30 protein-coding genes are annotated in these 43775 nt (G+C 73.0%); 13 read left to right on the plus strand and 17 right to left on the minus strand.

Annotated features, from left to right (window positions below; all coding sequences use genetic code 11):
- Positions 1 to 25: 25 nt before the first annotated feature.
- The 7 genes from HCN56_RS04385 to HCN56_RS04415 form a co-directional block, all read right to left on the minus strand.
- On the minus strand, positions 26 to 1261 hold the full coding sequence (locus HCN56_RS04385) for an FAD-dependent monooxygenase (protein ID WP_167968136.1): 1236 nt from the start codon (positions 1259 to 1261) through the stop codon (positions 26 to 28).
- 1 nt (position 1262) lies between these two features.
- Positions 1263 to 8498: a non-ribosomal peptide synthetase gene (locus HCN56_RS04390; RefSeq protein ID WP_167968137.1), complete on the minus strand. Its 7236-nt coding sequence runs from the start codon at positions 8496 to 8498 to the stop codon at positions 1263 to 1265.
- A 182-nt stretch (positions 8499 to 8680) separates the two neighbouring features.
- Positions 8681 to 10021, minus strand: a complete 1341-nt coding sequence (locus tag HCN56_RS04395; RefSeq protein WP_167968138.1) for a beta-ketoacyl synthase N-terminal-like domain-containing protein — start codon at positions 10019 to 10021, stop codon at positions 8681 to 8683.
- A 62-nt stretch (positions 10022 to 10083) separates the two neighbouring features.
- Positions 10084 to 10959, minus strand: a complete 876-nt coding sequence (locus HCN56_RS04400) for an enoyl-CoA hydratase/isomerase family protein (RefSeq protein WP_167968139.1) — start codon at positions 10957 to 10959, stop codon at positions 10084 to 10086.
- Positions 10956 to 12590, minus strand: a complete 1635-nt coding sequence (locus HCN56_RS04405) for an AMP-binding protein (protein ID WP_167968140.1) — start codon at positions 12588 to 12590, stop codon at positions 10956 to 10958. Before HCN56_RS04405 ends, HCN56_RS04400 begins: the two co-directional genes overlap by 4 nt.
- Entirely contained in the window at positions 12590 to 15481 is a 2892-nt protein-coding gene (locus HCN56_RS04410) for an SDR family oxidoreductase (RefSeq protein WP_167968141.1), read from the minus strand. The genes HCN56_RS04405 and HCN56_RS04410 overlap by 1 nt, the downstream gene beginning before the upstream one ends.
- A 64-nt stretch (positions 15482 to 15545) precedes the next feature.
- Entirely contained in the window at positions 15546 to 16535 is a 990-nt protein-coding gene (locus HCN56_RS04415) for a 3-oxoacyl-ACP synthase III family protein (RefSeq protein WP_167968142.1), read from the minus strand.
- A gap of 533 nt (positions 16536 to 17068) precedes the next feature.
- On the opposite strand from HCN56_RS04415, the gene HCN56_RS04420 reads away from it, so the two are divergent.
- The 8 genes from HCN56_RS04420 to HCN56_RS04455 all read left to right on the plus strand — a co-directional run bounded on the left by HCN56_RS04420 (position 17069) and on the right by HCN56_RS04455 (position 25167).
- On the plus strand, positions 17069 to 18091 hold the full coding sequence (locus HCN56_RS04420; protein WP_167968143.1) for a ketoacyl-ACP synthase III: 1023 nt from the start codon (positions 17069 to 17071) through the stop codon (positions 18089 to 18091).
- Between the two features lie 8 nt (positions 18092 to 18099).
- On the plus strand, positions 18100 to 19152 hold the full coding sequence (locus HCN56_RS04425; RefSeq protein WP_167968144.1) for a ketoacyl-ACP synthase III: 1053 nt from the start codon (positions 18100 to 18102) through the stop codon (positions 19150 to 19152).
- Positions 19130 to 19969 (plus strand): SDR family NAD(P)-dependent oxidoreductase, encoded by an 840-nt coding sequence (locus HCN56_RS04430; RefSeq protein ID WP_312871043.1) that lies wholly within the window; start codon positions 19130 to 19132, stop codon positions 19967 to 19969. Before HCN56_RS04425 ends, HCN56_RS04430 begins: the two co-directional genes overlap by 23 nt.
- Entirely contained in the window at positions 19962 to 21401 is a 1440-nt protein-coding gene (locus HCN56_RS27185) for an SDR family NAD(P)-dependent oxidoreductase (RefSeq protein ID WP_167968145.1), read from the plus strand. The genes HCN56_RS04430 and HCN56_RS27185 overlap by 8 nt, the downstream gene beginning before the upstream one ends.
- A 103-nt stretch (positions 21402 to 21504) precedes the next feature.
- A complete protein-coding gene (locus HCN56_RS04440) occupies positions 21505 to 22308 on the plus strand; it encodes an SDR family NAD(P)-dependent oxidoreductase (protein WP_167968146.1) in 804 nt (267 codons plus the stop codon).
- Entirely contained in the window at positions 22305 to 23144 is an 840-nt protein-coding gene (locus HCN56_RS04445) for an enoyl-CoA hydratase/isomerase family protein (protein WP_167968147.1), read from the plus strand. The genes HCN56_RS04440 and HCN56_RS04445 overlap by 4 nt, the downstream gene beginning before the upstream one ends.
- Before the next feature lie 80 nt (positions 23145 to 23224).
- Complete coding sequence (locus tag HCN56_RS04450; RefSeq protein WP_167968148.1) at positions 23225 to 24151, plus strand: amidohydrolase family protein; 927 nt, start codon at positions 23225 to 23227, stop codon at positions 24149 to 24151.
- Positions 24152 to 24288: 137 nt separating this feature from the next.
- The gene (locus HCN56_RS04455) at positions 24289 to 25167 is read left to right on the plus strand and encodes an alpha/beta fold hydrolase (protein WP_167968149.1); all 879 of its coding nucleotides are present in this window, start codon (positions 24289 to 24291) and stop codon (positions 25165 to 25167) included.
- Positions 25168 to 25254: 87 nt separating this feature from the next.
- Here HCN56_RS04455 and HCN56_RS04460 read toward each other — a convergent pair whose 3' ends face one another.
- Together HCN56_RS04460 and HCN56_RS04465 are read right to left on the minus strand one after the other, a co-directional pair.
- Complete coding sequence (locus HCN56_RS04460; RefSeq protein ID WP_167968150.1) at positions 25255 to 27048, minus strand: CoA-transferase; 1794 nt, start codon at positions 27046 to 27048, stop codon at positions 25255 to 25257.
- On the minus strand, positions 27045 to 28334 hold the full coding sequence (locus HCN56_RS04465; RefSeq protein ID WP_167968151.1) for a beta-ketoacyl-[acyl-carrier-protein] synthase family protein: 1290 nt from the start codon (positions 28332 to 28334) through the stop codon (positions 27045 to 27047). Before HCN56_RS04465 ends, HCN56_RS04460 begins: the two co-directional genes overlap by 4 nt.
- A 246-nt stretch (positions 28335 to 28580) precedes the next feature.
- Between HCN56_RS04465 and HCN56_RS04470 the strand changes: the two genes are divergently transcribed.
- The 3 genes from HCN56_RS04470 to HCN56_RS04480 all read left to right on the plus strand — a co-directional run bounded on the left by HCN56_RS04470 (position 28581) and on the right by HCN56_RS04480 (position 31187).
- Positions 28581 to 29345 (plus strand): crotonase/enoyl-CoA hydratase family protein, encoded by a 765-nt coding sequence (locus HCN56_RS04470; RefSeq protein WP_209312345.1) that lies wholly within the window; start codon positions 28581 to 28583, stop codon positions 29343 to 29345.
- Between the two features lie 109 nt (positions 29346 to 29454).
- Entirely contained in the window at positions 29455 to 30393 is a 939-nt protein-coding gene (locus tag HCN56_RS04475; RefSeq protein ID WP_167968153.1) for an ABC transporter ATP-binding protein, read from the plus strand.
- On the plus strand, positions 30390 to 31187 hold the full coding sequence (locus HCN56_RS04480) for an ABC transporter permease subunit (RefSeq protein ID WP_167968154.1): 798 nt from the start codon (positions 30390 to 30392) through the stop codon (positions 31185 to 31187). The genes HCN56_RS04475 and HCN56_RS04480 overlap by 4 nt, the downstream gene beginning before the upstream one ends.
- 196 nt (positions 31188 to 31383) lie before the next feature.
- Here HCN56_RS04480 and HCN56_RS27190 read toward each other — a convergent pair whose 3' ends face one another.
- From HCN56_RS27190 to HCN56_RS04500, 4 genes are all read right to left on the minus strand, one after another.
- On the minus strand, positions 31384 to 32046 hold the full coding sequence (locus HCN56_RS27190; RefSeq protein ID WP_312871044.1) for a response regulator: 663 nt from the start codon (positions 32044 to 32046) through the stop codon (positions 31384 to 31386).
- A gap of 1094 nt (positions 32047 to 33140) precedes the next feature.
- Complete coding sequence (locus HCN56_RS04490) at positions 33141 to 34076, minus strand: RNA-binding protein (RefSeq protein WP_167968156.1); 936 nt, start codon at positions 34074 to 34076, stop codon at positions 33141 to 33143.
- A 341-nt stretch (positions 34077 to 34417) separates the two neighbouring features.
- Complete coding sequence (locus HCN56_RS04495; RefSeq protein ID WP_167968157.1) at positions 34418 to 34963, minus strand: SMI1/KNR4 family protein; 546 nt, start codon at positions 34961 to 34963, stop codon at positions 34418 to 34420.
- 5 nt (positions 34964 to 34968) lie between these two features.
- Complete coding sequence (locus HCN56_RS04500; RefSeq protein WP_167968158.1) at positions 34969 to 35589, minus strand: SMI1/KNR4 family protein; 621 nt, start codon at positions 35587 to 35589, stop codon at positions 34969 to 34971.
- Between the two features lie 299 nt (positions 35590 to 35888).
- On the opposite strand from HCN56_RS04500, the gene HCN56_RS04505 reads away from it, so the two are divergent.
- Positions 35889 to 36476, plus strand: coding sequence for a TetR family transcriptional regulator (locus tag HCN56_RS04505; protein ID WP_167968159.1), 588 nt, complete (start codon positions 35889 to 35891; stop codon positions 36474 to 36476).
- A gap of 10 nt (positions 36477 to 36486) precedes the next feature.
- Here the strand turns inward: HCN56_RS04505 and HCN56_RS04510 are convergent, their stop codons facing one another.
- On the minus strand, positions 36487 to 37503 hold the full coding sequence (locus tag HCN56_RS04510; RefSeq protein ID WP_167968160.1) for an SMP-30/gluconolactonase/LRE family protein: 1017 nt from the start codon (positions 37501 to 37503) through the stop codon (positions 36487 to 36489).
- A 198-nt stretch (positions 37504 to 37701) separates the two neighbouring features.
- Between HCN56_RS04510 and HCN56_RS04515 the strand changes: the two genes are divergently transcribed.
- On the plus strand, positions 37702 to 39510 hold the full coding sequence (locus HCN56_RS04515; protein ID WP_167968161.1) for a flavin-containing monooxygenase: 1809 nt from the start codon (positions 37702 to 37704) through the stop codon (positions 39508 to 39510).
- A gap of 1123 nt (positions 39511 to 40633) precedes the next feature.
- Here HCN56_RS04515 and HCN56_RS04520 read toward each other — a convergent pair.
- The 3 genes from HCN56_RS04520 to HCN56_RS04530 form a co-directional block, all read right to left on the minus strand.
- Complete coding sequence (locus HCN56_RS04520) at positions 40634 to 41722, minus strand: tetratricopeptide repeat protein (RefSeq protein ID WP_167968162.1); 1089 nt, start codon at positions 41720 to 41722, stop codon at positions 40634 to 40636.
- 822 nt (positions 41723 to 42544) lie between these two features.
- A complete protein-coding gene (locus HCN56_RS04525) occupies positions 42545 to 43180 on the minus strand; it encodes an HNH endonuclease family protein (protein ID WP_209312346.1) in 636 nt (211 codons plus the stop codon).
- On the minus strand, positions 43170 to 43529 hold the full coding sequence (locus tag HCN56_RS04530; protein ID WP_167968163.1) for a hypothetical protein: 360 nt from the start codon (positions 43527 to 43529) through the stop codon (positions 43170 to 43172). The genes HCN56_RS04525 and HCN56_RS04530 overlap by 11 nt, the downstream gene beginning before the upstream one ends.
- Positions 43530 to 43775 lie beyond the last annotated feature (246 nt).

Below are 43775 nucleotides of genomic sequence, written 5' to 3' on the forward strand. Positions count from 1 at the left end.
GGCTCGGACCGGGGGCGCCGCGCGGTCAGGAGCCCGTCGTGGTCGGGCGGGGAACGCCGGAGGCCGGTGCGGGCGAGCCGACCGCGGCGCCGTCGGCGGCGGGCGGCAGGCCGGGGAAGACGAGCAGCGCGCGCGTCTGCTCCCGGAGCGCCTCCTCCGGGGTGCGGCGCAGCCGCGCGTTGCGCAGCGCGCACGCCAGCGGGCCGGCTGCCTGCTCGGAGCGGCTCGCCTGCCAGGACGCCTCCACCGCGAGGCGGGCCCGGTCCCGGCGTGCCCGCTCGTAGGCCCGGAGGCCGGAGACCACGTCCGGTGCGGTCGCGACGCAGCGGGCCAGCACCGCGCTGTCCTCGACCGCCATCGCCGCACCCTGCCCGAGGCTGGTGAGCATCGGGTGGGCGGCGTCGCCGAGCAGCGTCACCGGTCCGTCGCCCCAGTTCTCCAGGAAGGCCCGGTCGCGGGCGGGCACCGAGAGGATGTCCTCCTCCGGCGTGCTCCGGATCACCGCCCGGACCGGTTCGGGGAACCGTCGGAACAGCTCCTCGATCTCCCTCCGGCCGCCGGTCCAGGAACGCGCCTCCTCGGGCGGCCGGTTGTGCGTCGCCCACCAGTAGACCCGGCCGCCGCCGATGTCGATCAGCCCGAACCGGCGCCCGCGGTGCCAGAAGTGCCCGCAGTACCCGGTCGGGACCGCCGCGTGGCGGAAGGGGACGGTGGCGAGCCAGTTGATGTACCCGGGTTCGCGGATCGGCTCGGGCCCGGCGATCTGCCGCCGGACCGCCGAGTACAGCCCGTCCGCGCCGATGAGGGCGTCGCCCTCGGCGGTGGTGCCGTCGGCGAGGCGCACCTCGACGCCGTCCGGGTGGACGGTGTGCTCGACGACCTGGGCGCCGAGCGTCACCGGCACGTCGCCGGCCGCGTCGAGCAGCGCCCGCAGCAGGTCGCCCCGGTGGATGAGGACGCTGGGCGCGCCCGTCTCCGTCGCGATGTCCGGTGTCGGCATGCGGCGGATGAGCCGGCCCCGCCAGGTGCTGATGTCGAACCGCCGCAGCTCCTGGCCGTACCGCTCCAGCCGCAGGTCCACGCCGAGTTCCAGCAGTGCGGCCGAGGCGTTGCTGAGGATGCCCAGCCCGGAGCCGGCCGCCCGCAGCTCCGGTGCCCGTTCGAAGACGTGCGGCCGGGCGCCGACGTGCCGCAGCGTCACCGCCGCGGCGAGGCCGCCGATGCCGGCGCCCGCCACGAGGATCTTCGGTGCGCGCGCCATCTCAGGACACCTCCCCGCCGGTCGCCGGGGCCTGGGCGCCGGCCGTGCCGTCGCCGCCGAGCAGCGTGGTGATCCACCGGCCGACCGTCGCCACGTGGGGCTCCTCCATCAGCGTCAGGTGGTCGCCGCCGACCTCGACGACGCGGACCTCGCCGCTGGTCCACTCCCGCCAGCCGTTGGCGTCGTCGCGGTGGGCGGTGGACAGCCGTTCGTGGGCCTCCCGCAGGACGTCGGGCAGCGGTTCGGTGCTGCGCAGCAGCACCACGTCGTCGTCCGCCCCCTCCGGCCGGTACGCGAGGGTGGCCCGCCAGTGGGCGACGAAGGTGCGGTAGAGCGCGTGGACCACGTCGCTGCCCATGCCCTCGGGCAGCGCGCCGGCCCGGCGGGCGGCGCGGGTGATCCAGCGGGTCCGCTCCCGCTCGTCGGTGAGCTCCGGCGGGAGCGCCTCCATCGGCCGTTCGCCGCGGTGGTGGGGGAGGAGCAGCTCCCAGAAGAACCAGGCGAGCATGATGCCCTCGTCCAGCCCCTCGCGCTCGCCGCGGCGCAGCGCGATCGGGTCGATCAGGACGACCGGGGGCACCTCCTCGCCCGCCTCGCGCAGTTGGCGCCCCATCTCGAAGGCGACCAGCCCGCCGAAGGACCAGCCGGAGAGCAGGTAGGGCCCGTGCGGCCTCACCCGCCGGATCTCCCGGACGTAGGCGGCGGCGATGTCGGCCATCGTGCTGTGCCCGCCGGCCTCCCCGCTGTCGCCGACCGCCTGGAGGGCGTGCACCGGCCGGTCGTGCGGCAGGTGCGGCAGCAGCCGCTGGTAGCAGACCACGCTGCCGCCGATCGGGTGGACCAGGAAGAGCGGCGGGTTCGCGCCCCCGTCCCGCAGTGTGACCACGGGGTCCACGTGCGCCTGGTTCTCGGCCTGGCGGACCCGCACCGCCAGCTGGGCGACCGTCGGCTCCCGCACCAGCGCGGGGAGCGGCACGTCCACACCCGTGCGCTCCTGGAGCAGCGTCACGATCCGCACGCTGTGCAGCGAGGTGCAGCCCCGGTCGAAGAGGTCCTCGTGCACGCCGATCGACGGCAGCCCGAGCACCTCGGTGACGACGCGGGCGACCGACCGCTCCTCGTCGTCGGCCGGTGCCGTCGCGTCGCGGGGCGCGTCCTCCTGTCGGCCGCGGAGCTCCAGCAGCGCCCGGTCGTCGCGCTTCCCACTGGCCGTCAGCGGCAGCCGCGGCACGCACGTCACCGTGGCGGGGACCAGGTGGTCCGGCACCCGGGCGCGGAGCGCGGAGCGCACCTGGCCGACGAACTCCTCGGGCGCCTCGCCCACCAGGAACCCGGCGAGGAACGACCCCGAGGGGCCGCTGCCCACGACCACGGCGACGTCACCGACCGACGGCACCTGCGCCGCGACGTGCCGCAGCTCGGCCTCGACCTCGGCCGGCTCCACCCGGTGGCCGCGGATCTTGCACTGCCGGTCGGCCCGGCCGACGTACACCAGGTTCCCGTCGGGCAGCACGTGCCCGAGGTCGCCGCTGCGATAGAGCCGCGCACCGGGCGGCCCCCAGGGGTGGGGCACGAAGCGTTCGCGGGTCAGCCCGGGGTTGCCCTCGTATCCGTCGGCCAGGCAGTCCCCGCCGATGTACACCTCGCCCAGTCCGCCGTCGGGGACGGGGCGCATCGCCTCGTCGAGCACGAGGATCTCGCAGTGTCCGGCGGGCGTGCCGATCGCCGGGAGGTCGGGCAGCAGGTCGGGCGGTCCGTCGAGCAGGGCCCGGGTCACCACGTGTGCCTCCGTGGGCCCGTAGGCGTTGATCAGCAGAGGGTCGTCCAGGTGGCGCAGCAAAGTGCGGATGGCCGGGGTGACGCGCAGCTGCTCCCCGGCGCAGACGATGACGCGGAGCCGGGAGGGGAAGCGGTCCAGGGCCACCGCCGTCTCCGCGAGCTGGTGCAGCGCGACGTAGGACACGAAGACGCGCTCCACGTCGCCCTCGTCCAGGGCCCGCAGCAGCGTCCGGCTGTCGCGGCGCTCCTCGTCGCCGATGAGCCGCAGGGTGCCGCCCGCCGCGAAGGTCGTCCAGATCTCGTGGAAGGACGCGTCGAAGGTCAGCGGGGCGAACTGGAGCGTCGTGCCGCGCACCACCCCGCCCGGGTCGCCGAGCTGCCAGGTGATCAGGCGGGACAGGGCGCCGTGCGACAGCGCCACGCCCTTGGGGCCGCCGGTCGACCCCGAGGTGAAGAGCACGAACGCGGTGTCCTCGGCGGTCACCGCCGGCAGGCGCGCGGGTTCCGCCGGCGCGGTGTCCGCCGCCGGCGGCGCCACGAGGAGGGAGTGGTCGGCCAGCCACTCCGGCTCGGCCCCCGCCGGGGCGATGACCGCCGTCGGCGCCGTGGTGGCGACCATTCCCGCGAGCCGGGCCGCGGGGTGCCCCGGTTCGACCGGCACGCACGCCCCGCCGGCCATACCGATGCCGAGGACGGACGCCACCAGGTCGAAGGACCGCTCCAGCGCCACCACCACCCGGTCCCGCGGGCGGACCCCGTGCCGCAGCAGCGCGGCGGCGATCTGCCGGGCCCGCTCGTCCATCTCGCGGTAGCTCCACCGGCCGTCGGCGGCGGAGACCGCGACGGCCTCCGGGACGCGGTCGACCTGGCGGGCGAGCAGCTCCATGACGGTCGGCCGGCCGGCCACCGGGGCCGGCGGCCGCGGCGGCTCGGTCAGGAAGGCGAAGTCGGCGTTCTCGTCCGGGTGGTCGGCCAGCCGCTGCAGCACCGCCAGGAAGGTGCGGGAGTACCGCTCGACGTGGTCGGCGGTGAGGGTGGTCCCGTCGGCCTCGACGCGGATCTCCAGGCGGGAGCCCGTCGGGTCGAGGACCGCGTTCAGCAGCAGGACGAAGTTGGTCTCCTCCCAGGCGTCGAAGGAGTCGAACGCGAAACCGGGCACCTCGTGGAGGGCCGTGAACCCGTGGAAGTGGGTGAAGTTGAACGCGGTCTCCAGGACCGGCCCGCCGAAGTCCTCCTGGACGGCGCTCAGCGGGACCATCCGGTGGGGGTGGCCCGCCTGCTCCTGGGCGAGGAGGTGCTGCGCCGTCCCCAGGCGGCTGCGCCCGGTGTCGTCCAGCCGCACCGGGACGGTGTTGAGGAAGAGCCCGGTCAGGGCGTCGGCGTCACTGCGCTCGGGGCGCCCGTGGGTGACCATCCCCGTCGTGACGTCGGGGCCCGTGCCGGAGTGGAGCCGCAGGGTGAGGCAGTGCGCCGCGAGCAGCAGCGACTTCAGCGGCACCCCGTGGGCGGCGGTCAGCCCGCCGAGCGCGGCCAGCAGCGGTGCGGGCACCGTCGCGGCGCACCGGATCGGACCCGGCTCGGTCCGGGCGGTGTGCGGCCGGTCGGGGAGCGGGGTGGTCGCCTGCGCCCCGCGCAGCAGCGACCGCCAGTGGTCGCGTGCCGGTCCGTCCGCCTCCGCCGCCCGTTCGTCGGCCGCGTGCCACGCCTGCGAGGGCAGCACCTCCCGGGCGGGTGGTTCGACGGGGGCGCCGGTGGCGTGCAGGTAGTCCCGCATCAGCTCCTCGACCAGCCGGGCCACGCTCCACCCGTCGAGCAGCGCGTGGTGGAAGGCCAGGACGAGCTGGACGCCGGTGTCGGTGACGTGGGCGTGGAGGTGGTGGAGCGGCGCCGAGGCCAGGTCGTAGCGCCGGGCGCGGGCGCGCTCCACCTCCGCGAGCACCAGGGCGTCCTGGGCCTCGGGGTCACCCGGTGCCGCGGACCGCAGGTCGGTGACGGTCAGTCCGCCGGCGACGGTGCGGTGGACGACCTGGAGCGGCTCGTCCGCGCCGAGCAGGTCGAACGACGACCGCAGCGCCGGGTGCCGCCGGGTCAGCCGCTCGTGGGCCGCCCGGAAGGCGGACTCCTGCCAGCGCGTGCGGAACACGTACCGGAAGACGTCGTGGTACATGGCCGTTCCGGGGCTCTCCATGGTGTGGTACACCATCCCGAGCTGGAGCCGCGTCATCGGATGGGCGTCGGCCGCGTCGGGGAACAGCGCCCGGTCCTCCGCTCCGACCAGGGCGAACGGTTCCGTGCCGACCGGGTCGCCGGCCGCCGGCTCGGCGACCGGACGCAGCCGGGGCGCGAGGGCCGCCACCGTCGGGAACCGCATCAGTTCCGTCAGGTCGAAGGCGAGGCCGCGGCGTTCCATCAGTGCGCGGATGCGCAGCAGTTGGATGGAGTCGCCGCCCAGCGCGTAGTAGTTGGCGTGGACGTCGGCGACCGGGGTCCCCAGGACCTCGCCCCACACCTCGGCCAGCGTCCGCTCACCCGCGTCGCGGGGGGCGGTGCCGGCGGCCGCTTCGCTGCCGCTCCCCGCCGCGCGGGCGGCCGCGGCGCGGAGGTCGGCCTTGCCGCTGGCGGTGAGGGGGATGTCGTCCAGGGCGACGAATCGGGAGGGGACCAGCGGCGCGGGGAGCCGCGCAGCGCAGTGGGCGTACAGATCCGCCGCGGTGACGGGCTGCTCCGCGTCGGCGGGCACGACGTAGCAGACCAGCCGGGTGCGGCCGTCGGGCGCGGTCTCCCCGGCCACCTCGGCCCGCCGGACCCCGGGGCAGGCGGCGACGGCGGCCCGGACCTCCCCGGGCTCCACGCGCCAGCCGTTGATCTTCACCTGGGCGTCGGTACGGCCCAGGTACTCGACGGTGCCGTCCGCGAGCAGCCGCGCCAGGTCGCCGGTGCGGTAGAGGCGTTCGTCGGGCTCGAACGGGTCGGGCGCGAACCGCTCCGCCGTCAGCTCCGGACGGTTCAGGTACCCGCGGGCGACACCGACGCCGGCGACGCACAGCTCACCGGCGACGCCGCCGGGCTGCGGCCGGCCGTCGCGGTCCAGGACGAGGACGCGGGTGTTGTCGATCGGGCGTCCGATCGGCACCGTCGCGCGCCCCGCCTCCGCCGGCGGGCAGTCGTGGTGGGTGACGTCGACGGTCGCCTCGGTCGGCCCGTAGAGGTTGACCAGCTCCGGGCCCTGCGGGCCGAGCACCGCGTGGAAGCGCGCCACGTGGGCGGGCGGCAGCGCCTCACCGCTGCAGAACACGCGGCGCAGCGACGCCGCCCCCGCGCGGAGGGCGGGTTCCGTCTCCAGCAGGTCGAGCCAGGGCCCCAGCATCGAGGGCACGAAGTGCAGGGTGGTGACGCCGTGGTCGGCGACCGCGCGCTGCAGCTCCCGCGGGTCGCGCTCGGCGCCGGGCTCCAGCACCACCTGGCGCGCCCCGGCGAGCAGGCTCCAGAACAGCTCCCAGATCGAGACGTCGAAGGAGAGCGGGGTCTTGTGCAGCACCACGTCGTCGGCGTGGAGCGGGTAGCGCCGCTGCATCCACTCCAGCCGGTTGACCACCGACCGGTGCTCCACCACCACCCCCTTGGGGGTGCCGCTGGAACCGGAGGTGTGGATGACGTAGGCGGCGTCCGCCGCCGTGCCCCGGGCGGCGCCGGGGGCGCCGTCGGTGGGAGCGGCGGGAACCGTCGCGAGGTCGACCGCCGGGAGGGCCGGGGGCAGCAGGTCGGTGGCGCCGCGGTGCACCACCACCGACGGCGAGCCGTCGTCGAGGAGGAACGCCACGCGGGCGGCGGGCAGCGCCGGGTCGACCGGCAGGTAGGCCGCGCCGGACTTCAGCACGCCGAGGGCGGCCGCGACGGTGTCGGCGCCCCGCCCCAGCAGCAGCGCCACCCGGTCACCGGGGCCGGCGCCCAGGGCCCGCAGCTGCTCCGCGACCGCGTCGGAGCGGCGGTCGACGTCGCGGAAGGTGAGCGGCGCCGCGTCCGGTGCGGCGTCGGCGAGCGCCGGGGCGCCGGGGGTGCGGGCCGCCTGCTCCGCCAGCAGGCCGTGCAGGGTGCTCCGTTCGGAGAAGGCGACGCGGGTGTCGTTGTGGGGCCCCCGCACGACCTGCTCGTGCTCGGCGTCGGAGAGCATCCGCAGCCGCCGCGCCGGGGTGCGCAACTCCTCCAGCCCGCCGGTGACCAGCTGCTGCAGGTGCTCGGCGGCGCGCTCGATCGGGAGGTCCGCGTCGAAGACGTCGTCGGCGTAGTCGTAGGTGATCTCCAGGTCGCCGCCGTCGTCCCGGTGGCGGGCGTTGGCGACCAGCGCGTTGAGGTCCTGGGCGTGCAGCACCGCCGTCATCTCCCGGCGGGTCCCCGGGATCTGCTCGGTGGCGGGGAAGCGGAGCATCGAGAACAGCGCGTCGTACATCCGGCGCGGGCGGCCCTCGGCCGTCCTGAGGTCCCCGAGCAGCCGGCCGAGCGGGTAGCGCTCGGCCGACTTCAGCGTGCGGGAGGACGCCCCGATCTGCCGGGCCACCTCCAGCAGCGTCGCGTCCGGCGCCACCCGGACCCGCAGCGGCAGGGTGTTGGCGAAGTGCCCGCCGGTGGCCAGCTGGGCGGGGGTGGTGCGGTTGAGCAGCGGCACGCCGAGGCAGACCTCGTCGCTGCCGTGCACCCGGGCCAGGTAGGTGGCCATGGCCGCCGCCAGGTACGAGAACCGGGAGACACCGTGCTCGCGGACCCGCTCCAGCGTCTTGTGCTCGATGTGGAAGGCGTGCTGGCTGCTGGTGCGCGACCCGCTGGGCGCGCGGCGCGTGAACAGCGGGGGCTCCGCGCCGTCGAGGGCGGTGAGCAGCAGGTCGCGGTGGGCGGCCTCCTCGGCCGGGTCGTCGCGGTACGCCGGTTCGTCCCGCAGCACCTCCAGGAAGGACGGCGCGGCGAACTCGGCGGGCCGCCCCGTGCGCAGCGTGTGCGCGTAGTCGGTGAACACCTCGCCCAGGACGTTGGTCAGGGCCCAGCCGTCGGCGACCATGTGGTGCACCCGCACCACCACGCTCGCGGCCTCCGGGCCCTCGGAGAGGACGGTCGCCTGCGCCATCGGCCCGCCGTCGAGCCGGAACGGCTCCCGCACGGTGCGCTCGCACCAGGCGCGGGCGGCGGCCCGCGGGTCGGGCTCCCCGGAGAGGTCGACCAGCTCGACGGGCGGCAGGTCGGGATCGGTCCACTGGTACGGCACGCCGGCGGTGTCGCCGAAGCGCAGGTGGTAGCAGTCGTTGCGGCGCAGCGCGCGCTCCGCGCACTCCCGCAACAGGCCGGCGTCCACCGGGCCGGTGATCCGCTCGATCATGGACTGGACGAACTGCGGGTCGTGCGGCAGGTACGACGACGCCGTCCACAGGTCCCGCTGGTACGGGCTGAGGCCATGGCGAACTGCGGTCATGGTCGGTCTTCCCCCTTGAGACGCCGGCGCGTCACCGTGCCGGCGGTGGTCGTCGGCGGCGGACCGCGTGGTCGTGCCGCGCGCGCCGGTTCCCCGCCGGTGCGCGCGGCCGCGGCCCGTCCCCCTCGATGCGGTGCCGTGGCGGCCGGCCGTTCACCCGGGCCGGCCGTCCTGCTGGTGGATCAGTTCCCGGCGGGCCGGTCCCCGGCGGGTCGGTCCGCGCTGAGCAGCAGTGCGCCCGCGCCGGAGCCGAGGTAGTAATGGAGCGAGAGCGCGTGGCGGATGTCGAGCGGGCGGGGCTCGTCCCCGAGCACCAGGTCGAGCTCGACGTCGACGGGCTGGTCCACCCCGGCCGTCGGGCACGCCTCGCCCCGGTCGATCATCAGCGCGGTCGCCGCCGTCCGGATGAGGCTGAGCGCGGCGTACGGGTGGCCGAAGCTGGCCTCCTGGACGGAGACCGGCAGCCCCTTCGCGTGGTCGCCGAGGATCTTGCGGATGGTCGCCGCCTCGATGACGGAGAACTCGGCGTTGCTGCCGTCGGCGCCGCCCTGGACGTAGTCGATGTCCTCGGGCGCCAGGCCGGCGCGCTCCAGGCACCAGTGCGCCGCGCGGGTCGCGGCGGTGCCCTCCATGTCGCCGCCCAGCGCCGACCCGCCGGGCACGCGGCGGTGCGCCTGCGCGGCCAGCCGGGCGTAGACGCGCGCCCCCCGGCGCTCGGCGTGCTCGCGGCTCTCCAGGACCAGGGTCACCGCGCCGGAGGCCAGGTTGAGGCCGGTGGTGCGGGTGTCGTACGGGCGGCTCAGCGAGTCGAAGGTGATCCCCGCGGGAAGGAGCGAGACGCCTTCCTCGTCGGCACGGTCCCCGCGCTGCCGCAACGCGTCGTAACGCAGGTAGCGGTCGGGGGCCACGTGCTCCGCGCCGGTCACCACGGCGACGTCGGCGCTGCCGTCGGCGATCAGCCGGAAGGCGTCGGCGATCGCGGTGAGCCCGGAGGAGCACCCCATGGAGACGGTGTGGCAGGGGCCGCCGGAACCGATCAGCGCGGCCTGCACGTTGGCGACGTCACCCACGGAGGTGGTCACGGCGTACCGCAGGTAGAGGCTCATGGCCTCGCCGGGGCTGAGGTCGGCGCGCTCCCCGGCGGTGAACTCGTCGTACGCGTCGAACCAGGTCTCGGTGCAGCCGCGGGCGCTGATGACCGCGGCCTCCGCGAGGTCGCCGGCGGCGTGGTCCAGCCCGGCGTCGGCGAGGGCCGTGGCCGTCGCCGACAGGGCGTAGTAGTGGACGGGGCCGAAGCTGGCGTGGTGCGCGTCCGGCACCTCCGGGAAGGCGTCCCGCACCTGCTGCTGCGGCGGGTCGATGATCCCGAAGTAGCTGTCCTCGGCCCGCAGGTGCAGGGCGCCGGAGGCGATGGTGCCCCAGAACTCCTCGCGGGTCCGGGTCGGCGCGTCCTTCGGGCCGGGCAGGCAGAAGCCCATGCCGGTGAGGAGGACCTCGCGGGATCGGTGGTCGGAAGTCGTCACGTGTGCCTCTCTGACGCGTGGTAACAGATGGGTGCCCCGGCCCGGCCGGGGCGGTCGGGCGGTCACGGCTGCCCGCCGTCGGCCGTCGGCGCCGCTCCCGGCCCGCCGGCCCCGGTGAAGCGGGGGACACGGCCGGCGACGTACGCGGCCAGGCCCTCGGCGGAGTCCGGCACCTCCAGGTGGGTGCGCAGGTGGTAGGCGTCCTGCAGGCGCAGCCCCTGCGCGACCGGAACGCCCGCCGCCCGCTCGCGCAGCTCCTTGTAGAGGCCGATGGTCGCGGTGGGGCCGGCGGCCAGCCGCCCGGCGAGCTTCGCGACGGCCGCCGGGAACTCGGCCTGCTCCACCAGGTGGTCGACCAGCCCGATCCGGGCGGCCTCCTCGGCCCCGACCAGGCGGCCGCTGAGGTAGATCTCCGTGGCACGGGCCGGGCCCACCACCCGCGGCAGCATCACGGCGTTGCCGAGGTGGCCGACCTTGACCACGCAACTGCCGATGCGGGTGCGGTCGGACGCGATCCGGAGGTCGGCGGCGCAGAGGATCTCCGTGCCCGCGCCGGCTGCGGCGCCGTCGACGGCGGCGATCACCGGCTTGGGAAGCTGGACGATCTGCTCGCAGATCCGCAGGTACAGCAGGTCGCCGGTGTGCGGGTCGACCGGGGTGTCCGGGCCGACCGCCGCCAGCGACTCGGCGCGCTCGTCGAGCTCGTCGCCCGCGCAGAAGGCGCCCGCCGTGCCGGTGAGTACGACGACCCGGACCTCCGGATCGCGCCCGCAGCGGCGCAGCGCGTCCACCAGCAGCACGGCGAGACCCCGGCTGAGGGCGTTGCGGCGCGCGGGGCGGTTCAGCCGCAGCGTCGCCACCCCGCCGTCGAGCGTCTCGACCAGCTCGGGCTCCCCGCCCTCGGCCGGGCCGCCGCCCGGTGTCGTCGTGCCGGTCATGACAGCCGCTCCCTGCGGACCCGCACCCCGGAGGACTCGCGGTCCCAGGTGCCGTCGGTGACGCCCTCCTCGCGGAGGACGAACTTGCGGACCTTGCCCGTCGGGGTCAGCGGCAGCTCGCCGAGCGTCCGCACGAAGCGGGGGACCATGTAGTACGGCACCCGCTCCACCAGGAACTCCGTGAGCGCCACCGGGTCGACCACCGCGCCAGGGGCCGCCACCACCACGGCCAGCACGTCGTCCTCGCCCTGCGGGCTGGGCACCGCCACGACCGCCGCCTCGCCGACGGCGGGGAACGCCCGGATCTCCGCCTCCAGTTCGACCGAGGAGATGTTCTCGCCGCGGCGCCGGATCGCGTCCTTGATGCGGTCGACGAAGTAGTAGTCCCCGGCGCCGTCGCGCCGGAAGGCGTCGCCGGTGTGGAACCAGCCGTGGCGCCAGGTGGTGGCGGTCGCCTCGGGCATCGCGTGGTAGCCGTGCGACATCCCCCAGGGCTCGGTGCGCAGCACCAGCTCGCCGACCTCGCCCTCGGGGACCTCCTGGTCGTGGTCGTCGACGATCCGCGCCTCGACGCCGGGCCGCAGCCGTCCGCAGCTGCGGGTGTTGACCGGGTTGGCGGGGGAGATGATCGGGGTCGACGTCTCCGTGCTGTTGTACACGGTGTGCACGGCCACGCCGAACCGCTCCGCGAACCCCGCCACGTCGTCGGGGAGCGGGACGCACAGCACGGTCCGCAGCGGGTGGTCCCGGTCCTGCGGGCCGGGCGGCTGCTGGGTGAGGAACGGCATCATCACCGACAGCAGCGTGCAGACGGTGACGCCGTTCTCCCGGACCACCTCCCAGAACTCCTCGGTGCTGAACCCCTGCACGACGGCGACCGAGCCGCCCAGGCTCAGCATCGCGACGGCGGCCAGGGTGCCGCCGGCGTGGAACAGCGGCAGGTTCAGCAGGTAGCGGTCGTCGTGGTCCAGGATGCCGTCGAGGCCCGCCGTGGCCGAGGCGTGCGAGGCCGCGTAGGAGATCATGGCGCCCTTGGAGGCGCCGGTGGTCCCCGAGGTCAGCAGGATCGACTGGGTGTCCCAGGGGTGGACCTCGGCCGGGACGTAGGCGGCGGTCTCCTCCTCGGACCGTGCCAGCACCTCCGGGCCGTGGACCCGTGCCGGCAGCTCGCCGGCGGGCGCCTCGCCCCGCACCACCACCACGTGCTCCACGGCCGCCAGGTCCACCAGCGCCAGCCGGTCCGCGAGTTCGGCGTGGACCACCAGCACGCGCGCGCCGGACAGCTTCAGGGCGTGGGCGAGGAGGCTCCCGCGGTACGCGGTGTTCAGCGGGACGTGCACCCCGCCGTTGAGGTTGGTGCCGAACCAGACGGCCAGGGCTTCGGGGCCGTTGGGCAGCCACGACGCGACGGCGTCGCCGGGCACGACGCCCAGCTCGCGCAGGCCGACCGCCGCGGACCGGGCGCGGTCCCAGGCGTCGCGGTAGCTCCAGGACGCCCCGTCGGGGAACCGCGCGAACGGGCGGTCGGGATGGGCGCCGGCGCGCCGCTCCAGGACGCGGCCGATCACGCACTCCTCGGCCGGCGGGACACCGCGCCGGGGCGCGGGGGTGGGTATCAGGGTCTCCGTCATCAGATCTGCTCCTCGGTACCGGCACCGGCACGTGGGCGGTTCAGTTCGGGCAGGCACCCCAGGCTCCCGCCGCCGTCGATCACCAGGGCGGCGCCCGACAGGCGGGAGGAGGCGGGGGCGGCCAGGTAGCACAGCAGCTCGGCGACCTCCTGCGGCTCACCGATCCGCCCCTGCGGGACCTGGGAGAGCAGGCTCGTCGTGAAGGCGTCGCTGTTGGGGACCGCGGCCTCCATCGGCGTGCGGACCATGCCGGGCAGCACGGTGTTGGCGCGGACGCCCCAGCGCGCGCCGGTGGTGGCGAGCATGCGGGTGTGCTGCAGCATCGCGGCCTTGCTCGCCCCGTACGCCTGGGTGCGGGGCACCGGGGCGGCCAGCGCGCTGACCGAGCCGACGGCGACGACCACGCCCGGGTGGCGGCGCGGCACCCACTCGCCCAGCAGCGCGTCGGTCGTCGCCGCGTAGGAAAGGACGTTGACGGCGAAGCTCCGCGCCCGCACCGCGCTGTTGTCGCCGCGCTCGTCGAAGTCGAGGATGCCGGCGGAGTAGACCAGGCCGTCGACCCGGCCGGCCAGCCGGACCGCTTCGGCCACCATCGCCGGGACGCACTCGGGGTCGCCCAGGTCGGCCGGCAGCACGTGCGCCGTGCCGCCCTCGGCCGCCACCTCCTCCGCGGCCGAGGCCAGCGCGTCCGCGCGCCGCCCGACCAGGACCAGCTCCGCGCCGCGGCGGGCGGCCTCCAGCGCGAAGGTGCGGCCGATGCCGCTGCTCGCCCCGGTGACCAGCAGCACGGTGCCGGACAGGTCGAAGGGGTCGCCCGGCGCCGGGTCCGGGTAGGCGGGGGAGGGCTCGGCCAGCCACGCCGGGGTGGGGGGCACCAGCATCGCCTCGACCCCGCCGTCCAGCGTCAGCACCTGGCCGACCATGTGGGCGCTGTGCTCCGTGGCCAGCAGCCGCAGCAGGTTGACGAGGTCGTCGACGCGGGTGGGACGCCGCACCAGCAGGTGCTGCATCAGCTCCGCCTCGCGGCCCTCGGCCAACCGGTGCCCCAGGAACGGGGCGTACCCCGTCGTCACGGCGTTGGCCACCACACCGCGTCCCGCCAGCCGGTGGGCCTGCTGCCGCCACCAGGAGAGGTCCGCCGCGCGGCGCGCCGCCGCGTCGGGGTCGGCGCCCGGCTCGATCAGCTGGGTGCCGTCGGTGACCAGCACCGCCCGGCCCGCACCGCGGTCGGCCATCGCCGTCAGCGTGGCCAGCACCCGGCCGCGGTCCAGGCCGGCGGCCGCGGGCTCCGCGCCGTACGCCTCGTTGCCGATGTGCGCCACCAGGTAGAGGTCCGGGACCTCGCCGGTCTGCGGTGCCCGCAGCCCCAGCGGCGTCAGCCCGGCCACGACCTCGGCGACGCCGGGCCGGCCGGCGCCCTCCACCGCCAGGACCTCGCCCACCGGGCGGGCCGGCCACACCGGGGGCACGCCCGGCACCGAGGCACGCGGGTCGGGCACCGCCGGCGAGGCGACGGCCGCCGTGGGGCCGGCGGTGCCGCCGACGGCCGGCTCCTCGTCCTCCCGGGCGAGCAGGATCGCGCTCGCGCCGGTGCCGACGTGGTAGTTGAACGACAGCGCGAACGGCAGGTCGTGGGGTTTCGTCAGGTGACCGGGGACGGGGTCGAAGACGCACTCCGCGGCGGGCTGCTCGCACCCGGCGGTGGGGCAGACCTCCCCGGACGCCATCATCAGCCCGGTCGCCGCCACCCCCATCAGACCCAGGGCTGACCCCCCGTGGCCGAACGAGGCCTCCTGCACGCTGACCGGCAGCCCGTGGGCGCGCTCGCCCAGCAGCCGGCTCAGCGCCGCCGACTCGATGCCGTGGAAGATCGGGTTGCCCTCGGCGCCGCCGTTGACGTAGCGGATGTCCTGCGGGTCCACCCCGCCCATCCGCAGCACCCGCCGGGCGGCCCGCTCGACGGCCTGGCCGCTGTCGTCGGCGGCCATCGCGCTGCCCCCGGCCACCCGGCCGTGGACCTGGCCCAGCACCCGCACATGGGAGCGCGCGCCGCGGGCACGGGCGTGCTCCCGGCTCTCCAGGATCAGCGTCGTCGCCCCGTTGGCCATGTTGGACGCCTGCGCGCGGCTGTCGTACGGCCGCATCGGCGCGTCCAGCGTCATCGACGCCGGCAGTACCGGGCGCCCCGCCCGCTCGGCCTGCTCCACCCGCTCCCGCAGCGCCTGGAACCGCAGGATGCGGTCCAGGTTGAAGTAGTCGACACCCGTCACCACCGCGATGTCGACGACACCGCTGGTGATGAGCCGGTGCGCGTCGCCGAGCGCCACCGCGGAGGAGGCGCAGCCGCTGGACACCGTGTGGCAGGGGCCGCCCGCACCGAGCAGCGCCGCCTGGACGTACGCCAGGTCGGTGGTGCCGCCCGCGATGGCGAGCCGGGTGAACAGCGCCCGGCCGCGCTCGGGGTCGGGCTCCTCCGACTCGCTGCGCACGAAGTCCTCGTACACGTCGAACCAGCTGTCGCTGGTGGCGCGCGCGGTGATGACGGCCGCCTCGGCCAGCTCGCCGTTCTCCCGGCCGAGCCCCGCGTCCGCCAGCGCCTTCGCGGTCGCCGCCAGCCCGTAGTGGTGCACGGCGGCGTAGTTCGCCAGGTGCCGGTCGGGGACCTCGGGGAAGGACGCGGCCACGAACTCCTCGGGGGGCGTGACCGAACCGAACCACACCCCCTCGTGTCCGAGGTGCACGGTCCCGGTGGAGATGGTGGACCAGAAGTCGTCCCGGCCCAGGGTCTGGCGGCCGTCGGGCCCCGGGAGGCAGAATCCCATCCCGGTGACCAGCACCTCGCGCGTCCCCGCGCCGGTGTCCGCCTGCCGCGCGGTGGGGCTTGCCGTCACTGTCGTGCCTTCCTCTTGTGGACTCGTGGTGGGCCGCCCGCCGGCGGCCGGGCCGGGCGGCGCGTCAGAAGCGCAGCAGCAGCCCGCCGGAGAAGAACCCGCCGGCGACGACCGGGGTGAGGACCGTGTCGCCGGGGGAGAAGTGGGCCTTGGCGTGGAACTCGGAGAGGACCGTCGGCACGCACGCGCTCGACAGGTGGCCCCGGTACTCGAAGTTGGTGACGAGCTTGTCGTCGGGGACGCCGGTGCGGCTGAGGATGCCGTCGATGATCGGCCGGGTCGCGGCGTGCGGCACCAGCCACGTCACGTCCGTCAGCGCCAGGGAGTTGCGCTGCAGCAGCTCCGAGACGATCGAGCTGATGTGCGCCGCGGCCTGCTCCACCAGCTCCGGCTTGCTCTTGACCCAGCCGTGCGGCGGGGTCGCGGTGGTCAGGTCGACGAGGGTGCCGTCGACGTGCGTCACCGAGTCCAGCAGCTGTGCGCGGTGGTCGCCGCCGCGCGTGATCACCGCGGCGCCGGAGCCGTCGCCCGCGACCGCCTCCGCCTTGGAGCCGGGGCGCACCCGGCGGGAGAACTGCTCCGCCGAGACGACCAGCGCCTTGGTGTGGTGGGTCGGGGCGCACAGGTACGCGGCGGCGGTCTGGATGCCCAGCACGAAGCCGGAGCAGCCGGCCGCCAGGTCGAACGCCATGGCGCCGTGGGCGCCGATCTCGGTGGCGACCAGCGGGGCCAGTTCCGGACGGAACACGTGCTCCGTCCAGTTGGTGAGGATCACCAGGTCCAGCTCGGCCGGGTCCACCCCGGAGTCCTCGACGGCCTGCCGGGCGGCGGCGACCGCCAGCGACAGCAGCGTCTCGTCCTCCGACGACTTGTGCCGGGAGCGGACTCCGACCTGCCCCAGCACCGCCTCGTCGATCCGGTTGCCCACGACCTCCGAGTCGGGGTCGTTGTGCACGACCTCCCGGGGGAAGTGATGGCCGAAACCGGCGATGCCGATGTTGTGGTCCTGCCAGCTCGCTCCCGCTGCGACAGGGCTGATGGTCTGCTGCGACATGAAAGGTCTGTCCTCCCTGGCTGTGTGAGCCTCCCCCGCGCCGGGCAGGACCGCGTCGACGGCGTCGGAACCACCGGAGCGGCCGCCCCGCCCCCTGCACGGCTCGGCACCCCCGCCACGCTAGGGATCGGCCCGGCCCAGGAGAGCCCCCCACCGGTACCGACCTCACCCCCGGGTTGGTACGGAAGGTAACCCCCGCGGCGGTGGCGCCCGCCCGGCCGGTATCAGCGGTACCGGGACGGCCCCCAGCCGGTACCCGGAGGAGGATGACCGGCTCCGTCCGCGCTGCCTAGGGTCGGTGACGCGACGTCGACGACCGGGTCCCGCCACCCGCTGGTGCGGGCAGCCCACCGGTCGACGGGCGGGGGCCGGCGCGGTACCGCGAGCCCCCTGCCCCGTCCCGTCCCGCTGCCGGGCCGCGCGAGCGGCCGGCCGAGGCCGTCGATCCGCGGACCACACCACAGACCACCGCGCAGGCCGGACCGAACCGCGGCCCGGCCGCCCGAGGAACTCTTTCAGAAGGGTGCCGATCCATGACCGTCACGCACCGCGCCACCGAGGCGCCACCGATCACGGCGGCCCCCGTGACCCTGAGCGGCGTGGGTCACTACTTCCCCGGTGAGCCCCTCACCAACGCCTACTTCGAGGGGCTCGACGACCTCGACGTCACCGACGAGTGGATTCGGCGCCACACCGGCGTCCAGGCCCGGCACTGGCCCGAGGACGAGAACGAGCGCCACGTCGAGATGGGACGCGAGGCCGCGCTGCGCGCGCTGGACGACGCGGGCCTCACCCCCGACGACGTCGACGTGCTCATCGGCACCACCGCCACCGCCCGGCCCCGCACCAACCGCTCCTCCGCCGGCAACCGGTACATGGACATCTCGCTGCCGCTCCAGCACCAGCTGGGCGTCAAGCAGGCCGTCTGCTTCGACGTCACCGCCGTCGCCTGCGCCGGGTTCCTCTACGGCAGCGTCGTCGCCCGCTCCCTCCTCGGCAGCCTCGGCGTCCGCAACGCCCTGGTGGTGTGCGCCGAACGGCCCCAGGACATCCTCAACACCAAGTTCCGCAACTCGGTGCTCTTCGGCGCCGGCGCGGGCGCGGCGGTGTGGACCCGCGACGACGAGCGCGCCGAGAGCGGCCTCATCGACGCGGTGCTGCGCTCCGACGGCGAGCACTACGGCGCCTTCGACATCGACGACAACGACCGCATGGTGATGAAGGGCAAGCTCGTCGGCGAGCTCGGCCCCGACCTGCTGACCGACGCCGCCACCCGCATCCTGGAACGCAACGGGCTGACCTCGCAGGACGTGCGCTGGATCATCCCGCACCAGGGCAACCTCAACATGATCCAGGAGGTCGCCAAGCGGCTGGACGCCCCCGAGGACAAGGTCCTGCTGAACCTGCCGCGGCGCGGCAACACCTCCAGCGTGGGCGTCCCCAGCTGCCTCTCCGAGCACATCGCCTCCGGCGTCGTGGCGCCCGGCGACCTCATCCTGTCCATCAGCATCGGCCGCGGCTTCAGCTGGGGCGCCATGCTGTACCGCTACCAGTGAGCGACGAGATGACCGACACCGCACCCACCGAGGGCACCACGCCCCCCGGCCCGCCGGCCGAGGCCTGCGCCCCGCCCGCCGCGATCACCCGGACCACCCGCACGACCCCCGCCTGGCAGGGCAGCGGCGTCGGCTTCACCGGTCTCGGCCACTACTTCCCCCGCACCCTCGTCGACAACTCCGCCGGCACCGAGGCCACGTCCAACTCCCTGGAGGACAAGCTCCTGGGGGACCTCGGCGTCCTCACGCGCTACCGCAGCGATGAGGAGGAGACGGTCCAGTACATGGCCGTCCGCGCCGCCGAACGCGCGCTGGCCGACGCCGGGCTGACCGCGGGCGACATCGACCTCGTGATCCTGAGCAACTGGACCGACCGGCTCTACGGGCCGGAGATCGCCCCGCGGATCGCCAGCGACCTCGGCATGTCCGGCGTCCTCGCCTTCGACGTCTGCGCCGGCTGCGCCGGGTTCGTCATGGGCGTGCAGACCGCCGCGCTCCACCTCACCGGGCCGATGGGCATCCGCCGCGCCCTGGTCATCTCCTCGGAGCGGTTCAGCCGCCGCGTGCGGCCCGGCTCCAAGGGCGAACTCGTCACCGGCGACGCGGCGGGCGCCGCGGTCGTGGAGGTCAGCGGCACCGAGGGCCGGGGGCTGATCGACTCCCAGCTCAGCACGGACGGCACCCGCCACCACCTCACCGGCGCGTACCCGCCCAACGGCTGGGTCCGCAGCTCCCCGGACCTCATCGAGGAGGCCATCGCCCACGCCACCACCGTGACGCGGGAGATCCTCGGCCGCAACGGCCTGACCGTCGCCGACCTCGACTGGTTCGTGCCGCACTCCGGCACCAGCCCCATCATGGACGGCATCCAGAAGGAGCTCGGCCTGGCGCCGGAGCGGTTCGCCAGCAACTTCCGCATCCGCGGCAACCTCTCCAGCGCCTCGATCCCCACCGTCCTCTCGGAGTTCACCGCCGACGGGCAGATCACACCGGGCAACCTGGTGCTGGCGCCCGCGGTCGGCGGGGGGTGGTTCTACGGTGCGCTCCTCTTCCGAGCCTGACCCCGCCGCCGGCACCCGGCCGGACCCGGCGCGGGACGAACCGCGCCGCGCCCTGGTCACCGGCGGCAGCCGGGGCCTGGGCCTCGGCGTGGCGATGCGCCTCGCCGAGGCCGGCTGGCACACCACCATCGCCGCCCGCAGCGCCGAGGGGCTGGAGCAGGCGGTCGCCCGCGCCCGCGACGCCGGCCTGGAACTGCACCCGCAGCAGGTCGACGTCACCGACGAGGACTCCGTGCGCGCCCTGTTCGACCGGGTCGCCGCCGACGGCCCGCTCCACCTCTGCGTCAACAACGCCGGGGCCAACTCCTCCCGCCTGCTGGTCAAACCGGCCCGCGGCGACCGCCCGCTCCAGCGGTACCCGCTGGCGGACTGGGAGAACACGCTGCGGCTCTGCCTGACCGGTGTCTTCCTCACCGGCCGGGAGGCCGCCGCCGCCATGGTCGAGGCCGGGGTGCCCGGCACCATCGTGCAGATCTCCTCCGCCGCCCGCGGCGGCGCCTACGGCCAGTCCGGCTACAGCGCCGCCAAGAGCGGCGTCGACGCCCTGACCCGGACCTGGGCGCTGGAACTCGCCGGCCACGGCATCCGGGTCGTCGGCGTCGCCCCCGGGGTGATCAGCAGCGAGGCGCTCCACCACCACTGCGAGCGGGACCCCCGCCACGCCGACTACATGGAGCGGCTGCGCGAACGCATCCCGGCCCGCCGCTGGGCCGAGGTGCGGGAGATCGCCGACGCGGTGCTCTTCGCCGCCGAGAACAGCTATCTGACCGGTACAACTCTGGAGGTGGACGGTGGGGGTCTCCCCGACCGTGTCTGACCAGCCCCACGGGGGCGGACGCGCGCGACTGTACGGCTCGGCACCGCAGGTGGCCGAGGCACTGCGGAACGCCGGCTTCACCGTCCTGGACGGGGACGGGCCGGCGGAACTGCACTGCGTCCCGCTGCTCGGCGAGGTCGGCGACGGTGTCCCCGCGATCCCGCGCGAGCGGCTGCTCGCCGCCCTCGCGGCGGCGCGCCGGGACGGCGCCGAACGGTTCGTGCTGGTCACCGACGCAGCGCCGTTCGTCCAGCCGGAGGCGGACCCCGACCGGGCCGCCGCCCTCGCCGCCGACACCGCCTGGTGGCGGTGGCTCGCCGCCCGGGCGGCGACCCGCGGCGTCCCCGTCAACACCGTGCGGGTCGGCCACGCCCCCTTCCTCGGCCACCGGCTGGACGCCGCCGCCGCCGAGGCACTCGCCCGCCACCAGCTGGTGCGCCGCCCCGTCGAACCGGCCGACCTGGTCGCCGCGCTGCGCCTGCTGAGCGGCGTCGGCGGCGGCTACCTCGCCGGCGAGACCGTGCCGCTGGACGGCGGCCTGGACGCGGTGTACATCCCGCCGGTCTCCGCCCTCGGCGGCCAGTCGCAGCCCACCGCGCCCGCCGGCCCGCCGGCGCCCCCGAGCACCGGCCCCGTGCTGGTCGCCGGCGCGAGCAGCGGCATCGGCGCCGCCACCGCGCTGCGGCTGGCCGCCGAGGGCGCCGAGACGGTGCTGGTGGCGCGCCGCGCCGAACCGCTGCGCCGCATCGCGGCCGAGGCGGAGGAGCTGGGCGCCGTCGCCCACGTCCTGCCCGCCGACCTCTCCGACCCCGCGGTCGTCCCCCGGCTGCTCGACGAGGCCCACGAACTGACCGGCGGCATCGAGCGGTTGTGCTACACCGCCGGTGTGCTGCGCCTGGACCGGCCGCGGGTGCCCGCCGACAGCGCCGAGGCCCGCGAACTGATGATGCGCACCAACGTCGCCTCCTTCGCCGCCATGTGCGAGAACCTGGTGGCGCGCTGGATCGACCGCGGCATCCCGGGCGTCATCGCCTCGGTCAGCTCCGTCACCGCGCACAGCGCGCCGCTGTCGCACTGCCACAGCTACGGCGCGACCAAGGCCGCCGTCGCCCAGTACACCCGGATGCTCGCCACCACCGTCGCCCGCTACGGCATCCGCGCCAACGTGGTGCGCCCCGGCATCATCCGCACCCCGATGGCCGGCACCGCCGACGACAGCTACCAGCAGGCGTGGCTGGAGCGCGTCCCGCTGGGACGGGTGGGGGAGCCCGCCGAGGTCGGCGCGCTGCTCTGCGCGCTGCTCGGCCCCGACGCCGCCTACCTGACCGGGACGCACCTCCTCGTCGACGGCGGCCTCCACCTCGGCCCGATCCCGCCGCTGCGCGCGGGGCAGCGCGCGCCGCTGGCGGCCGTCCCCTCGGCAGCCGGCTGACGCAACCCCAGCGGGCGCCGCACCGGCGCCCGCCCACCCCGCCCGCACGCCGCGCCGCACCAGGCCGCGTGCGGGCGGCACGCAGACACCAGACAGGACAGCCATGACAGCTCAGTTGAAGGGCCGCACGGCCCTGGTGGCGGGCGCCTCATCCGGCGTCGGTGCCGCCATCGCCCTCGAACTCGCCCGGCAGGGCGCCGGGGTCGCCCTGGTGGCGCGCCGCCCGGCCGAACTCGACGCCGCGCGCGAGCAGGTCGCCGCCGAGGGCGTCCCCTCCGCCGCCGTCGTCGCGGACCTCGCGCAGGAGGGCGGGGCGCAGACCGCCCACGCCGAGGCGGAGCGCACGCTCGGCCCGATCGACATCCTCGTCAACTGCGCCGCCGCGGTGCAGACCGCGCCCGTGCACGAGGTGCGTCCCAAGCACTGGGACCTCCAGATGCAGCTCAACGTCACCGTCCCCTTCCAGCTCACGCAGTTGACGCTGCCGGGGATGCGGGAGCGCGGTTGGGGCCGCATCGTCAACATCAGCTCCGCCGTCTCCCTGGAGCGCATCGCCGGGACCGCCCCCTACGCCGTCACCAAGCAGGCGCTCAACACCCTCACCGAGCTGACCGACCTGGAGAACCGCGGCCACGGCGTGCGCGCGCTCGCGCTGTGCCTGGGCTGGGTCGGCTCCCGGCTCTCCCCGGACCTCACCGAGTACGGCGTCACCCCCGACGACCTGCTGACCGCCGACCACGTCGCGACCACCGTCGGCCAGCTCGTCACCATGGACCCGCGCATCAGCCTCGGCCCGGTGCTGCGCATGGAGCCGACCAGCCCCCGCGCGGGGACCCGCGCCTCGGTGGAGCGGCACGTCCGCGACACCGCCACCCGCTCGACCCGACCGACGGAGGCAGCCCCGTGACCGCGCCCCAGCACCCCCGCACCCCCGAGGAACAGCCCCCGGCGGAACCCCGGTTCGTGACCACCCGCCACGCCGAGGGCGTCACCACCGTCGTGCTCGACCGCCCCGACCACCGCAACAGCCTCAACTACGAGCTGGCGGCGGAACTCCTGGACGCGGTCATCCGCGCGGTCACCGAACCCGCCACCCGCGTGGTCGTCCTCACCGGCGCCGGCTCCGCGTTCTGCGCGGGCGACGACATCGAGGCCGTCCAGCAGGCCCGCGACGGCATGCGCGACGGCGCGCCCGCCTCCCGGCTCACCCGCGACTACCTCTACCTGCGGATCTGCGAGGCGCTGATCACCGCCCGCAAGCCGGTCGTGGCCGGCCTCAACGGCGCGACGGTCGGTGCCGGCACCGAGATGGCCTGCGCGGCCGACTACCGCCTCGCCTCCGACAAGGTCCGCATCGGCAGCGGCCTCGTCCAGGTCGGCTACCCGGGCAACGCGGCGCTGCTGCCCCGCGTGGTCGGCCCGGCCCGCGCCACCGAGCTGTTCGTCACCGGCCGGCTCGCCGACGCCCACGAGGCCGAGCGGATCGGCCTCGTCGACCGCGTGGTGCCGCACGACACCTTCCAGAAGGAGCTCGACTCCCTGGCCGCCGCCCTCGCCGCGGCTCCCACCAAGGCCATCGGCCACTTCAAGGAGCTGCGGGAGCGCTGCTGGGGCCAGCCGGCCGAGTTCGCGCTGCGACTGCAGAACGAGTTCCACCACCGCAGCCACGCCGAGATCGAGGACGGCCGCGAGGGGCTGGACGCCTTCCTGAACAAGCGCACGCCGCGGTTCACCGGCCGATGAGCGCCGACGCGCGGCACACGCGCCCCCATGGACCCGCGGCCGACACCCGGTCCGGCGCAGGCGTCGTCGACATGTGCTCGATGCCCGCCGAACCGGAGGTCTGCCGGGCGTACATGCGCAGGCTCGCCGTCGAAGCACCGTCCTACCTGCGCATCTTCGCCGGCGGCTGGTGCCGCACCTTCGGCGCGGACCCCGTGCCGTACCGGCAGGCCCTGAACGAGGACCGGCTGCTGGACGCCGTCGACATCCTGGTGGAGGGCCTGGGGGACGGCTTCACGCTCGACGCCTACCTCGCCGAGCTGGACGAGAACGGCATCGGCCACCAGGTCGTGCACGGCGTGCCCGCCGCCTTCGGCACCGGCAGCGACGTCAACGACTTACTGGCCGGGCTCGCCGCCCGCGCACCGCAGCGGCTGCAGGCATGGCTCGGCCTCTCGCTGCGCGACCCGGACGAGGCACTGCGCGAGGTGCTCTCCTGCCCGGACCGCGGACTGCGAGGCATCACGGTCAACCCGTTCCTCGACGACGCCGACCCGGTGGACGAGCGGTACATCCCGGTGTTCGCGGCGGCCGAGGAACTCTCCCTGCCCGTCTGGCTGCACACCGGCCACCACTTCGCCTCCGACCGTCCGCTCGACCGGTGCTCCTGGTGGCACGTGGACCGCCTCGCGATCCGCCACCCCGGTCTGGACATCGTCGTCGGCCACGCCGGCTGGCCGTGGCTGCGTGAACTGACCGCCGTGGCCCAACGGCACCGCCGGGTCCACCTGGAGATCTCCTCCCACCGGCCCCGGCACTTCACCGTGCCGGGCAGCGGATGGGAACCGCTGATGCTCGCCGGCCGCACCACCATCAGCCGCAAGATCATGTTCGGTTCCTGCGCCGCCATCCACGAGGAGCCCATCAGCCGGCTGGTGGACGAGGTCCGCCAACTCGACCTCGGGGAGGACGTCGAGCAGGCGTGGCTCTCCGGCAACGCCCGCCGGCTGCTCGGCCTGGAGCCCTGACCGGCGGGCCTGTCCCGGGCACGGTCCGACTGCTTACAGTTACCCACAGCACCCGTCGGCCCCGACCCGGACGTGCGATCCCGATCGGCGTCCGGGCCGGGGCCGGCGGCCCCCCACACCGACCGAAGAGGGAGACCATGCCCGACCCCGTCCCCGCCGCCAGCAGCGCCTGGGTCACCGTCCAGGGAATCAGGACGCACTACCTGCGCGCCGGCACCGGAACGCAGACCGTGCTGCTCCTCCACGGAGGCGGCATCGACCGGGCCGACTTCACCTGGCGCGACACCGTCGCCCCGCTCGCCGAGCAGTTCCACGTCCTCGTCCCGGACCTGCCCGGCTACGGCGAGAGCGACAAGCCGGACATCGACTACACCATCGACTTCTACGGCGACTTCGTCCGCGACTTCATGGCCGAACTCGACGTGCCGCGCGCCCACATGGTCGGGCTCTCCATGGGCGGCGGGATCGCGCTGAACATGGCGCTGCGCCACGCGGAGCTGGTCGACCGACTGGTCCCGGTCAACAGCTACGGGCTGACGCACGAGATCAGGAGCCCGCTGCTCACCTGGGCCTTCACCCGGGTGCCGCCCGCCCACCGCTACCTCTACAAGCAGTCGGGCAAGAGCCGCGACAAGATCCGCAGCCACTTCGCCGGCGCCGTCCCCGGGATGACCGAGGACATGGTCGAGGAGATGTACGCCATGTACCAGGCGCCGGACGCGGGCAAGGCGTTCCGCAGCCTCAACCGCAACGACGTCACCCCGCGCGGCCTGCGCACCGACTACTCCGGCCGGGTGGACGAGATCAAGGCCCCCACGCTCTTCGCCCACGGCGCGCAGGACCCCGTCGTCCCGCTGGACCAGGGCGAGCGCGCCGCCGCCCGGATGGAGAACGCCGAGGCCCACGGCATCGACGGCGCGGGGCACTTCGCCCCGCGGGAGCAGCCGGACGCTTTCAACGAGCTGGTCACCCGGTTCCTGCTCGGCGAGCAGCGGCCCGCCGGCGCCGAATCCTGACCACCGCGCCCCGCACGCCGACGGGGGTGGCACCGGTTCCCCGGTGCCACCCCCGTCCGCCGTTCCCAGCCGTCGGCCCGCCGCCCGTCAGCGGAAGTGGCCGTCCGGGTCCAGCTCCCGCAGCAGCGCCAACTCGTGCGCCGTCACCGGAGCCTCCTCCCCGTCCACCGACGCCTCCGCCTGCCAGGCGGTCAGCTGCGCCACCGCCTCGGCGGGGGTGCCCGGGGCGTCGTCCCCGACCGGCGGCAGCCACGTCGTCAGCCGGAAGTCCTCCGCGCCGTCCTCCCGGCGGAACCGGCCGAACTGGCAGACGACGTCGTGCACCCGGTCACCGGGGCTGGTGACGTAGGCGACCTTCTCCACCAGCCGCCGGGGCCGCGCCTCGCAGACCACCAGGCAGTCCACGCTGGAGGCGATGTCGTTGGCGCCACCGGACCCCGTCAGCCACCGGCCGTTGGAGAGCAGGCTGCTGTTGATGGCGCCCCGCTGGTCGATCTCCCCGGCGGCCAGCACGCCCAGGCAGCGCCGCGAGTTGCCGGCGACCATGCCGCCCAGCACCTCGACGATCCCCGACAGCCCCTGCGAGGCACCGCCGTGGAGCTGGCTGAAGAGGAAGACGTCGCCCGAGTCCGGCTTGGTGCCGTAGAAGCCCAGCTCGGCGCAGACCTGCACCTCGGTGCCGCGCTCCGCCAGCAGCCGCGCCGCCAGCCACGCGGCGATGTGCGAGGAGCCGATGCCGGCGAGCAGCGTGTCGTACCCGCCGCTCTCCACCCGGTCCACGATCGCCCGAGCACCCAGCACGATCATCCGCTGCTGGTCGCCGGCGGCGCCGGGGTCGGCCGCCGTCGGGTCGTCGGTGCCGCCCTCCGGCTCGACCCGGGGGGAGGGGAGGTCCAGCGCCGCGCTCCCGCCCGGCCAGGGGGCGGACGGCCACTCCCGGTCGTCGAGGTGGCGCAGGTAGCCCTCGTGCGAACCGACGCCGGACACCCACTCGCGGTACCAGTCCTGTGCCCCCTCGGGGGTGGCGCACCGCTCGTTGATCTCCTCGATGAAGGCGTAGTCGTCGCGGTACCCCGGCAGCCCCGCGACACCCTCGGCCCGCAGCGACTGCGGATGGGCGCCGAGCCGCGCCTCGCAGAGCCCCACCACCCGCTGGCCGGGGATCAGCACCCGGTCCGGGCAGGCGTCGACGACCTCGTCGGGCACGATCCGCTCGACCGAGGCCAGCACACCGCCCTTGGCCGCGTACGCCGCCCAGGCACCCTCGCCGACAGGAGCCAGCAGCACGACGTTGCCGCGCCGGTCGGCCACCGCGCCGTGCACCAGGGTGAGATCCGGGTTCATCGCCCGGACCAGCGAGCCGGGCCGCTGCGTGTCCGGGTCCTCCGGGCGCACCGGGATCGGCGCCAGCAGGCCCTCCTTGCCGTCGGCCAGATCGGTGCCGCTCAGCGAGCCGGTCACCGCCCAGGGCAGCCCCTGCGCACCGGCGATCAGCCGCTGCGTGTAGCTCAGCAGGCTCCAGGTCTCCAGCTCGAAGGGCCGGCCCTGCGCCAGCTCCTTGTAGAGCCGGTTGGGGCGGGGCGAGGGATAGGTGTCGCCCAGGAAGCAGGCGATCATCTTCCGGACCGCGCCCGAGAGCGCCAGCGCGTGAGCGCTGGAGTGCACGGCGGTGGTGCTGACCGTCAGCGACCGGGTCCCGGCGAACTGCCGGGCCAGCGCGTAGATCAGCGCGTTGGGACGCGACAGCGTCGCCGCGGCGTGGACGTGCATGCCGGGCCGCACGTGGGCGGCGACCATGGCGTCCACGTCCGCGTGGATCACCGGGCCGCGGTGGTCGGCCCCGGCGGGCACGGTGGCGGGGCGCTCGGGCGCGACGGTCATGACACGGCTCCCAGGGACACGACGGAGGTGTGGGCGCCGAAGGCGAACGACAGCGAGGTCGCGTAGTTCAGTTCGGCCTCCCGGCCCGTCAGCCCCACGTGGTCGTGGTCGCACTCCGGGTCCGGGTCGTGGTAGTTGAGCGTCGGCGCCAGCTTCTGGTGGTGCAGCATCAGCGAGGTGGCGGCGACGTTCACCGCGCCGGAGACACCCATGCAGTGGCCGTACACCGGCTTGTTGGAGCTGATCGGCGGCAGGTCGGCGGCGGCGCGCTCGGGGTACAGCGCCTTGAGCGCGCGGCTCTCGGCGAGGTCGTTGTACCCGGTGGCGGTGCCGTGGCCGCAGACGTAGTCGATGTCGTCGGGGGTGTGCCCGGACGCCGCCGTCAGCTCGCGGAACAGCCGGGCCGTCTTGTGGCCGGTCAGGTCCATCGTGGTGGGGTGGTCCGCCTCGTTGTGCGAACGGCCCGCCAGCAGCTGGGCGTAGGGCCGGGCGCCGCGCCGCTCCGCGGAGGAGGCGCGCTCCAGCACCAGGACCACCGAGCCCTCGCCGAACGCGAAGCCGTCGCGGTCGCGGCTGTACGGCTTCATCGCCGTCGCCGGGTCGTCCTGCTGCGAGGTGAGCACCCCGTCACCCAGCGAGAGGTACAGCCGGGCGACCGACCGCACGATCGGGAAGTCGTGGCCGCTGACCAGCACGATGTCGGCGCTGCCGGCACGCAGGTGGTCCATGGCCAGGCCGATCGCCTGGTGGACCCCGACGCAGGCGTTGCCGACGGTGGTGACCAGGCCCTGGATGTCGCTGTAGATCGCGGCCATGCTGGACGGGCCGCCCGGCAGGCTGCGCAGCAGCGCGGTCTTGTCCTCGAACGCCTCGCCGTCGCCCTGGAGCGCCGACTCCCACCAACCGGTGGGCCCGCGCGAGGAGGAGGAGATCAGCGCGACCCGTCGCGGGTCGACACTGTCGCGCCGCAGCCCGGCGTCCTCGCGGGCCTGCTCGACGGCGGACATCGTGACGAGGATGTCCCGGGTGTACTTCGCCGCGTACTTGTCCTCCAGGTCGGGGAGGTGCTTGCGGTGGTCGAAGTCCTTGATCTCCGCCGCCAGGTGGACCGGCAGGCCCTCCGCCCGGTAGCGGCTCAACCGCCCGATCTGGGATTTGCCGTGGTAGAGGTTCTGCCAGAATTCATTGACGTTCGAAGCACCCGCAAGAAAGGTGCCTATTCCGGTGACGTAGACGGGCTCGGCCGTCGTGTCCGCGCCTCCGCCCCCGCCTTTTATATCTGCCATACGACCGAGCCTAGGGAAATCCCGGCGGACCGGAAGTCGCTCCTCGTACCAAGGCGGCCCGGGGGGTGGTACCGGAAGTACGCCGCACGCGCCCCGGAGTAATCCGGTACTCCCGGGCGCACAACTGAGTACCAAACGTACCTACCTGTTCCAGCACCGCGCGCTACGATCTCACCGCACGGCGGAACACGAATGCCCGCCCGCTGCGTCTCCGCTTCCGCCCCCACGATGGAGAGTGTTCTCGTCATGCCCGAAGGACTGAGGACGCGACGCGAGGGCGCCGTCCTGGTGATCACCTTCGACAGGCCGAGCAGGCGGAACGCCGTCGACCAGGAGACCGCGGAACGGCTCGCGGCCGCCATGTCGGAACTCGACGCGGACCCCGCACTCCGCGCGGGCGTCCTCACCGGCGCGGGCGGCTGGTTCTCCGCCGGCATGGACCTCAAGGAACTCAGCGCCGGCGGCCGCTCCCGCGTCCCGGGCCGCGGCTTCGCCGGCATCACCGAGCAACCGCCCGCAACGCCGCTCGTCGCGGCGGTCGAGGGCGGTGCCTGGGGCGGCGGCTGGGAGATCGTCATGGCGTGCGACCTCGTGGTCGCCGCCGACGACGCCCGGTTCGCGCTCCCCGAGGCACGCCGCGGTCTGCTGCCGGGCGCCGGCGGCCTGTTCCGGCTCACCGAGCGCCTCCCGCGCGCCGTCGCGATGGAGGTGCTGCTCACCGGCGGCACGCTGACCGCCGAGCGCGCGGAGCGCTTCGGCATGGTCAACCGCCTCTGCCCTCCGGGCGAGGCGGAGAGCACCGCGCTGGCACTGGCCGAGGAGATCGCGCGCTGCGCGCCCCTCGCCGTGCGGGCGAGCAAGCGGATCGCGACGGAGGCACCCGGCTGGCCCGCGGACGAACGCTTCGCACGCCAGGAGCCGCTGGTCGCGGAGGTCAAGGGTTCCGACGACGCGAAGGAAGGCGTGCGCGCTTTCCTGGAACGCCGGGAACCGCGGTGGAGCGGCCGCTGACGGCAGCGACCCGTCCCGCTCGTACACGCAGGAAGAGCGACCGGCGATTCCTCCCGGGGTGCCAATCCTGGCCGTCCCCGGGCAACCGGTCCGAAGAATGGGGAGGAAGATGGCTTCTTCGGTCATCGAGTGCACCGCACTCACCAAGAAATTCGGGGATTTCACAGCGGTGAACTCTCTCGACCTGACAGTGCCGCAGGGCACGGTCTTCGGCTACCTGGGCCCCAACGGCGCGGGCAAGAGCACCACGATCCGCATGGTCATGGGCGTCGCCCGGCCGACCGGCGGCACCGTGCGGCTGCTGGGCGCCGACCCGGCGGCACCGTCCTCCACCACCACGCGCGCCCGCGTCGGCTACCTGCCGGGCGAACTGCGGCTGGACGACCGGCTGACCGTCGCCCAGCAGCTCGACCACTGGGCCGCCTACCGCGGCTCCGTCGACCCCAAGCACCGCGAGGCGCTCACGGAGCGGCTGGGGCTGCGCCCGGACCGGGCGGTCCGCACCCTCTCCACCGGCAACCGGCGCAAGGTCGGCCTGGTCGGCGCCTTCATGTCCCGCCCCGAACTGCTCGTCCTCGACGAGCCGACCAACGGTCTCGACCCGCTGGTGCAGCAGCAGTTCCTCGCCATGGTCGAGGAGGCCAGGGACGCCGGCGCCACCGTGCTGCTCTCCTCTCACATCCTCTCCGAGGTCGAGCGGGTCGCCGAGCGCATCGCCGTGCTCCGCGGTGGGCAGCTGGTCCTCCAGGGGACCGTCGCCGAGATCCAGGCCCAGGCCAGGCAGCAGCTGACCGCGACCTTCCCCGGCCCGCCGCCGGTCGAGGAACTCCGCGCGCTCGCCGCCGCGCAGGACGTCACCGCCGACGGGACCACCGTGCGGCTCACGCTGAGCGGACCCGCCCACCCGGTGCTGGAGGTACTCGCCCGGCACCGCGCCGAGTCGGTGGTCGCCCCGAAGCGCGAGATCGAGGACATCTTCCTCACCCTCTACGGCGACAACGCCGGCGGTACCCAGCACGACGCGCAGGTGGAAGGGGAGCAGGCATGAGCGCCACGAACGAGGTGCTGAGCCACGCCGGACGGCGGTTGCGGAAGTCCGCGCTGATCTGGGGCGGTGTGCTGGCGCTGCTGGTGCTCACCATCGTCTCCACCTGGCCCGGCTTCCGGGACGCCGAGACGTCCTTCACCGACGACCTGCCGGAGTCGATGCTGTCGGCGTTCGGTATCGCCGACCTCAGTGACCCGGCCGGCTTCCTCGACTCCAACCTCTTCTCGCTGGTCCTGCCGCTGCTGCTGATATGCGCGGCGATCGCCTGGACCAGCAACCTGACCGCGGGCGACGAGGACAGCGGCCAGCTGGAGATGGAGCTCACCCTCCCTGTCACCCGCACCCAGGTCTACCTGGGCCGGTTCGCCACGGTCGCCGCGGCGATGCTCGGCCTCGGCCTCGTCGTGCTGGTCTTCCTGTACATGTGCATGCCCGCACTGGAGCTGGATGCCTCCTACGGCAACGTCGCCGCGGCGACGTTCAGCGTCACGCTGCTCGGGCTGCTGCACGCCGCCGTCCTGTACTGCGCGGCGGGAACGGGCGCGGCGCGCGGCGCGGCGCTCGGGATCACTGCCGGCGTCGCCGGCTTCGGCTACGTGGCCCAGTCGCTGTTCCCGCTGAGCGAGGCGCTGGAGTCGCTCCAGGTGCTCTCGCCCTGGCAGTGGGCGCTCGGCGACGGCCCGGCACAGCACGGCTTCTCGCTCGGCGGCCTGGTGGCCATCCTCGTGGTCACGGGAGCGCTGGTCGCGGTCGGCACCTGGGGTGTCAACCGCCGCGACATCCGGGGCGCCTGACCCCGGCCCACCGCGCCGGGGCACCCCGCCGGCGCATCGCACGGGCCCGTCCGGAGGATTCGCTGATCCTCCGGACGGGCCCGTTCCGTGTCCGCGGTGGGAGAGGCCCGTGACGGCACACAGGAGGGGCCCCGTTCCGTGCCCGGAACGGGGCCCCTCCTGTAAGGGAAGCCGCCGGCGGCGACCTCCCGTGAAATCAGCTCGCCATCCGCACGCTCTGCGGCCGATAACGGCCGCGTGCGGTCAGCGCGGTGTCCCCGATCGCACAGCGGAGTTCCCGCCGGTTGGTCACACCGACTTTACGGAACACGCGACTGACGTGATTCTTCACCGTCTGCCGTGCCAGGGTCAGTTCCTCGGCTATTTCCTCGTTGCTGAAACGACGGAGCAGCAGGAGCAGGACCTCGGCCTCCCTTTCGGTCATGAAGTACTTCCGATGGACGTGGTCGAGAGCGTCCTTCGGAGCCGACTCGCCTTCCAGGAGCAGGACTTTCTCGCCCTGGATCGTGCGCTCGATGGCCCGGAGAAGTTCCGGAATGGCGATTCCCTTGTGAACGAAGCTGTCGGCCCCCGACATCAGGGCGGAGACGACCTCGTTGGAGTCCCGCGAGCCGGAGAAGACGATCACCTGTGGTCGCCAGGGCAGAGCCTTGAGCATTCTCAGCAGCTCGGTGCCCCGCAGGAACCCTCGGATCTCCAGGTCGCAGATGATCAGGGACGGTCGCTTGCGTTCGGCGAGCACCAGGGCCTGGTCACCCGAGGCTGCCTCGCCGAGCAATTCAATTTCAGTCCGGCTTTCAACTATGCTGCTCAGTGCCATCCGGACGCAAGGGTGGTCGTCTACGACTAGTACACCCACGCGCTAACACCCCCCGTGTGTCAACATTGGTCGCCCTCATGCTACAGCGAAGTCCGTCGTGCCCGTCAACACAAGACCGGCCCGACGGGTCGGAGTTCATGCAGCGTGTTCATCTCCTTCGGCTTCCCGTACCGCTCTCGCGGAACGGCGCGGCCGCCTTCCGGGTAGGACACGACGATGAAGTTCGCGACGGTTCCTCGCAAACTGTGTACGTTCTGTGAGTTCGCCGCGGTGCGTGACGTCGGGGAGGGGCTGTATCTGCTACCCCGGGCCGGGCGGTTGATGCATTTTGATAATCGGACGTTAACCGCGCATTGATTGGTTCGCCGATGTGTCCCATGTCCGCGGAAGCGACTCTTCCGCCGTGATGGGGTGGAACGCCACCGGTAGGGCATCCTGCCCGCTTTGCGCCCGTCCGGGCCCGTCCGGCTCCCGGTGGCCGGGGGTTCACTTTCGCTGCCCGGTCAGTGCCCGGGGTCGTGTGGTCCGGACCGCGGGGACCGTACCGCCCGGTAGGGTGCGGCCGGTCGAACGGATGTGAGGCTGCCCACTGTTGGTGGGCGCGCTCCCACGGTGTGCGATCCGCGGCGGCCCCTCGCGGCCGGCCGTCGCGTTCCGTGACGGGGGTGCGGGCGGGCCTCGGGTGCGACGTCCGCCCGCCGCCGGTCGTCGCGGCGGCTCCCGTGTGGCGCGGAGCGCCGCCCCGCCCCGGACACGCGCGTGGCGCACATCACAATCGCCCGCGCGTGTCGCGATCTGCGGGAACGGGGGAGCGCCGGGCCATCCGCCGCTGCGGCTGGCCCGGCGCTGTCGCGTGCCGCCCGCCACTGCCCGGCCGGCCGCGACCGTTCAGGCGAGCCGTCCTGCACCGCGGAACCGGCTCTGTCGGGCGTGCGCCGCCCGGCTCCGCGGTCACCGGTGTCGTCGGTCGCTCTGCGCCGCCCGCCGGCGGGACGCCGCCCCGAACTGCCGACCGCCCGCTTCCGTCGGGCGTCGGGCATCGGCCGCCGGACAGGGCGCCCGGTGTCGGGCGGCGGAGTTGGTGGTCGGTGTACTGCGGCGCGCGTGCGCGTGTGTCGGGTGTGCTGCTCGAGTCACCAACGTGCGCGCAGCACGCCGTCGCTGTCGGGCAGCGCGGCTTGCAGCAGTGGCGGGTGCTCGTCGATGGAGAGGGGCAGGGCGCAGGCCGATCGGGCGTCGGCCACCAGGGCGGCGAGTTCCGCGTACTCGGCCTCATCGACCATCAGGCTGTGGATGGCTCCGTCCTTCGTCTCCCAGACGAACTCCACGGTGTCTTGCGTCGGCAGTGCGGCGAGGACGGCGCCGACATCGGGTTGCAGGTCGGGCCAGAAGTACAGCAGGGCTCGCGGTGCGAGACCGGCTCGTACCGCATCCAGGTTCTCCGCGGTAAGGAGGTGTCGGCGGTTGACCACGGCGGTCTCCTCCAGGAGCAGGCGCTGCCGCTGCCGCAGTTCGGTGCGCACCGCGTCCCAGAAGGCTTCGTCCGCGACCTCCGTGACCTCGGGATTCGCGGCGTAGGGGGATACCGTCAGCGGTTCGGCGAACAGGCCGAGTTCCCGCGTACGGGCCACCGCGTTCGCACACGGGTGGTCGCTGCCCACGTACACGTACTGGTCCCATCCGACGTGCACGGTGAACACGTCGCCCGCCTCCAGCCGGCACCAGGCGCCCTGCTCGCAGAGCATGGCTCGTACGAGCGCCAGAGCCATCTCCAGGGAGACCTCGGCGCCGTCGTGGTAGCCGGTGAGGCCCTCCGGGAAGAGCCCTCCGAGCCCGTGATCCGGCGAAGCCGGCTGAACACCGAAGTAGACCGGTCCGGTGATGCTGGGCTCGCGTATCTCCAGCTGTGCGGTACCTGTTGCGTGCGCGAATGCGGAGATCGCCTCCAGGTACGCGGCCTCGACCGGACCGTGGTCGCTGACAGCCTTCTCCGCGCCGCGGTAGCTGCCGTCCTCGTCGCGATCGTCGGGATCGTACTTCGTGATCCGGTGGACGAAGGCAGGTGGCATGACACTCCTGGACGGTCAACGGGGAGCCGACGTAGGCCGAACGAGCTTCCCAGGCATGGAAAATACCGTGCACGCGCCGCGCCACCGGGTCGGCGGGTCCCGGCGGTGCGGTGACCGTACCGCGGCTCACCGCACCGCGACGAGCAGGTGCAGGGGTCGCGGCCCTGTGCGCCGATGGAGGGGAACGCAGCCAATGGGCTCAGGGGAGACCCGCCCGCGGACTCCGACCCCTGCAAAACGGCTCGCAGCCGCGCACGGCCCGCTGGAGGGGAAGGCGCTGGTCGGGCAGTCACTGGTGGGTAGCTGTGAACTCGCCGTTCTCGGGCGGCTCAGGGCCCCGCTCACTCGACGTCGTCATCGTCGCAGGGCAACCAAGGGGTCTGTCCTGTCGGCCAGCCTCGCGGCCAGACGCCTTGGATGAGGATCCGGTGGATGAACTCCACGACTCCTCCTTCGAACACGGCGACGTCCGGGCACTGGCGGAAGAGGATGGCGATGCCCCACTTCGGCCACCCGGGGGCGGGAGGCAGCAGCAGGCACGAATCGCCGTTGTACGTGTGATCGGCCCAGGGGATCACCTCGTCCCGGACGGCCTCGACTCGCTCCGGCAGCCCCCTCGGTAGAAACGGCAACGCCCCTTGCCAGTTCTCGGAGTGCGACTCGATGAACTCGGGCAGAGCCCCGGAGCGGGCGAGATCAGAGTGCGACGCCGGATGCGGGACGTAGAGAAAGCCGGCGATCAGAGCGTCGCCGTACTCCTCGACGAACCAGCGGTAGTCCGCCGGCAGCTCTCTGCCTACCTGCTCCTCCACCACTCGCCAGTGCCGCCGCAACGCCACCTGTCGGCACGGGCTCTCGCCGAGCAACTCGACCAACTCTGCCCGCATCGCACTCACATCCCACGCTCCGGCCCGTACCAGACGACGGGCGTGTCCTCGGAGTACATCGGCAAGCTCTTCAGCCTGACCGGTCCGGGGTAGAAGGCCGCGCTGTTCGGGCCGAAGAGGTCCTCGCCGACCAGATAGCGGTACAGCCACTCGGAGAGCGACATGTCATGCCGGTAGAACTCGTCGTCGTCCCAGAGACAGAAGACCTGCCCTCCTCCATCGACGCCCCGAGGAGCCCAGAAGATCCACTCACCCCGGTCCGTGCCGAGGAGCGGAACCAAGCCGCCGGGCGCACCGAACGTCAGCTCAGCGGACCCGAGGAGCGGGCGAGGGTCACCCGCCATGAACTCCCCATCCCACTCGACCTCTCCGAACGCCTCGGTCATCCCGCTGATCCGCTCGGCAAGGTTCCACCTCTGCGTTGCGGGGTGATGCAAGTTCAGGTGCCCGTTGATCTCTACCGGGGCATGCAGCTCACTCACCCGCTTGAAGTCAGCAGGCAACTCGCAACCCAGCTCGGTCTCCAGCCGCGCCCAGGCCGCTGCGTCTTCTCCGTGCCCTCGCGGCTCCCCGAGCATCGCCAACAGAGCTTCGAGGTAGGGGAAGGAGCTCGTATCCCTGGGCATGTCGAACTCCCGCTTGTCACGCCGCTGTCGGGCTTTTGGTGACAGTACAGGTCGCCGTCGAGTCCTGGCAGGGCACGGCGTGGTGACGCCGTGCGCCGGGTCGACGGTGAGCGTTGCCGCGCCGGGCTTCTTACCTCTTCTGCTGGTCGGTGCCACTTCCTGGTTCGAGGACGGGGTATGCGTCTCCTTGTGCGCGCCGAGGCGATGCCTCGGCGCAACCGGGGTGCCGAGCTGCCGGACGCCGGGCCCTTCCGGGCAGCAGCGGCCCCGCGATGCCGGCCGGGGGCTAGGCTGCCGGAATGGCGGAGCAGACGGACCGGGAGAGGCGACGGCCTGCGAACGAGGGGCCCCGGGCAGCCGCACGCAACCGGGCCGCAGTGGTCGCGGCCGCGCGCGAGGTGTTCGCCGAGCACGGCCTGGAGGCGCCGCTCTCCGCGATCGCACGCAAGGCAGGGGTCGGGCAGGCCGTGCTCTACCGGCACCTTCCCGACCGGGCCGCCGCGGTGGCGGCGGTCCTGGAGGAGAACGTGCGTGAGGTCGAGCAGGCGGCCGAGGTCGAGGGCGCGACCCTCGGCGACGTGCTGGGCGTGCTCACCTGGCACCTCGCCGAGTCGGCCGCGTTCATCGGTCTGCTGCACAGCGTCCGCGCGGGAAACCCCCGCGGGGGGCGGCCCCCCGCGGAGGCGCTCTCGGAGCGTGTCCAGGGCGCTCTGCGTTCCCGGCTGCCGGCCGGCCACCGGTTGAGTGAGCGGGACCTGGAACTGGCTGTCGCCATGGTCTCGGTGACGGTGACCGGCCCCACCCGTTCCGAGCGGGAGCACCGGGCGCGCGCCGCCTGGCGTCTGCTCGGCGTCGAGGTGGGGCCGGTGAGGCCGTTCGGCAGCTGACGGGGGCGGGTCAGCCGCCGTTGGACTGCCGCGTGCCCTCGGCGAAGGCGTCGAAGGAGTAGAGGTATCCCCCCGCGGGACCGCTGACCGTCATGTAGGCGGTGGTACCGCCCGGGGTGATGGCCACGTTGGTCGCCGACTCCAGCCCTTCGGTGCCGGGCGGCACCTCCACCGTCGCGATCCGGTCGCCGTTCGGGGAGTAGACGGCCATGGCCGGGCGGCCGTGCAGTCCCACGTAGAGGTTGCCGTCGGCGTCCACGGCGATGGAGTCGGTCTGCGCGACACCGCCGTCCACGCGGATCGCCGTGTGCCGGGAGGTCACCTCGCCCTCCGGGCCGATGCCGAGGTAGGAGATCCGGTTGGCGGTGAGTTCGCTGAACCACAGTCCGTCGTAGGCCGCGTCGAAGGAGATCCCGTTCGTCGCGGCCAGGTTGTCGGCCAGGACGGCGCTCTCCGTGCCGTCGCGGCTGATCCGCACGACCCGGCCGCGGTTCTCGCCCTCGGAGAGGCCGAGCGAGTCGCTGACGTAGAGGTTGCCCTCCTCGTCGAAGGCGACGTCGTCGGGTTGCATACGGGCACCGTCGACCGGCTCGGAGAAGAACGTCCGCGCGTCGCCGCCGTCCGGGGCGAGGCTCACGATCTCACCGGCGGCGTAGTCGCTGAGGTAGAGCCGCCCGTCGTAGGGGCTGAACTGCGCCGAGGTGTAGGCGCCGCCCTCGGTGTGCAGGGCCTCCACGGTGCCGTCCGCGAGCTGCACCCCCATCACCTTGGGCTCGCCCTCGGGCGCGGTGACATCGACGACGACCAGTCGGCCGTCGGGGCCGAACGTGGGGCCCTCCAGCAGGGTCATCCCCGTCTCCGGGTGCGGCTCGGTCAACCGCATGACCTCGTGGGCCTCAACCGTGCGGTCGGTCGTGCCGGCTGTCGCCTCGCTCTCGGCTTCCGCCGTAGCGGTTCCGCATCCGGAAAGGAGCAGCGTGCCGGTGACGGCAAGGGCTGCCAGAGGCACGATCGGGCGGTGTCGCATGGGGGCTCGCTTTCCTTGTCCAGCTGTACGGAGGACGCCACCGACCGTGGCTCGCACCCGTTGCCGTCCGGAGGACGGTGGTGCGCACCCGGCGTCGGCGCACGCCCCGGGACGCAACCGGACAGCGTTGTCCGGTAGTTGTTACCGTAGCGGAAGACCGCCCGCCCGAGGCGGTAACTCACCCCAGGAGCGCCCCACATGACGACCCCTCGCCCCGTCGCACAGGACGAACTCGCCGCACTGAGGCGGCGGTACCGGCTGGAACGGGAACGGCGGGTGCGACCCGACGGGGTCGGCCAGTACCGGACCGCCGACGCCGAGTTCGGCTACTACGCCGCCGACCCGTACACCGCGCCCGCCGCGCGAGACCCTCGCCGTGACGCCGTCGACGTCGCCGTCATCGGAGGCGGGTTCGGCGGCGTCCTCGTCGGTACCCACCTGCGCCGGCGGGGCGTGGAGCGCGTCCGGATCGTCGAGAAGGGCGGTGACGTCGGTGGAACCTGGTACTGGAACCGGTATCCCGGCGTCCACTGCGACGTCGAATCGCACGTCTACCTGCCGCTCCTCGACGAGACCGGCTACGTGCCCGAGTGGAAGTACTCCCCGGGGGACGAGATCCGTCGCCACGCCGTGCGCATCGCGCAGATGTCCGACCTCTACGACGACGCCCTGTTCTCGACCACGGTCACCGCACTGACCTGGGAGGAGAGCTCCGAGACCTGGATCGTCGACACGGACCGCGGCGACTCCTTCCGGGCCACCTACGTCGTCAACGCCACCGGCACCTTCTCCGACCCGAAGCTGCCCGGAATCCCCGGCATCGAGGACTTCACCGGCCACACCTTCCACACCTCGCGCTGGGACTACGCCTACACCGGGGGCACGCCGGAGGGCGGTATGACCGGACTGGCGGACAAGCGGGTCGGGATCGTCGGGACCGGGGCGACCGGCATCCAGGTCATCCCCCTGCTGGCCGAATCAGCCGCGCACCTGCACGTCTTCCAGCGCACCCCCTCCACCGTGGACGTCCGCAACAACCGGCGGACCGGCGCGGCCGATGTCGGCGCCGACCGGGAGGGGTGGGCCCGCGACCGGCGGGGGAACTACCTGCGCATCGTCTCGGGCGAGGCGGAGGAGCGGGATCTCGTGGCCGACGCCTGGACCGGGTCCGCGGCCCTGCTGGAGAAGCTCCTGCCGAGCTTCCGGCGGCAGGCGGGGGACCGCGCGTCCTTCGAGGCGGCCTACGAGGCCGCCGACGCCGCCAAGATGAACGAGCTCCGCGCACGGGTCGACGCGATCGTCAGCGACGCCGGGACCGCCGAGATGCTGAAGCCCTGGTACCGGTACGCCTGCAAGCGCCCCGGCTTCTCCGACCGCTACTACCCGGCGTTCAACCGCGACAACGTCACCCTGGTCGACACCGCCGACACCCACGGCATTGAACGCGTGACCGAACACGGCGTCGTGGTGGGGGACACCACCTACGACCTCGACTGCCTGATCTTCGCGACCGGATTCAATGTGGGCGCCTCCGGAATCCTGTCGGGGAGGCTCCCCGTCCACGGGCGCGACGGTGCCCAACTGCTGCACCGCTGGGCGCAGGAGGGACCGCGTACCCTGCACGGCCTGACCAGCCACGGCTTCCCGAACCTGATCCTGATGGGTTCACTCCACAACGCCAGCAGCGTCAACTTCACCCACGTGCTCGATGAGCAGGCCCTGCACGCCGCGTCGCTCGTCGCCGCAGCCGAGGCGGAGGACATGCTGATCGAACCCTCCCGCGCCGCCGAGGACGCCTGGCTGGCCGTCCTCGCCGAGGACGCCCCCGACCACGAGTGGTTCCACGCCGAATGCACCCCCGGCTACTACAACCACGAGGGACGCGGACGGCCCAACGGGCCGGCGGCATACCCGCACGGCGCGGTCGCGTTCCACGAGCTGCTCGACCAGTGGCGCCGCACATCCATGGGGGAGGTTCTCCGGCGCCGGACCGCCGGCCGGCCCTGACGAGGCGAGCGGCGGCGGGACGGGTCGGGAACGCGCCCGGGAACGGCTCCGGGCCCGGTGAGACGGTATGTGTCAGAAGGTGGCCACGCGCAGGCCGGCCGCTCGCGCGGAACCAGGGCCGTCACGGTCCAGAGCGTGCGGCGGCATCGCGTGACACTCCGCCGGAGCGGGACGGCCGAGCTTCGGGGTCGACCGAACCGCACGTCGCCGTGAGACGGCAGTGACGGCCGCCGGCGACCGGGCTCCTGCCGCGACGTCGGACGGCTCTCGGTCGGCTGTCGGTCGATGGTGCTGCCCTCGCGGTGCGGTCCACTTCCACCGGGTGGCCCGCACCGCGACGTCGGAGCACCGGGTCCACGCGTCTGCCCGGAGTACGGTCCGGCCGTGGGGCCGCCTCGTGCTTCCCGAGGGCGCAGCGCCGGCGCAGGTCCAGTTCGGAGCCGTGTGCGACCCGCTCTGCGTCGCCATACGGGGGATATCACCCAGGGAAGACGTTCTCGTCTCGCCGGTCGGACCCGCTATGGCGTGGGGCGCTGTGTGGGGCGGGTGGGACTCGAACCCATTCCAGTGACGACTCTCACCTGCGAGTTTGTCGTCGAACCCGGACAAAGCATCTGTATGCGTCCTGCTTGCTCCTCCTCGATCCTGTTCGCTACAGAATCGGTGCGGCGTTCGCCGCACGGTCTCTCGGCTGTTCCACCGACGTTCGGCCGAGGTTGCCGGGGCGGTGATTGTCGTGTGCCGGGGCATGCCTTTGTCCGCCTGTTGGCCGTAAGTCGCGTCTATAGCCGCCAGTCCGCTCTTCTAGTCGTAGTTACCCTCCGTGTTCGACGGCTGTGGGATTCAGCGGTCGTTGCCTGGTCCACGGAACGCGAGCACTCCGAGCTGCCCCACGGGGCCATGGGGGCTTACGGAACGACTCGCACGGGTAAAGAGCGCCCCCAGCGGGATTCGAGCCCGAAATCGTTACCTCGCTGACCTGAGGCGATGCGCCCGATCCCAGTGGTGAAGCCCTTCTGCATCCTCCTGGGTCCAGACCGATGCGCCCCGCTGGCAGTGGCACTCAGGGACCGCCCCGTCAGAAGAATGCCGCGACGCCCCTCCGCGTAAGAGAAAAGACGTGTCACGATCTCTCGATATTCACCACGTCTTCAAGGATCTTGATCGAACTCTCGGCGCTCATGCTTTCACTCTGCGATCTGAGATATTCGTGTTGATGCTGCAAGGTTTCACTTGTCTCATAGAGAGGGTCGGACTTGAGTGCGCTCATTGCTTCGGCTAGATGGCCCGCTTGGTTTAGGGCGTTGGACAGCCTTGTCAAAATTTCGATCCGTGAGTGCGCGTACCGATTTTCCTTTTTTAGTCCCTCTCGGAGAACTGATACTGCGAGATCAGGCTTCCCGCAGAGCATCAAGCATTGGGCGAACGGTGCGACACTATATCCCGTCGGTCCGCCCAATTCTTCGTACGATTCTTTGGCCAGCTGTTCAAGCCTTCCGAAGTCTCGTTTGATCGTGAGCAGGTCGGCGTAGGGTGTGTAGAAGAAATTTCTTGGACTGGGTTGCAGATCGTAGGCCATGGCGCCGAATCTTTCAGATTCTTCGTAAATCCCCAGAATCATTAGTGCCTCGGCGTGAACGGAGAGATTCCAGTACGAATGCGGGTTGATTAGAACCGCGCGCCTGGTGAAGTCTAGTGCCCTTGTCGGCATTTGCCTATCCAGGCATATCCTGCCGAGGTGATGCGCGGCATCTGCGGACCCAATTTCGTCGGGGTTACCGCTCTTGATGTATTGATCGACCAGGGGGTCAGTGATCTGGCGAATGCTACTACTTCCGTAGCTGAGGGCGTAGTGAATTTCTGCAACGAGGTCAATGTCCAAGGATTGACCGAGGCACTCGGTGGCGAATTCTTCCGCCTTGCCCCTCTCTGCTTGCGCGATATAGTTGCGAATTAGATTTAGCTTCACCGCAAGCTTGGGGCCAACGTCTTCCTGGTAATTGACCCTTTTCGTGTTCGTGGCATCATTCCTTTCCTCCTCGTCTCGGGCTCGCATCCATAGTTCCTTGTACTCGCCCGCGTCCCCTCCCAGTGCCGCGATGACCGGCTCCAGCACCTTCCATGACGGCAAGGATGCCGCTCGAAGCACTTGGTGTGCGGTCGTGTGGCTTACGGCGCCGTGGGTACGCCGTGCGATTTCACGCGTGCTCATCTCGCCAGACGACAGGTGGGTGGCCCGTAGGCGCGCTCGCAGTGTGGCGAGTGTGTCAGACATTCTTACCTCCGGCGTCAGGCTCTGTACTGGATCGTAAAGGCCCGCGCCCTCAGTTGCAAGAGCTGTAAAGAACTGGGTGTAAGTGTGCGCACTCGTTCTATTTACTGCTCTTTACTGCGGTGCGTGGAATGTTAAATCCATGACAAAAATCAGTCCCAAGACCGATCTGCTTGCAGGAAACCCGGGTTTCATCAAGCAGCCTCGTGTTAGGTATGTGCACCGCATCGTGGTGGCATTTTCACTCGGATTTGTTGGCGGCCTGGGTAAAGGAGTGGGGGGGATCGCCTTGGATCTGATCGTGAGGTATTTCAGCTAGCGGTATGCGCGCCCAGGAGCCCGGCGCTGACGCGGTCACGGAGCTTTCTGAGCTCTTAATGGTGCAGTCATCGGCGGGGCCCGGCCGCCACCCCGGCTGGGCCCCGCCACGACGTTTGCCCGCTTTCGGGCCGGGCCCGAGCCGCGGAAGGCTAAGCGGCGAGCCCGGCAGAACCCGAACCGCCGTACGCTTCCGGGTGCCCCTCGGACCCTATGTTCCTTTGCGGCCGGACCGCGATTCGAGAGTTGTCTCGGGGTCTGGCCCCCGCGGGCTGGTTCGCCGGTCTCGGTAGTGGCGAGCAGAATGAATTCCTGCCCGCCGTGTGTGTCTCGATGGCGTGGTGGCGCTAGCCCCGCTCCGTAGATTCTTGGTTCCAGTCAATCAAACGTTGGAAACCACCTGTGATTGGAGCAGGGCCACAGCGGTGCCGGGGGTCGGTCGTATCACCACAAGCTCAGAGGGCGGCCAGCTCTCGCGGTTTTTCGGATGCGCAGCGCAATCTCCGTCGTCGACGCGCCTTCTGCGAGGCCGGCGCGGATAGCGTCGCCGATGGCGCGGGACCGTCCGGCCGGCCCGCGGATGTCGGCGAGTGGGCTGCTGGGGTCTCTTCGGCGGGCCAGCCATTCGGCTCGGTTCTCCGCCGCGGTGCCGAGTCGCAGGTGTGCTGGTTGCTGGCAGGAGTGGTTGTCGCAGGTGTGGCAGACGGTTGGGCTGTCGTTTCCCCAGCCGAGTCGAGGGATGACGCCGTGGGCGAGCTGATAGCCGTACAGGTGGCCAGGCACCGTGCCGGTGCGGGTCCTGCCGGGCCGTGATGCCGCTCGGAACGACGCGTGACCGGTGCTGGAGATCCCGCCCAGGAAGAACCAGCAGTCCTCGGCCGGCGAGGTGCGGTACACCTTGGTCCAGTACCGGGCCTGAACGGACTTGTCGGCGAGCCAGGTCAGCCACTCGACGGCGGGTATCCGCACCGGTGTCGGCTCACCGATGAGGGCCAGCTGCTCGTCGACGCGACGAGACCCGGCCCCCTTGACCGCCGACGGCGGGAAGAGACCGGGCCCGAAGTTGTTCTCAGCCGGCATCAGGTCGGCTGACGTCCGCGACGCCCATCGGGGCGGAGTCGCCCGTAGGTGGAGGAGGCGTCTCTGCTCCGTCCGTTCGGGGCCGACGGCGCCGGACGGCGTGAGGCCGCTCGGAGCGAACCCGCAGTTCCTCGATGATCTCCTTCGCTCGCGCCGCGGTAACAGGCTTTGCCTCGCGCTCCAGCTCCTCCGCCGGCACCCCGAGCAGTTCCGCGACCAACTCGGCGTCGTTGTCGAACAGCCGCAGGACGACAGCAGCGGCCTCCCGCGCCGCGGTGTCGGCCTCATCCTTGGCGTGGGCCGCCTTCGCCGCGGCCTCCCGCGCGGTCAACGCGTTCGTGGCGGCCATCTCCCGCGTCTTCGCCTTCAGCGCTTCAGCGGCGCGAACCCGCCGCCGCAGCTCTGCCGCACTCACCGGACCTGCCGAAGCGCTGCTCATCCATGCCCCAGTTCTGTTCGAAGCCACTGCTCATCGCGCGCACCGTAGCCACAGGCCGGCGGACATCTCGAACCATCCGCCGGTGGGGTGCCGGCGTTAGTGATGTGTGCCTCCGGCGGGTCCTCTCTCGGAGGGGGAGGGGGCTGGTTGGTGGGG

It is taken from the genome of Streptomyces lonarensis (genome assembly GCF_012033735.1).
In the GTDB taxonomy this organism is placed as follows: domain Bacteria; phylum Actinomycetota; class Actinomycetes; order Streptomycetales; family Streptomycetaceae; genus Streptomyces; species Streptomyces lonarensis.

Excerpts from the sequence above, each read along its gene's own strand:
- HCN56_RS04500 (WP_167968158.1), bottom strand. The coding sequence starts at position 35,589 with ATGCCCAGGGATACGAGCTCCTTCCCCTACCTCGAAGCTCTGTTGGCG.
- HCN56_RS04420 (WP_167968143.1), top strand. The coding sequence starts at position 17,069 with ATGACCGTCACGCACCGCGCCACCGAGGCGCCACCGATCACGGCGGCC.
- HCN56_RS04475 (WP_167968153.1), top strand. The coding sequence starts at position 29,455 with ATGGCTTCTTCGGTCATCGAGTGCACCGCACTCACCAAGAAATTCGGG.
- HCN56_RS04415 (WP_167968142.1), bottom strand. The coding sequence starts at position 16,535 with ATGTCGCAGCAGACCATCAGCCCTGTCGCAGCGGGAGCGAGCTGGCAG.
- HCN56_RS04440 (WP_167968146.1), top strand. The coding sequence starts at position 21,505 with ATGACAGCTCAGTTGAAGGGCCGCACGGCCCTGGTGGCGGGCGCCTCA.
- HCN56_RS04515 (WP_167968161.1), top strand. The coding sequence starts at position 37,702 with ATGACGACCCCTCGCCCCGTCGCACAGGACGAACTCGCCGCACTGAGG.
- HCN56_RS04495 (WP_167968157.1), bottom strand. The coding sequence starts at position 34,963 with ATGCGGGCAGAGTTGGTCGAGTTGCTCGGCGAGAGCCCGTGCCGACAG.
- HCN56_RS04490 (WP_167968156.1), bottom strand. The coding sequence starts at position 34,076 with ATGCCACCTGCCTTCGTCCACCGGATCACGAAGTACGATCCCGACGAT.
- HCN56_RS04385 (WP_167968136.1), bottom strand. The coding sequence starts at position 1,261 with ATGGCGCGCGCACCGAAGATCCTCGTGGCGGGCGCCGGCATCGGCGGC.
- HCN56_RS04525 (WP_209312346.1), bottom strand. The coding sequence starts at position 43,180 with ATGCCGGCTGAGAACAACTTCGGGCCCGGTCTCTTCCCGCCGTCGGCG.
- HCN56_RS04510 (WP_167968160.1), bottom strand. The coding sequence starts at position 37,503 with ATGCGACACCGCCCGATCGTGCCTCTGGCAGCCCTTGCCGTCACCGGC.
- HCN56_RS04455 (WP_167968149.1), top strand. The coding sequence starts at position 24,289 with ATGCCCGACCCCGTCCCCGCCGCCAGCAGCGCCTGGGTCACCGTCCAG.
- HCN56_RS04470 (WP_209312345.1), top strand. The coding sequence starts at position 28,581 with ATGCCCGAAGGACTGAGGACGCGACGCGAGGGCGCCGTCCTGGTGATC.
- HCN56_RS04425 (WP_167968144.1), top strand. The coding sequence starts at position 18,100 with ATGACCGACACCGCACCCACCGAGGGCACCACGCCCCCCGGCCCGCCG.
- HCN56_RS04530 (WP_167968163.1), bottom strand. The coding sequence starts at position 43,529 with ATGGCCGCCACGAACGCGTTGACCGCGCGGGAGGCCGCGGCGAAGGCG.
- HCN56_RS04520 (WP_167968162.1), bottom strand. The coding sequence starts at position 41,722 with ATGAGCACGCGTGAAATCGCACGGCGTACCCACGGCGCCGTAAGCCAC.
- HCN56_RS04465 (WP_167968151.1), bottom strand. The coding sequence starts at position 28,334 with ATGGCAGATATAAAAGGCGGGGGCGGAGGCGCGGACACGACGGCCGAG.
- HCN56_RS04400 (WP_167968139.1), bottom strand. The coding sequence starts at position 10,959 with ATGACCGGCACGACGACACCGGGCGGCGGCCCGGCCGAGGGCGGGGAG.
- HCN56_RS04460 (WP_167968150.1), bottom strand. The coding sequence starts at position 27,048 with ATGACCGTCGCGCCCGAGCGCCCCGCCACCGTGCCCGCCGGGGCCGAC.
- HCN56_RS04450 (WP_167968148.1), top strand. The coding sequence starts at position 23,225 with ATGCCCGCCGAACCGGAGGTCTGCCGGGCGTACATGCGCAGGCTCGCC.
- HCN56_RS04480 (WP_167968154.1), top strand. The coding sequence starts at position 30,390 with ATGAGCGCCACGAACGAGGTGCTGAGCCACGCCGGACGGCGGTTGCGG.
- HCN56_RS04505 (WP_167968159.1), top strand. The coding sequence starts at position 35,889 with ATGGCGGAGCAGACGGACCGGGAGAGGCGACGGCCTGCGAACGAGGGG.
- HCN56_RS04390 (WP_167968137.1), bottom strand. The coding sequence starts at position 8,498 with ATGACCGCAGTTCGCCATGGCCTCAGCCCGTACCAGCGGGACCTGTGG.
- HCN56_RS04405 (WP_167968140.1), bottom strand. The coding sequence starts at position 12,590 with ATGACGGAGACCCTGATACCCACCCCCGCGCCCCGGCGCGGTGTCCCG.